We start from the raw sequence: 44,129 nt of genomic DNA, 5'->3' as shown, positions 1-44,129 counted from the left end.
CCCGCGGGTCGAACACGTTCCACGACGAGCTCGGCAGCACGCGGACGCCCACACGCTTGCGCGCCTCGACCAGGCCCATCGAGTCGAGCACCCGGATCGCCTCGCGCACCACCGACCGGGAGACGCCGTAGCGCTCGTCGAGCTGGTCGGTGCGCAGCACCGTGCCGGGCGCCAGGTCACCCGAGACGACCTGACGCCCCAGGGTGTCGAGGACGCGGGCGTGCAGGGCCGTGGACGGTGGTGCGGGCGCTGTGGCTGTCGTGCTCACGGGTCTCCTCGGTCACGGAGGGCGGACATGGCAGGGCCGGTGCCGCGCGGTTGCGCGACACCGGCCCGGTCGATCTCAGTCGACGACGGTGCCGTCGGACTGGACGAGGTGACCCTGCTTCGCCTTGCGCAGCTCCGTCTCGTTGCGGATCTCGCGGAAGCGCTGGTCGGTGAGCGGGTACTTCCAGAAGATGACCATCGCGATCGCGGCGGCGATCGCCGGCAGCAGCCCGATCGTGAAGCGGATGGCGTCGATGGCCGATGACGGCTGGACCGGGTTGGGGTTCGCGGCGCTCGCCGAGAGGTAGCCACCCCAGGCCAGGGCCGCGGCGCCGAGCGCGCCACCGATCGACTGGGTGATCTTGCGAGTGAAGGAGAACACGGCGTAGGTCGCACCCTCGGAGCGGGCGCCCGACTTCCACTCGCCGTACTCGACGGTGTCGGCCTCGAGGCCGAACATCAGCGTGTTGATGAGGGCGGCGCCGATTCCCTTGATGCCGAGGAAGATCAGGGCGGGGGCGATGGCACCGGTCGGCGTGAAGAAGAGCGCCAGGCCGCCGACGACCGTGAACAGCCCACACCACTGGAAGAGCGACTTCTTGCCGAACGTGTCCACGGCCTTGGGGATGAAGGGCGCCGCGACGATGGAGATGCCACTGTTGACCAGGGTGATCGGGCCGAGCCACTTGATGTCACCCATGACGTACTGCGCGTAGAAGGCTGCTGCGCCGCCGACCGCGAAGAGGCCGATGAGGTAGAAGAAGCTCGAGGCGCAGAGGATGCCGAGCGGGCCGTTGTGCCGCAACGCGTCCCAGGTCTCACGGAGGGAGACACGCGGCGTGGTGCGCACGACCTTCTCGCGACAGAGGAAGAAGGTGATGGCGTATGCCAGGGACCCGACCGCGATGAAGAGCAGGGTCGTGTTCGTGAAGATCGCCTGCGCCTGCTCGCGGTAGGCCTCGGGCGAGAGGGTCTTCTTCGCGGCCTTCAGGTCGGAGATCTGCGGGGCGATGATGTAGGTCAGGACCACACCGCCGACGGCGCCTCCGAAGAAGCGGGACGACACGAGCTTCGCGCGCTCCTTGACCGACTGCGTCATGGCCGAGGCCAGCGAGCCGTAGGGGATGTTGACGAGCGAGTACACCAGTCCGAGCACGGCGTACGTCACGTACGCGTAGAGCAGCTTGGCGCCGTCGTCGATCGACGCGGGGATGTGGAAGGTGAGGAAGGAGAGGAAGAGCAGCGGAACCGCGCCGAAGAGGATGAACGGGCGGAACTTGCCCATGCGGGTCATCGTGCGGTCCACGAGCCGGCCGGCCAGCATGTCGGCGAACGCGTCCCAGAGGCGCACGACGAAGAACATCGTCGCGACGGCAGCTGCGGAGAGTCCGGCGACGTCGGTGTAGTAGTAGAGCAGGAACGCCGTGCTCAGGGTGAAGGCCAGGTTGTTGGCGAAGTCGCCGAAACCGTAGCCGACGATCGAGCGCTTGGGCAGCCGCTCGTCGATGAACTTCTGAGCGATCTGCTCTGTGGTGATGGTGGCCATCAGCCGAACTCCTTTGTGGGCCATGGCATTGCTGCCGGATGATGTTTCAAGTACACGGCCGCCGGGCCCGCACCAGCAATCAGTTGCCGCTTGTTGCCGGGGTTGTCGTCGGGGTTGTCGTCGGGGGCGCCTGAGCAGCCTCCGGTGCGCCGGTTCCGGGTGTCGGGAGGGCGAGCAGGTCGGCTGCGGCTGCGAGCTCGCGCAGCCGTCTGGCAGCCGACTCGCGGGCGGCGCGGTAGGCGGCCACGTCAGACGCGTCGGGAACGATCGCGTCGGGACCGGACGGGTCCGCGTCGACGAGCCCCGGTGACAGCGCCTCGAGCGCAGCCTCGAGCGAAGGAGCCTGTCCGAGCGCGTAGAGCCCCAGCGCGGCCGCACCGAGGGCCGAGCCCTCCGCGCCTGCGGTCACGAGCAGGGGACGTCCGAGGACGCCGCCCAGCACCTCGCGCCACAGCGGCGCCCGGAAGACCCCACCGGTGGCGCGGATCGACGTCACGGGACCGACCGCGTCGAGGCCGTCGAGCACGGTCGCCAGCTGGAAGGCGACGCCTTCGACCGCCGCTCGCACGAAGTGGCCGCGCGTGTGGTGCTGGCGCAGGCCGAGGAAGGCGCCGCGCACGTCGGCATCCCAGAGGGGCCCGCGCTCGGCGAGCAGGAAGGGCAGCATGACGAGGCCCTCGCTGCCCGGTGGCACGCCATCGGCGAGCGCGAGCACGTCGGCGTCACGGTCGGGACCTTCGGGCAGGTCCGCAGCCAGGACCGAACCCGCCCAGCGCACGACGGCTCCCCCGTTGCTGATCGGGGTGCCGACGACCCACCGGTCGTCGGTCAGCGCGTAGCAGAAGAGCCGGCCCGTGGGGTCGGCGAAGGGCTCGTCGACGACAAGTCGGAGGGCACCGCTCGTGCCCAGCGACAGACCGGCGACACCGGGTCTCATGGCGCCCGTGCCGAGGTTGCCGAGCGGGCCGTCGCCGGCGCCGAGCACGACGGGTGTGCCGGCCGTGAGCCCGGTGCGACCGGCCGCTTCAGCGGAGAGCGGGAAGGACGCGGTCGTCGGAAGCACGTCGGGCAGCTGGTCACGTCGCACGCCGGCCAGCCCCAAGGCGCGTGGGTCCCACGTGCGGTCGGCGATCGACAGCAGACCCGTCCCGCTCGCCGACGACAGCTCGGTGACGACGCGTCCCGTCAGGGCGAGGACGACGATGTCCTTGAGGCCGGCCCAGGTCGTCGCGCGAGTCGTGAGCTCCGGTTCGCTCCGGGAGAACCAGCGCAGCTTCGTCAGTGGCGACATCGAGTGCACGGGTGTGCCCGAGGAGCGCTGCAGCTCGGCCGCGACCGGGGTGGCACGCAGCTCACGGGCCACGTCGCGCGCCCGCGCGTCGGCCCACGTGACGATCGGGGTGAGGGGGCGATGGTCACCGTCGAGGGCGATGACTCCGTGCATGGCCGTGCTGATCGACACGGCCTCGACCACGGTGGCCCTGTCCAGCTGGGCGACGACATCCGAGAGCGCGCGGTCGACGGCAGTCAGGACCGCTTCGGGCTCCTGGACCCGCCACCCGGAGCGCGGGCGGATGAGCGGGTACTCGTGGGTGGCCGAGACGTTCTGCGCGGTCCCGGCGGGCGGCGTCCGGCCCACCGCGAACGCGACCGCCTTGGCGGCGGTCGTGCCGACGTCGAGGCCGATGACCACCCGGGGTGCGCCGCTCATCGGGACCGGGCCGCCAGGTCGTGCACCTGCTGCGCGACGACGGAAGCCAGGCGCTCGTCGTCGAGGTCGAGCCAGGCGAGCGTGCGCTGCACGGCCTCCTCGACCGAGCCGGCTGCGAGGGCGGTCACCTCGTCGGCCCGAGCGTCGGTGACCGGGGCACCGAGGCCACGCAGGTGGGCCACCCACGCGGCGACGAGCAGGGTGGCGCCGGGGGCGGCGACGCCGCGCTCGAGCTCGGCCCGGATGACGGGAACCGCGCGGATCGGCACCTTCTGCGAACCGTCGGCGGCGATCTGCGCGAGCAGGTGGCGGATACCCGGGTTGCGGTAGCGCTCGAGCAGCGCGGCACGGTAGCCGGTGACGTCGTCGGCCGGCAGGTCCAGGTGCCGTCCGGCCGCGTCCCACCAGGCGTCGACCCACGAGCGGACGACCGGGTCGGCGATGGCGTCGGCCACGGTCTCGTGCCCGAGGGCCGAGCCGGCATACGCCATGAGGGAGTGGGAGCCGTTGAGCAGCCAGAGCTTTCGGCGTTCGAAGGGGCGCACGTCATCGACCACTCGCGCCCCGGCGGCATCCCAGGCGGGTCGCCCGCCCGGGAAGTCACCGGCGAGCACCCACTCGGAGAAGGGCTCGGTCGGCACGACGGCGGCGTCATCGAACCCGGTCAGGTCGCGAACTGCGGCGCGGTCGTCGTCGGTCGTGCGCGGCGTGATGCGGTCGACCATCGTCGTCACGAACGAGACGTTCTCGGGGATCCACGCCGCGAGGTCGGAGTCGACCTGTGCGGCCAGGTCGCCGACGACCCGGGCGGCCATCTCTCCGTTGTCGGGCACGTTGTCGGTCGGCACGATCGCGATCCCGCCTGCTCCGGAGGCACGACGTGCCAGGAGACCCGCGACGAGGCGTCCGGGCGTCGTCACGACGACGCCAGTGACCGGATCCGCTTGCAGCGCAGCGATGTCCGCGGCGACGTCCTTGTCGGCCAGGTCGAGACTCCCGTTTGCCGCACGCTTGTAGCCGGCTTCCGTGACGGTCGACGTCACGACGGCCACCGCCGGGTCTGCTAGGTAGCCGCGGAGGGCCTTCAGGTCATCGCCCGGGTGCACGGCGCTGAGGCTCGAGACGACCTCCGGACGCGCTCCGTCCTCAGCACGGACGAGCAGCGTGTAGAGCCCGTCCTGCGCCGAGAGCGCGTCGGCGACTGCGGCGGACCGCCCGGTGAACGCGGCGATCCCCCACTCGTCCGCGTCAGGGGCGTGCTCGGTGTACCAGGCCGCGTGGGCCCGGAAGAAGTTCCCCACTCCGAGGTGGACGAGGCGTACGGGAGCCGCCGGCCGGCCGGCGTGCTGCCTGCTCAGCCGCGCTCCCGGGACGGCGCTCACGGCATACGGCGGCATCGAGGGGATGGACGGGCTGGGGCTGGTCTCGGTGCTCACAGCTTGAACGCCTTCCTGGGGATGGCGGTCACGAGGTCGACGGCGGTCTCGAGGGCCTCGTCCTCGTCGAGACGGTGCTCCGCGACGAGCTGCGCGAGGTAGGTGCTGTCGAGACGGCGCGACATGTCGTGGCGCGCAGGGATGGAGAGGAACGCCCGGGTGTCGTCGATGAAGCCCGACGTCCGGTAGAAGCCGGCGGTCTCGGTGACCGCCCCGCGGAACCGGCGGACGGCCTCGGGGGCGTCGAGGAACCACCACGGCGCACCCGCGAAGACGCTCGGGTAGAAGCCGGCCAGCGGTGCGATCTCGCGCGAGAAGACTGTCTCGTCGAGCGTGAAGAGGACGAGCTGGAAGCCATCCGCCGTGCCGAACCGGTCGAGCAGCGGCTGCAGGCCCTTCGTGAACTCGACCGTGGTCGGGATGTCGTGGCCCGTGTCGGCACCGAACGCCTCGAACGTCGGCGTGTGGTGGTTGCGGTGGACGCCCGGGTGAAGCGTCATGACGAGGCCGTCCTCGGTGGCCATCCGCGCCATCTCGACGAGCATGTGGCGACGGAACGCCGTCGCATCACCCGGGCTCGCGACCCCTCGGAGGGCGGCGTCGTAGATGCGTGCGGCGTCGACGCCCTCGAGCACGAGCGTCTCCACGTCGGCGTGCGAGTGGTCGGACGACACGGCGCCGTTGTCCTTGAAGAAGCGGCGCCGCTCCTCGAGGGCCGCGATGTAGCCGGCATACGTGCCGGTGTCGATGCCACTCGCCCGGGCCAGGTCTCCCATCAGGTCGGGGAAGCCCGCCCTGCCCGGCTCGAGGTAGCGGTCGGGACGGAACGTCGGCACGACGCGCGGCGCGAAGCTCGCGTCGTCGCGCAGCACGCGGTGGTGGTGCAGGTCGTCCGCGGGGTCGTCCGTCGTGGCGAGCACCTCGATGCCGAATCGGTCCATCAGCGCGCGCGGGCGGAAGTCGGGCCGGGCGATCGTGGCGGCGACGTGGTCGTAGATGCCGTCGGCCGTCTCGGGCGAGAGCCGCTCCGTCACCCCGAAGACGTCGGCGAGGACGCTGTCCATCCAGAAGCGGCTCGGCGTCCCGCGGAAGGCCTTCCAGTGCTCGGCGAGCAGCCCGAACGCCCGTCGCGAACCGGCGGCGTCGAGCGTCCGACCGGCGACGCCGAGGTCCTCCAGCGCGACGCCCTGGGCGTGCAGCAGCCGGAAGACGTAGTGGTCCGGCGAGATGAGCAGCGACGTCGGGTCCGTGAACGGCACGTCGTCGGCGAGCCACACCGGGGGCACGTGACCGTGGGGCGAGATGATCGGCAGGTGGGCGACCACTGAGTAGAGGCGCCGGGCGATCTCGCGGGTGCCGGGGTCGACGGGCAGGAGCCGGTCAGGGTCGAGAGCGAGCGGACGGGCCGCGGCGAGAGTCGTCATGTCGTCCATCGTCTGCCTCGGGTGCGCGCAGGGCTACGGGTTGCCACCTGTTGCCGAGGACGCTTGCCACACCCCGACGTCGGGGTGAGAGTGGGCCCCATGACGACGACCGCACCGAAGCCCTCCGCCGCGCCTGTGTCGAACGAGGCACCCGAGGTGGCGGCACGGCGGGCGGCCCGTCTCGGCGGAGCGGAGAGCCGGCTGACGACGGAGGAGGTGCGGCGGTTCATCCGTGAGCAGCTCGACGCCACCGACGTCGACGGAAAGAGCGTGTGCATCGTCGTGCCCGACGGCACGCGCACCTGCCCGCTCCCCCTGCTCGTCGGCGCGGTCCACGAGGCGCTGCACGGACGCGCCACCCGGATGACGACGCTCATCGCGCTCGGCACCCACCAGCCGATGTCCGAGGAGGCGCTCGGGGCGCACCTGGGCTACGAGCCGGGGCGCATCGAGGAGACCTATCCCGGCATGACGGTCGTCAACCACGAGTGGTGGGACGAGTCCACCTTCGCCGACCTCGGCACGATCCCCGCGGCGCGGCTGGCGGAGCTGTCCGAGGGGCGTTTGTCGATGGACGTGCCTGTGCTTCTCAACCGTGCCGTCGTCGAGCACGACATCGCGCTCGTCGTCGGGCCGGTCCTCCCCCACGAGGTCGTCGGCATCTCCGGTGGCAACAAGTACTTCTTCCCCGGCGTCGCAGGGCAGGACATCATCGACGTCTCCCACTGGATCGGCGCGCTCATCACGTCGGCCGAGATCATCGGGACCACCGCCGTGACCCCGGTGCGCGCCCTCATCAACGAGGGCGCCTCACTGGTCCCGGCAGAGAAGCTCGCCTTCTGCGTCGTCGGCGAGAAGGGGTCGCACGGCGGGGAGCAGTCGCTCCACTCGATCTCGTTCGGCGACACGATCTCCTCCTGGGCCAACGCCGCCGAGATCTGCGCGCAGACGCACGTCACCTACCTCGACGAGCCCGTCCGTCGGGTCATCTCGGTCATCCCGGAGATGTACGACGACATCTGGACCGGAGCCAAGGGGTTCTACAAGCTCGAGCCCGCGGTGGCCGACGGCGGCGAGGTCATCCTCTACGCGCCGCACATCACCGAGATCTCCACGAGCCATCCCGAGATCAACGAGATCGGCTACCACTGCCGCGACTACTTCGTGAAGCAGTGGGACCGGTTCAAGCACATCCACTGGGGCACGCTCGCGCACTCGACCCACCTGCGCGGCGCCGGCACCTACGACGCCGAGACGGGCGAGGAGCGGCTGCGCGTGAAGGTGACCCTGGCGACCCGCATCCCCGAGGACGTATGCCGTGCCGCCAACCTCGGCTACCTCGACCCGGCCTCCGTCGACGTCGCCGCCGAGGCGGAGGCCGGGGCGTTCGTCGTGCCCAACGCAGGAGAGGTCCTCTTCCGGCTGCGCTGACCGGTCGACCGGCGCGCGACGAGCCGCATCGGCATGACGATCGGCTCGCGGCTCGGCACGGCGCCGCCGACCATGGCGACGAGGTTGCGCACGCCCGTGGCGCCCATCGCGTGCAGCGGTGCCGCGACCGTCGTCAGCTCGGGCTCGGTGATCTCGGCGAGCAGGGTGTTGTCGAAACCGACGACGCTGACGTCGTCCGGAACGCCGAGCCCAAGCCGCAGCAGGCCCTTGAGCACACCGATCGCGACGACGTCGTTGTAGGCGATGACGGCTGTGGCGCGCTGCGTCGCGATCTCCCGTGCTCGGGCGAACCCGGCCTGGACGGTGGGGGTGTTGGAGGGGCCGACCCGCTTGACCTTGAGGTCGAGCTCGTAGGCCGCCTCGCGCAGCGCCTGCCACCGCACCCCGTCGGTCCAGCTCGACTCGGGACCGGCGACGTAGGTGAGGCTCTCGTGCCCGAGCTCGGCCAGGTGCTCCACGGCACGGCGCATCCCGCGCGCGTTGTCGACGAGGATGCTCGGCACCTCGGGCAGGCGCCGGTTGAGCACGATGACCGGCTTCTGCTTCGCCATCATCCGGATCGCCTGGTCCGACATGCGCGAGCTCGTGAGCAGCACGCCCTCGACGGCTCGCAGCTCACGCTCGGTCCACTCCCGCTCGAGCTGGGCGTCCTCCTGCGTGTGCGAGAGCAGCACGGTGTAGCCGAGCTCGCCCGCAGCCTCATGAGCGCCACGGATGATGTCGGCGTAGAACGGATTCGTGATGTCGGTGACGACGAGCGCGATCGAGCGGGTGCGGGTCGGCACGAGGCCGGCGAGCGACCCCGACCGGTAGCCGAGCTTCTGCGCGGCCTCGAAGATGCGCGCCGCCGTCTCGGCGTTGACCCTGCCGGGCCGGGCGAAGGCCCGCGACACTGTCGAAGCAGCCACACCAGCGGCCTCGGCGACGTCGTAGATCGTCGGGCGACGGTCCATGCCGCCCACCCTAGTGACCCCCGATCGAGAGACCACTCCGTCCCGCTCCTCCCCAATCGAAAGAACACTCCGTCCCGCTCCGACGGCGTATGCCGCCCCCACCCCCAATCGAGAGAACGCTCCGTCACGTTCCCTCGCGATCGAGAGAACGCTCCGTCCCGCTCCGACGGCGTATGCCGCCCCCACCCCCAATCGAGAGAACGCTCCGTCACGTTCCCTCGCGATCGAGAGAACGCTCCGTCACGAGCTGCGACGCCCCTGTGGATGACGCGCTCTCGCCGTCGGGCCGGGCGGCCACCATCGGCACCATGCCTGTGACGCTGCCCGAGCCCCTCAGAAACCGGCCCTTCACCCCGGCGATGGCCACGGCCTGGGGACTCACGAAGGCGCAGATGTACGCGCTCAACCTCAACACGCCGGCCCGAGGCGTGTGGTCTGCGGCCGCATGCGACTCCCTCCTCGAGACCTGCTCCGCCTTGGGTCTCGTGGTCAACCGCTACGCGTTCTCGCACCTCACTGCCGCACGGATCCACGAGCTTCCCCTGCCGATGTTGCTTGACGACGACCTCGCCATGCATGTGATGCGCGATGCAGAGGACGGACCAGTGCGGCGCCCCGGTTTCGTCGGCCATCGTGGCCTCCGCACCCGTGCGGTCACGAGCGTGGCGGGCCTTCCCGTGACGAGCGCGGCCGACACGTGGGTCGACATGGGTGAGCTGATCCGGCCGGGCTTTCCGCTGGGGCTCGATGACCTGGTCGTGATGGGTGACGCCGTCGCGAACAGGCTGGAGTCGGTCGAGCCCTTGCGGCAGGCGCTGGACGCCCGTGTCGCTCCACGCGGGAAGCTCACTCTGCTCGAACGCTGGACTGGATCCGAGTCGGCTCTGAGTCACCGGGCGAGACACGCACCCGGCTCGTCCTGGTTCGTGCGCACCTGCCCGCACCCGAGCTCAACCAGCCGGTGTACGCGTCGGGCCGGCGATGGCTCGGCCGCCCCGACATGAGGTGGGTTGAGCAGCGGGTGCTGCTCGAGTACCAAGGACGCGAGTTCCACGACAGTCCGGAGCAGCGAGAGCACGACGCGGCGCGGTTCAAGCGGTTCACCGACGACGACTGGTCAGTCGTCGAAGTCTGGGACGAACACGTCAACAGCGACGCGGCCCGGCACGCTCTGGTGGTGCAGGTCGCCGGCGAGCTTGGTCATTCGCTGACGGGACTGGACCTCTCCGACATCCATCCGAGGTTCTTCAGCACACGCATGCTCGAGCTCGCGGAGATCCGGGCCCGCCGGCTGCGCGCTCGCTCCTACGCAGCGTGACCGGGCGCTCGCGCGAGCCGGCAGCGGCATGACGGAGTGTTCTCTCGATTGAAGGGAGCGTGTCGGAGCGTTCTCTCGATGGGGCGGCAGGGCGGCATACGGGCTGGGCAGCGCGACGGAGTGTTCTCTCGATGGGGCGGCAGGGCGGCATACGGGCTGGGCAAGGGGACGGAGTGTTCTTTCGATTGGGGTGATGCGTGACGGAGTGTTCTTTCGGTTGACAGGTGGCGTGGCAACTCGTGGCAATCGCTCGCTTGGTTGCCGCGGCCGGTGACTAAATGGAACGAGCCCCCGCACCACCCACTGAAAGGCCAGCCCATGCTCCGCCCCCAGGACACGACCACCCGCGAGACGAAACGACTCGACGGCATCTGGTCCTTCCAGCTCGACGGCGACTCCGAGGGGCGTGACGCCCGCTGGTTCGGCGCGAACCTCCCGGCGCCACGCGACATGGCCGTGCCGGCCAGCTTCAACGACCTGACGGCCGACGCCGCGGTCCGCGACTACTTCGGCGACATCTGGTACCAGCGCACCGTGCATGTGCCGCGCGGCTGGGCAGACCAGCGGATCGTGCTGCACTTCGAGTCCGCCACCCACCGTGCCACCGTGTGGGTGGGTGACCACGAGGTCGTGAGCCACGAGGGCGGCTACACCCCGTTCGAGGCCGACATCACGGAGTTCGTCACCCCCGGCGAGGCGGTGCGCGTCACGGCTCTCATCAACAACACGCTGAGCTTCCAGTCCATCCCGCCGGGTGTCATCGAGGAGGGCCCGGCCGGCCAGAAGCAGATCTACTGGCACGACTTCTTCAACTTCGCGGGCATCCAGCGTTCGGTGTGGCTGTCGGCGACGCCGCAGGCCCGCGTCGAGGACATCACGGTCGTCACCGGGTTCGAGGGCGACACGGGGTCGGTCGACTACACCGTCGAGGCCGCAGACGCGGACGGGCTCGATGTGCGGGTCGTGCTGCGCGACGCCGCCGGCCGCGAGGTCGCCACCGGCACGGGCCCGACGGGCACTCTCGAGGTGGCGGACGTCCACCTCTGGGCACCCGGCCACGGCTACCTCTACGACCTCGAGGTGCAGCTCGCCGACGACGCCGGCGCAGTGCTCGACAGCTACCACCAGACCGTCGGCATCCGCACCGTGGAGGTGCGCGGCACGCAGTTCCTCATCAACGGCGATCCCTTCTACTTCAAGGGTTTCGGCATGCACGAGGACCACTCGACGATCGGCAAGGCGCACAGCCCCGCGCACGTCGTCCAGGACTTCGAGCTGCTCGACTGGATCGGCGCCAACTCGTTCCGCACCTCGCACTACCCCTACTCCGAGGACGTCATCGACTACGCCGACCGGCACGGCATCGTCATCATCGACGAGACGGCTGCCGTCGGCCTGAACATGGGCCTCGGTGGAGGCATCTTCGGCGGCCAGGGCTACAAGACCTTCTCCCCCGAGACCATCAACGACTCAAGCCGTGAGGTGCACGCCCAGGCGATCCGCGAGCTGATCGCGCGTGACAAGAACCACCCGAGCGTCGTGCTCTGGTCGATCGCCAACGAGCCCGAGTCCGACACCGAGGGCGCCGAGGACTACTTCCGCCCGCTGTTCGACGTGGCGCGCGAGGCCGACCCGACGCGTCCCGTCGGCTTCGTGAACGTCATGCTGGCGCCCCACGGCAAGTGCCGCGTCTCGCAGTTCGCCGACGTGCTCATGCTGAACCGCTACTACGGGTGGTACGTCAACACCGGTGACCTCCCCGGCGCCGAGATCGCCTGGACCAACGAGCTGAACGGCTGGGCGTCCGAGGGCAAGCCGATCGTCATCACCGAGTACGGCGCCGACACGCTTGCCGGCAACCACTCCCTCACGCCGCAGCCGTGGAGCGAGGAGTACCAGGTGGACTACCTCGACATGAACCACCGCGTGTTCGACGCGTGCGAAGCCGTCGTCGGCGAGCACGTCTGGAACTTCGCCGACTTCGCCACGACCTCCGGGATCATGCGTGTCGACGGCAACAAGAAGGGTGCCTTCACCCGCGACCGCAAGCCGAAGGCAGCTGCCTTCGCCCTGCGCCGTCGCTGGCGCAAGGACGCCTGAGCGACTCGGGTGCCGCCGCCAACTCGCGTACCGTCGGCGTCCGGGACCTCAACCGAGCGCGGTCACGTCACCGTCGACGTGACCGCGCTCGGCCCCTCCTCCCCCAGCCCGGCGGCGCACCTTCAGGCCGCCTGTCCCAGAAAGAAACTCGCATGGCAACTCTGGCCAACATCGGTGTCATCGGTCTCGCGGTCATGGGCAGCAACCTGGCCCGCAACCTGGCCCGGCACGACCACCGGGTCGCGCTCTACAACCGCAGCCCCGAGCGCACCCGGACGCTCGTCTCCGACCACGGCTCGGAAGGTGACTTCGTCGCCTCGGAGTCGCTCGAGGACTTCGTCGCCTCGCTCGAGCAGCCGCGACGCATCGTGATCATGGTCAAGGCGGGCGCCGGCACCGATGCGGTCATCGACCAGCTCGTGCCGCTCCTCGACGAGGGCGACATCGTCGTCGACGGCGGCAACGCCCACTTCGAGGACACCCGCCGCCGCGAGGCGGCCCTGCGTGAGAAGGGGCTGCACTTCGTCGGCACCGGCATCTCGGGCGGTGAGGTCGGCGCGCTGGAGGGCCCGTCAATCATGCCCGGCGGGTCCAAGGCGTCGTATGCCGCCCTGGGTCCGATCCTCGAGTCGATCGCCGCCCAGGTCGACGGTGAGGCCTGTTGCGCCTGGATGGGTCCCGACGGCGCCGGCCACTTCGTGAAGATGGTCCACAACGGCATCGAGTACGCCGACATGCAGTTCATCGCCGAGGCCTACGACGTGCTGTCGGCTGCCGGCCTCACGGCGAGCGAGATCGCCGACGTCTTCCGCGAGTGGAACACCGGTGAGCTCGACTCCTTCCTCATCGAGATCACGGCCGAGGTGCTGTCGCGGGTCGACGGCTCGACCGGCCGCCCGCTCGTCGAGCTCATCACCGACGCCGCGGAGCAGAAGGGCACCGGTCGCTGGACGGTGCAGACGGCCCTCGAGCTGGGTGTTCCGGTCTCGACCATCGCCGAGTCGGTCTTCGCTCGCTCTGCCTCCGGAGACACCGCCGTGCGCGAGGCGGCCCGCGGCACTCTCACCGGCCCCGATCGGGCTGTCTCCGTTGAGGATCGCCGTCAGCTCATCGACGACGTGCGTGACGCGCTCTGGTCGTCGAAGGTCGTCGCGTACGCGCAGGGCCTCGACCAGATCCGTAAGGCCAGCGAGGAGTACGGCTGGGACGTCGACATCGCGACCGTCGCCCGCATCTGGCGTGGCGGCTGCATCATCCGCGCCCGCCTGCTCGCCCAGATCAGCGACGAGTACGCCGCCGGCGGGCTGCGCACGCTCCTCGTCGCCCCGAGCATCGCCAAAGGTCTGGCCGGTCGGCAGGACCCGTGGCGGCGCGTCGTGGGCCTGGCCACCACGGCGGGAGTGCCCGTGCCCGGCTTCTCGAGCGCGCTCGCCTACTACGACACCGTGCGCGCCGACCGGCTCCCGGCGGCCCTCGTGCAGGGGCTGCGCGACAACTTCGGCGCCCACACCTACGGTCGCATCGACCGCGCCGGCGCATTCCACACCCTGTGGTCGGGTGACCGGAGCGAGGTCGAGGCGTGAGGATGGGGTCATGACGACCCCTTCGACCGCGACCCACACTGACGAGGCCGACCTGCCCGACCTGCCTGACCACCTTGCCCCGTTGGCTGCTCGGGTGACCGATGCCCTCAGAACCGGTATGCCGTCCGGCTCGGACGGGCGCGTCGGCGTCGCCTTCTCGGGTGGCGTCGACTCGAGCCTCCTGCTCGCTCTCGCGGTGCGGGCGCTCGGGCCGGAGCGGGTCGTCGCGGTGCTCGGTGTCTCGCCGAGCCTGGCAGCCGACGAGCGGCGGGGCGCCCACGACGTCGCCGCGCACATCGAGGTCCCGATCGTGGAGGTGAGCACGCACGAGGGTGACAACCCGGCCTACCGCCGCAACGGCCCCGACCGCTGCTTCCACTGCAAGGACGAGCTCTTCACGCGCATCTCCGACGAGATCGTGGAGCGGCACGACCTAGCGGCGGTGGCCTACGGCGAGAACGCCGACGACGCCGGCAGGCCGGACCGACCCGGCGCTCGCGCCGCGACGAACCATCGGGTTCTGCGCCCTCTCGCCGACGCCGGGCTGACCAAGGACGACGTGCGGTCGCTCGCCCGGGCGCTCGGTCTGCCCAATGCTGACAAGCCCGCGGCACCGTGCCTGGCGTCGCGCATCCCGCACTTCACCGAGGTCGACCCGACGCGTCTGGCCCAGGTCGAGGCCGCCGAACACGCCCTGCGTGCAATGGGATTCCCCGACAGCCGAGTCCGGCACCACGGCGAGGTGGCGCGCATCGAGCTCGTTGCCGACGACCTGGTTCGAGCCGTGTCACCTGATGTACGCGAGCGCCTCGTTGCCGAGGTCACTGCGGCCGGCTTCCGGTTCGTCGCGCTCGACCTCGCCGGAATCCAGTCGGGTGCCTTCACCCTGCCGCTCGTCGAGGTGAACCGTGGCTGACTCGCCGCTCGACGGGGTCGCGGAGCTCGACCTGGACCGCGGCTCCCGGCGTGGCTACCCCGAGGCGGTCTACTGCGAGGGCAAGACCCAAGAGCAGGTGCGGGCCATCGCCCGCAGGCTCGCCGAGGCGTACGCGTCCGGCGAGACCAGCGGCACGGCCCTGTTCACGCGCGCCTCCCAGGAGCATGCGGCGGCCGTCGTGGCCGAGCTGCCGGACGCGCACCACGACGAAGTGGCACGTCTGGTCGTCTGGCCGCCCGACCCCCCCACTCCCACAGGGGAGCTCGTCGTCATCCTCTGCGCGGGCACGTCTGACCTTCCGGTCGCGCAGGAGGCTGCGCTGACCGCCCGCCACCTCGGCCGACCCGTCGAGCTCGTCGTCGACGTCGGTGTGGCCGGCATCCACCGGGTGCTCGCCAGACGCGAGCTCATCGACCGCGCCGGCGCTCTGGTCGTCGTCGCGGGCATGGACGGTGCGCTCGCCAGCGTCGTCGCGGGGCTGGCGCGGGCACCCGTCGTCGCCGTGCCGACGTCGGTGGGCTACGGCGCCGCGTTCGGTGGCATCGCCCCCCTGCTGACGATGCTGAACGCCTGCGCTCCCGGGGTCGGGGTCGTCAACATCGACAACGGCTACGGCGGCGGGCACCTCGCAGCCCAGATCGCTGCGCGCTGACCCGTCGGCCGCGACGCCCGCCTACCGAGACCGGCTAGCCGTCACGCCTGCAGCCGCAGGCCCTCCGGCACGGCCGCGCCGGCAACCAGGCCAGCGGCCACGGCAGCCGCCACCGACCGGTCCAGCACGTGGCGCACGGAAACCCCCGATGACGATGCGGCCGCCTCGACGTCACGGAACTCCGGCGTCGCGGTGACGACCCGGCCGCCACGGTGGGCGACCTTGACGCCGATGCGGTGCCCGTCGACCTCGACGTCGCGCCACCCCCGCGCCAGCGCGAACCGCCGCACCGCCGTCTCGCGAACTCCGATGGTGCTCGTCGCGGTCAGGACCAGCTCGCAGAGGGCTGGTCGGTGTCGTGCGTCAGTGAGGACCGACAGCTGCTGGGCCGGGCGTCCCCGCTTCATCACGATGGGCGTCAGCCAGGCGTCGGCGGCGCCGGCGTCCATGAGCGCGTCGATGACCGTGGGCCACACCCGCGGGTCGAGGTCGTCGACATTGGCCTCGAGCACGAGCATCTCGGCGCTCTCGAGGTCGGTGAGCTCGGGGCCTCCCGCCTCGGGATCCTCAGCGTGTGGAGCGCCGTCGACCGTCACCGCTGCGCCGACCGGCTGACCGACGACGACCCGGACGACGTTGGGGCGTCCGGCCACGTCCTTGGTGCCCGCGCCCACACCACGCGCAGTGACCTGCAGGCGCGGTAGGTCGCCCTGCCCGGTCGCGAGCGCCGTCGCGAGGGCCACGCCCGTCGGCGTGGCGAGCTCGCCGTCCCCGCCCGAGAACACCTCCCAGCCGTGGACCAGCTCCAGCACGGCTGGCACCGGCACGGGGATCCGCCCGTGCGCAGCCCTCACCGTGCCGGAGCCGAGGGCGATCCTCGACGCGCTCACCTGCGAGATCTGCAGCGATGCGAGCGCAGCGCAGACCCCGACGACGTCGGCGATCGAGTCCCACGCACCCACCTCGTGGAAGTGGACCTCGTCGGCGCCGACGCCGTGCACGCGCGCCTCGGCCGCCGCGAGGGCGCCGAAGACGGTGAGAGCACGATGCCGTGTCGAGTCGTCCAGTGCGGCGGAGGTCAGGTGAGAGCGAATCACCGACCACGACCGGTGGTGCTGGTCAGGAGCCAGCAGCTCGACATCCACCTTCAGCGCACGCATACCAGCGCGTTGCACCTCGGAAACCAGGAGCCGCACGGTGTCGGGGATGACGGCGTCGACGGCCGACTGCACGTGCTCCAGCGATGCGCCGGCATCGACCAGCGCGGCCAGCAGCATGTCTCCCGCGACACCGGCCGACAGATCGAGCCAGGCGGCGAGCTGAGGTTCGGCGTGACGGTCCATGCCCGACACCGTATGCCGCAGCGCCGCCCCCATCCGGGCTGGGCGCGAGGAAGAGGCGGACCGATGCTCGGCCCGCCCCTTCCAGCATCTTCAGTTGTCACTCAGCCACTCGGTAGTGGGTGGCGACCGGTTGGGTTCCCGCTGCCGCTACTGGGGCACCACCGTCCCCGAACGCACAGCTGGACCGCTGCCGACGGCGTTGGTGGCGACCACCTCGAACAGGTAGCTCGTCCCTGCCGGACTCGTGAACGTGAAGTTCCGAGTCCGCGCACCCGCACCGAGAACGACGGACTGCTCGGACGTCGCGGCCGGTGTGCCCGCAGTGACGCGGTAGGCACTGACGGTGTAGGCCGTGATGTTCGAACCTCCGGTGTCGGCGGGCGGCGTCCAGGTGACCGTCGCGGTGCGCGCCCCACCGGCTGCACCGGCGTTGGCGGCGATGGTCGCGGGGGCACCCGGCGTCGTCGCCGGAGTGACCGCGGCCGACTGGGCCGAGAAGGCCCCGGCGCCGATCGCGTTGAGGGCCTGGACCTGGAACCGGTAGGCCGTGCCGTTGGTCAGCCCGGTGACGAGCAGGCTGGTTGCGCCGGCCGCAGCGGGCCGGAGGGCACCCTGCTGGACGCCTCCCGCGAGCACACGGACCTGGTAGCCCGTGATCGGCGAGCCACCGTCACTGGTGGGCGGCGTCCAGTTGACGGTCACCGAGGCGTTGCCGCGGACGGAGGCGCCGATCGTCGGCGCAGCCGGCGCGACGGCGATACCCGTTCCGGACACGGCCACGGTGGGCGAGGCACCCGGCGCGTTGGTGACGATCGTCACCGTCGCGGACTTGAGCCCGGCGCCCTGCGGCGCGAACCTCACTGCGACGACGCACGATCCAGCCGAGGGGATGGAAGCGCAGCCCGCCGCCGGGGTGGCGGTGAACGAGGTGGCGTCGGTGCCCGTCACCGTCGCTGCGGTCACCCGCAGGGCGGCGACACCCGTGTTCGAGACCGTGATGTTCCGCGCGGCCGAGGTCGCACGCACGTTCGTGTTCGGGAACGCCAGTGTCGTCGGCGTGACCACCGCGCGGGGGGTCACACTGAGGGTGGTGTCGGAGAACCGCACCTGCTCGATGTTCCACAGCGTGTCGATGCCGTCAGCCCCACCATTGCTGTCGACGGTGATGCTGCCGTTGGCGTTCGCCGTGACCGTGTAGGTGGCCCGAGCGGCCGAGAACACGGCGGTGTCCACGGCGGTCGGGTCGGGCGCTGCGGTCTTGAGCTCCCGCACAGCGACGAGGTTGCCCGGGTGGGCGATTCCGGCGAACACGGCCTGCTGGAGGGTCATGCCGGTGGTCCCTGGACCCCACGGGTTCGTGGCGGTGGCGGGGATCGCCTTGTTCTCCATCAGGTCGGTCGTGCCCGTCTCGGTGGACGCGTCGGCCGGGTTGGTGCGGTAGCTGATCCGGACGGAGAGGTAACGGTCTCCGTCGATGATCTCGTTGCCGGCACGACCTTCGATCGTGTCGCTGCCACCGCCACCGAGGAGGATGTCGCCCTCGCCCCAGACCGGGCCGGTGAGCGGGCAGACCCCAGAGGCCGACAGGGCGGCGACATCAGCCGCGGTGCCCTGCCACTGTGCGACGGGGGGCAGGATGTCGGACAGTCCGCTGATGCGGGCCATGCCTGCCTGGTCGATGGCGTCGCAGCCGGAGAAGCCGCCGGTGCGGGCATCGATCAGCCTCGGAGTGGCCAGGACACCGTCCGTGCCCTTGATGCTGTCGCCGAACGACGTGCCCGAGTCGGCCTCGGTCTCCTGCCAGCGGTCACGGTTGACCACGAGCTGGATCGGCAGGCCGCCGAGGTTGTTGTTGATCATCATGTCGTCCGTCTGGGCCACGGTGTTGTACTGCCCGATCGCCCAGTCGAACCCACCGGCGCCGGCGTTGCGGTCGACGGCAGCGTTCTGGGCCATGACGTCGTCGCCACCCTCGGCGTCGTAGTCGTTCTCACCGACTTGGCCGACGAAGATGTCGTTGCCGGGAGCCGACTCTGCCGGGTCGTCGAAGAACGGTGCGCCGTGGTCGCCCTGGAGCAGGTCCTGCCCCGAGCCGCCCTCGATCCAGTCGTCGCCACCGTCGCCGAAGACCGCATCCGCGCCCTGTCCGGCGATGACGAAGTCGTTGCCGGGACCGGCGAAGGTCTCGTTGTCGTTGGCACCGGCGTTGATGAAGTCCTGGCCGGCGTTGCCCATCGGGATGTCGTCCCCCGGGCCAGCGTCGATGGCGTCGTTGCCAGGTCCTCCCTTGGGCACGTCGGCGCCGTCGAGGTCGGTGATGATGTCGTCCCCGTTGCCGCCGAGCACGACGTCGTCGCCGCCCTGCCCGTCGATGACGTCGTTGCCGTCGCCACCCCAGAAGGTGTCGTTGTCGTTGCCGCCCTTGATGCGGTCGACACCCGCAGTGCCGTTGTAGACCGACTGGCCGTTGATGCCGGCCGGGTCGACGGTGTTGCGCTGCCGGTACGCGATGGTGCCGTCCGGGGAGCGCACGAGCAGCAGGTTCTCGTCACAGTCAGGCGTGTTCGGGTCGTCCTTGAGCGATCCCTGGCCGGTGATGCTGGCAGGAACGGTGGGAGTCGCCGCACGCACGAGCGTGTTCGGAGTGTTCGCCGGGTCGTTGAGGAACGACAGCTGGAACTTGCAGTCGGCGGTCGCGAACGCGTCGGCCTTCAATGTGTTCGTGCCGTCCGTGTTGCGCTGGATCATCTCGGAGAAGCTGTTGCCCTCGAGCTGGGTGCGCAGGTTCATGCCCGGCGTGCGGGCCAGGTAGTAGAGCCGGTCGCCGTCCTGCAGCTTCTCGAGCTGCGTCTGGAAGACGTAGTTGAAGGTGGTGCCCAGCAGGCCACCGAAGAGGTTCGTCACCTCGGCGAGGCCGCCCACCCACAGGTCGACGTCGTCGAGACCCGTGGTCGTCCGGCCGGTGGCGTCATTGGCCCAGGTGCCGTTGCCGAACATGAAGTCGGCGGCGTCGCCCGGCTGGACATCACCGGGGATGTCGTCGGCGGTGCCCAGGATGCCATCGGGCCCGGCCTGGGTCGGGCGCGGGTCGACGATCGCGCGGGCGGCATTGCGCTTGCCCACGAGCGTCGTCTGGCTCGTGATGGTCGGGTGCAGACCGTAGGCAGCCACGTAGTTGATCAGCGACTCCGGGTGCTTGAGGTGCTGTCCGTAGTCCTGCCAGCTGGTGTAGGGCGCGAGCTGTCCGTCGTTGGTCTGCGCGAACACGTCACGACGGAACTCGTTCAGCCGGGGGACGCCGGCGTCGCGGGCACGCGTCATGTTGAGGGTCGGCAGGTCGAGCGGCAGACCCAGCAGGTTGTTGCGCAGGGTCTCGGTCACGAACTCGTCGATCTCGTTGCCCGTCTGGTCCGAGGAGCCCATCACGATGGCGCCGGCTGCCTGCTGTGGCGTGTACACCGGATGTGCCGGGTCGACCCTGTTGTTGAAGTACTCCGGCGGGTTGAGGAACGCCGTCAGCAGCGGCACGCTGTTGTCCAGCGTGGAACCGTCGGCGCGTGTGTCGCTGCGGGCGACAAGGTCGTCGAGCATGGAGTGCCCGAACCGGTAGACCGCGTGGGCGAACTCGGCCTCGATGGCCGGGTTGATGTCGGTGGAGTAGACGTGGAAGGGCCGGATCGCCGGCACCATCTTGCGCGCGAACTCCTCGAAGACGAGGTGCTGGTACTCCATCTCCGTAACGAACCGGGCGGCCTGGAAGAGCCTGCCTCCGAAGCCGTAGCTGATGTCGGCGCCGTTGAACTGGTGTGCCGCCTGGAAGTCGGCAAGCAGTGCGGCGTTCGCCGGGTCGTTGAGGGTGGCGGTGATGTCGTCCACCAGGCGGTTGTGCTCGGAGTGGAAGATCTGGTGGATCGTGGACAGCGCGATGTTCTCGTTGCAGCGACCGTCACCACAGGCGAAGTGCGCGTTGAGCATCTCGTCGTCGTACGTGCCGGCCGGCTGGTTGGCGAAGTCGGCGGACGGGGTGTTGTCCGCATCCGGCGTCGGCGCCACCGGCGCGGTGGCCGGGTTGTGGTCGGTGTCCTGCGGCGACGGGTCGGCGTTGTGCGCAATGTCCGTCAGGAAGGGCGTGTTGAAGTGCAGGACGTTGGTAGGCACGGCAACGGGGCTGGCCAGGTCGCCCTCGACCAGACCGCTTGACGTCACGTACTGCGGCAGACCGCGCGCCGGGCCCGGGGTGAAGTTGCCGTACGGGTCGGTGGCGAGCATCGGGATGTTCGTCACGTCTCGGTCGACGAGCAGCAGGCCGAGCTTCTCGGCTGCCTGCTTCTTGACCGATGCCCACGTGGAGATGCCGTCCTGGCCGTCCGGGGAACCGGCGTACGTCTGGCCGGCTGGCAGCCCACCGAGGAACTTCCCGGTCGACACGGGCCTGCCCGTCTTTGCCACGACGTCCACTCCGGCGTACTCGCGCAGGAAGACCTGGTGGGACGAGTGCGACGTGTACGTCTGGCTCTGGTCGACCCACGGGGAGTCCGTGTTGTCGGCGGGGATGTTGTCGGCGCTCTCGTCGACGGATGTGGCCGGGTTGTCGTCGAGGATCCCGTCGGGCCCGGGGCGCACCTGTGCCCGCGAGAGCACCATGAACGCCTGGGATGCGGGCACCTCGTCGCCGGTGTTGGCCTTGCCGTCGGGCCCGAGGGTCCGGAGCGGGTCGTCGGCCTTGAGCGGCACGAACACGGTGCCCTGGTCCTTGACCGTCTGGTCCACACCGTGGTCGAAGAACTGGCCGAAGAAGGTGAACATGGAGTTGAACGGCGGAGAGAGTCCGACGTCAGTGGTCACATTCGGGATGAACAACGTCTGGTGTGAAGGCACGCAACCCGTCGGGGCGCCGTCGACGGGCGGAACGGCCGTCGGGTCGGGGTCCGTGGTGCACGGGAAGACGCCGGGGTTGCCCTGGCTGCGCACGGGGAACCCCGCGGCGGCGATGGCAGCGGGGTTCGTGGACGTCTGGTCGACGACCAGGTTGCTGACGGTCCTCGGCTGCGAGTCGACGACGACGTTGCCGGGCGAGAACTGCTTGTAGCTCGTTGGTCCGACCGGTCCGACCGGGAAGGCCGGCGTGATCGGCTCGGCGCCACGGAAGATCGGCTCAGCGAGGTGCGGGAACGGCTGGTCAGCAGCGGCGAGCGTGTAGCTCGCAGGGTTCTTCAGGTTGTTGCACGACCCGTCGGTGGTGCGCAGACCGTAGGAGGTCAGGTAGTCCGGGATCTGGTCGGCGGCGGGGCCGACCAGCGTGCCGCAGGGGTTCGAGGCAGTCCACGTCGCCGAGTGGCGCTCGGCGATCTTGATCTGCTTGAGGATGAACGACAGGTCACCTGCGGTTACGACGAACCCGTTGCCGACAGGAGCCACCGCGGCTTGCGCGACGGCCGACGGCACCACCATCGCCACCGGGATGACGAACGCGATGCCGGCCGCCACCCGGCGGAACCGACCGGCCACGGACGGACGCCATGAGCGCGACGTCGTGCCCCGCGCAGCGGGGATCACTCGGGCGGAGGGGCGCCCGGTGGACTTCCAGAGGAAGCGATTCATGCCACACCTGCCTATTTCGTTGCCTGGGTCCGCCACATGGTTTGAACGGACCTACTGAGGACCTGGGTGGGGTCGCGAGCTCAGGCGCACGGTCGGGTCGGCGGCCCTGCCGCCGACCCAACCGCTCGCCGTGAGGCTCCCGCCCGGGGGCCGCATGCCGGGATCGTGTGACGTGACTTGAAGGTCCCCGACGGGGAGCACAGCTCTCTCCGCCGTCTGTCATCACAACGCCGTATGCCGCGGGAGTCACGACCGTCCGACGACCCGCACGACGTCGCGTCAGAGCCGTCGCCGGCCCAATGCGCGTCCGCAGGCTGTCCCCGTTGCCCATGGATCGAGCCTGACGAATGTCTTTGTGGCACAACAGTGCCCAGCGGGGGCCTCCCCCACCCCCTCACGCGGGAGTAGGCGAACCCCTCAGATGGGGGTGTTCAACCGACGCCGTCCACCACGGGACCCGGAAAGGTGGCTCAGCGCGCCCAGGACCACACGGACATCTTGGGGAAGCGAGCGACGAGTCGCGTCCCTCCCAACCCTGAGGGCCCGATGCCGAAGGAGCCGCCCATCTCTACGACGCTGTCCTCGATCAACAGCAGGCCGAGGTGCCCGTCACCGGCCGGCAGGACGGGCGCTCCGGCTCCGTCGTCCTCCACCTCCACGACGACGTCATCGCCGTCCAGGTGCGCCGCGATCCGGGCCGAGGAGGCGCCCGCGTGCTTGACGACGTTGCGCAGCCCCTCCCGGATCACCTGGTAGGCGAGCTGGACGGCCTCGCTGGAGACGGCTTGGAGATCAGCATGCACCTCGACCACGACCTGGATCCCCTGGGCGCGCACCGGTTCGACGAGCTGCTCGACCGCGGCGGCGAGGCCCTCGCGGGCCAGGCTGACCGGGTAGAGCTCGGTGAGGATCCCTCGCAGTGATGCGATGTCGGTCTTGAGGCGTTCGCTCAGGAAGGCCAGCACCTCCCTCTCCGCGCCGGCCTCGTCGGGCAGCTGCTTCTGCACGGCGGGAAGCACGTAGCCGAGACTGGTGAGGTCCTGGATCACCCCGTCGTGCAGCTCGCGCGAGATCTTGCGTCGTTCGGTGTCCGAGGCGACGAGCGCGTGCCTCAGCAGGGCAACCCGGTCTGACTGCGCGCGATCGACGCGACGTGCCAGCGACAGCGCGAGCGGCACCAGCACCAGCATGAACAGAGCCACGGCGCCCAGGGCCAGGGGCAGGGTCCGGATGGAGATGACGACCTCGTCACGCAGGATGCGGTCGGTGCTCCAGTACGACTCCACGAGGATCGGGAGGCTGTCGGCGTCCCGCACCGCGGCATACACCTCGAGCAGCTCGCCGAACTCCTGCTCCTGCGCGTTCTCGGCCTTGGTGAGGTCGGAGACGCTCGCCCGCACGGCGTCGGTCCCGAAGAGCGCGGCCTCCTCGGGTTCGAGCTCGAAGCTCTCGCCGTGCAGGGCGGCGGCGTCCGACCAGATGACGTGGCCGTCCGGAGCCCACACCTTGACCCTCACCAGCGCGCCGTCCCTGAGCGGACTCCGGATGGCCGCGTTCAGGGAGGCCGTCGCTGCGGGCTCCCCGCGTCGGACCGCGGCGTTGACGAGGGGCGCCACCACGTTCCGCGCGAAGGAGACGCCACGGGCACTGTCCTCCCGCACAGCGATGTCGCTCGCGGCGGCGTTGACCGCCAGGCTGACTCCCACGCTGCAGAGGGCCAGGGTCAGCAGGCTCCACCACACGAACCGGCGCACGGTGCGACTGCGGACGGTCCGTTCGGCGGGGCCCGGGGCGGAGGGAGCCGGTGCAGGCAGGGCCGGTGAGGGCACGGTCAGGCGCCGATCAGCCCGTGCTTCCGCGCGCTCACCACGGCTTCGAGCTGCGAGTGCGCGTGCAGCTTCACCAGCAGGTTCTTGACGTACCCGCGACAGGTCAGACGGGTGATCCCCATCTTTCCGGCGATGGACGCGGTGTTGTGCCCCTCGGACAGCAGCATGAGCACCTCGGTCTCCCTGGCCGTCAGCGGAGTCGAGGCCGGAACCGCGGGCGGGGCCTCCCGGAAGAGGTCACGGATGACTCGCGGGTGGACGACCAGGCCGTCGCCTCCGGAAGCGCGGATGGCATCGAGGAGGTCCACCAGGGCGCCCTCCTTGAGCAGGAATGCTCCCGCGCCCGCCTCGGCAGCGCGCCGCAGCAGTGCTTCGTCCACGTGCGCCGTGAGCACCACGACGCGCAGCAACGGGTTCGCGCGGATCATCTCGGCGGCGACCTCGATGCCGTCGCCGTCACCCAGCAGGACGTCCATCACCACGACGTCGGGTGCGAGCTCGGCGACACGCTGTCGTGCCTCGGCGGCGCTGTGTGCGGCGCCCACGGAGGCCAACCCCGGTTCCATGCCGATCGCCAGCGCCATCGCCGCGGCGACCGCCTGGTGGTCGTCGACCACCAGGACCTTCATGCACGCCTGCAGCGTCTCTCGTCCCGGGTCCAGCCCGACAGTCAAGCTCATGATCGTCCCCGTTTTCCCCCTGAGCACCTCGGTCACGCCCCGCCGGCTTGATGCGGCTCCCCGACCCAGTATGGATAGCCCCACCGGTGCCGTCTCGAGATTGCGGAGGTCACGCCCCTCGAAACGCGAATTCGTCTGGCACAAGGGACGACACAACCGTCGAGAAGGTGCATTCGGGTCACCCGATCTGGCACGGGTGGCCGCTCGGCCGCCGCGCATCAATGGGGTGGGGCGAGCCGTGCTGCTTGCGCCAGACTGGCCGGCGTGGACGAGATCGAGATCGTGGTGGCCCATCAGGAGCGCACCACCCTCCGCGTCGGCGACGTGTTCCTGAAGGTCGACACCGACCAGGCGCGCACCGACCTCGAGGTCCAGTCCATGGCATGGGCGCCGGTGGCCACGCCTGAGATCCTGTGGCGCAAGCCGCCGGTGCTCGCGCTCGCGACCCTCCCGGGACGACCGATCGGCCGCCTCGGTGAGCCCTCGACCGCGTCCACGGCCGCCTGGGTTGCCGCCGGAGCAGCCGTACGCGTGGTCCACGATGCGCCGCTGCCACCCTGGTCAGGGGCGGGCCTTGCCGACAAGACAGCGACCCTCGACAGCGAGTGCGACTGGCTCGTGGCGAACGATGTCCTCCCAGCCGAGCTGGTCGGACGAAACCGCACCATCGCCGAAGCCGCGCTGCGGCCCTGGACCCCGGTGTTCATGCACGGAGACCTCCAGGTCGCCCACGTGTTCGTCGACGGCGACGCGGTCACCGGCATCCTCGACTGGTCCGAGGGCGGCCGGGGTGACGCCATGTACGACCTCGCGATCCTCACGCTCGGCCACCCGGAACACCTCGACGACGTGCTCCATGGCTACGGCGGTGCCGTCGACCGCGACGTGATCAGCGGGTGGTGGTCGCTGCGAAGCCTGACGGCGATCCGCTGGCTCGTCGAGCACGGCTTCGACCCGTCGGCACCGGGATGCGAGATCGACGTGCTGAAGGCACAGCACTGATCCGTTCGGCCGGGCGACCACGGGCTGCCGGGGCCGTCGGCTTGCCCCGGCACACCGCCGCCTGGCCGGCCCGACAGACCTGCAGTGACGGAGTTCGAGGACTTACCAGCCGTTGGTCTTCTGCTGACCGAGTCCGGGGCTGATTCACAGGTGCGGGCCATTGGGCGGGTCGAGAACCCCCCCATAGTGTGACAAGCGGGACAGAACGACAGTTCTGATGCGAAGGAGTCCCGAATGCGTCCACACACCGTCCTCGCCCGCGCCGCAGCGACCACCACCCTGGCCGTGGTCGCACCGGTCGTGCTCGCCGCCTCCGGCCCACTGACGGCGGCGGCGGCCGCCGCGCCGGCATCGAGGCCTGGCGCCGTCTCGGGGGCGGTGCCAGGCCTCACCCGGGCGGCCACCACCACCCGGCCGACGCTCGCCGCCACGTCGCCGCCCATCACTCCGACGGTGACCCGGGTGCCGATCCCCGCTGTCGCCTCACCCCCGGCGTCCCCAGCGTCCCCCGCGTCCCCTGCACCGTCGGCTCGTGCCGCGACGGGGTCGAGCACGGCGACGTCCGGCACGCGCAAGGTCGTCGCCGCAGTGAGCCGCTCCGGCACGAAGTTCGACGTCATGGGCGTCACCTACCAAGGTGCGGCGCCCGCCGGGCTCACGGTCGAGGCGCGCACCCACACCAAGACCGGGTGGAGCGCCTGGATCGGCCTCGACGTCGACGAGGACCACGGTCCGGATGCCGGCACGGCGGAGAGCCGGCGAGCCCGGGTGGGCACCGACCCGCTCACAGCAGCCGGTTCCGACGGAGCCGAGGTGCGGGTGCTCTCGAACGGCGGCGCCGCGCCCCACGACCTCGCGCTGAGCCTCGTCGACGCGAAGAGCGCCGCCTCGGACGCTGCCGTCGCGGCCTCGCCCGTCGGCACGACGAGCAGCGAGGACGGCACGCCGAGCGCCTCCGACGGCACGGCCCCGGCAGCAGGGGCCCGGACCGCCGGGCTCTCCGCGGCCGCCGTGTCGACCGCGTCCACCACGTCGACGGCGTCGGTCGCGTCCGTTCCGCAACCCACCATCGTGACCCGCGCCCAGTGGGGCGCCAACGAGAGCATGATGCCGTGCCAGCCCGATCCGCTGGGCGGGTTCAAGGCGGCCGTGGTCCACCACACTGTCAACGCGAACAACTACACGGCGGCCCAGGCGCCCGGCCTCGTGCGCGGCATCTTCGCGTACCACACGCAGAGCCACGGCTGGTGCGACATCGGCTACAACTTCCTCGTCGACCGCTTCGGTCGCATCTACGAGGGGCGCAAGGGCGGCCTGAACGGCTTCACGCAAGGCGCCCAGGCCGGCGGCTTCAACTCGGACACGTTCGGCGTCTCGGTGATCGGGGACTTCACCAGCGTGAAGTTCCCGAGCGCGGTGACGAGCGCGGTGAGCCGCACCATCGCGTGGCAGGCCGACCGCTCGGGGTTCAACCCGGCTTCGTCGGTCGTGCTCATGTCGGGCGGCAGCACGCGCTACGACGCTGGCGTGCGCGTGACGAAGCCTCGCGTCATGGGCCACCGTGACCTCAGCCTGACGAGCTGCCCGGGCGATGCCGCATACCCCCAGGTGGCCTCCATCAGGTCGTCCGCCTCGTCGACGTGGCGCGCCTACCAGTTCGTCGCAGGGCGATCCGTCTACGTCCCGGTGACTGCGCGACGCCTCCTCGACACGCGGACGGGTCTCGGGACGACCAAGCGCCCGCTCCCTGCGAACACCTCGCTGGTGCTCACGGTGCCGGGGCTCCCCTCGACGGCGACGGCCGTCACGCTCAACGTCACGGCGGTGGGCGCGACGACCCCGACGACGCTGACGGCCTACCCGGCCAACATGTCACGGCGCCTCACGGCGAACCTCGACGTCGTGCCCGGTCGCACGATCACGACCCAGGTGACGGTCGGCGTGGCGCCGGGCGGCACGGTGCGCCTCTTCAACGCCAGGGGTTCGGTCAACCTGATGGCTGACCTCGAGGGCTACTTCCGCACGGGCACCGGGGCAGGCTACGCGGCATACACCCGACCGTCGCGCCTCGTCGACACGCGTAGCGGCGTGGGTGCCCCGCGGCAGCAGGTGTCACCGGCCCGGCCGGTCACCTTCACCGTGCCGGGGCTGCTCAGCGGCACGCGTGCCGTCAGCTTCAACGTCACGGTGCTGAACGCATCCGGCCCGACCACCCTGACCGCCTATCGTGCCGGCAGCGCGCGCCCTGCTGTCCCGAGCGTCAGCGTCACCGACCGCACACCGGTGGCGAACCTCGTCACCATTCCGGCGGACCAGTCGGGCCGGGTCACCATCTCGGTGGCGCAGGGGCAGGCCGACGTCGTCATCGACGCCCTGGGCTTCTATGTCGACGGTCGCGGGCTTAAGTTCGTCCCCGTCGCGCCTCGGCGGCTCGTCGACACCCGGGTCGGGTGGGGCGTGCCCGCGGGGGCGCTGGCGCCGGGGCGGGCCACCACCTTCGGCATCCCGAACACCACGTATGCCGTTCACGGCGCCGTTCTCGCGGTGGGCGGCATCTCGACGGCCAACGGGTGGGTGTCGTTCTACCGGTCCGGCCAGAGCCCGCCGGCGATCTCGACGCTCTCCACCGTGCCCGGTCGCACGGTCACGAACCTGACGTCCACCGCCACGACGACGGGCAGCCTCGTCAACGTCTACAACGGCGCAGGTTCGACCCACGTCGTCGCCGACCTGATGGGCTACTACACGAGCTGAGATCGGGCGGAGGCCGCCACGTCGCGCGTTCACTGCAGGTCGCGTCGTGGCGGCCGCTCCCCGCCGTATGCCGTCACGTGCCCACGCGACCGCGTGCCCGACGCCTCTTCCGCTCGTGCCAGACTCGCGGTCGTGACCGGCAGCGAAGCGTGGCCCTCCAAGGCCTTCCTGCGTTTCTGGCGGGCGAGTGCGGTCTCCGGACTCGGCACGTACGTCACGCTCTTCGCGCTGCAGGCCCTCGTCATCCTCGACCTGCACGGCACGGCGTCGGAGGTCGGATGGCTCAACGCGGCACGGTGGCTCCCGTACCTCGTGTTCGGGCTGCTCGTCGGCGCGCTCGTCGACGGCCGGCGACGGTTGCCGCTGATGGTGGTCACGGACCTCGCGCAGGCGGTGCTGCTCCTGACGATCCCCGTGCTCTGGTGGCTCGACCTTCTCTCCCTACCGGCACTCCTGGTCATCGTCATGCTGACCGGCTCCGCCGCCGTCATCAACGGCGCCGCCGAGATGTCGTTCCTGCCGCGGCTGATCGAGCCCCGTCACCTGCAGCCGGCGCATGCCCGCATCGACGGGGCAGACGCGGCGGCCTCGACCGCGGGTCCGGCGCTCGGGGGACTGCTGGTCAATGCACTGGGCGCACCGCTCGCTGTCCTGCTCGACTCGCTGACCTACCTCTACTCCGCCCTGACGTTGCGCCGGATCACGGTGGAGGAGCCGCCCCAGCGCACCGGGGTCACTGTCCGCGGGCTCGTCCGCGAGATCGCAGAGGGCATCCGCTGGGTCTACCGGACCTCCGGCCTGACCACCATCGCGGTCGCGACCCACGTGTGGTTCGTCGGGAACGCGATCGTCGGGGTCGTGCTGGCCCCCTACGTCCTGCTCACCCTCGGCCTGACGGCCTTCGAGTTCGGCATCGTGGGTGCGGCGGGTGGCATCGGCGCTGTCATCGGCGCCCTGATCACGACCCGGGTCGGCCGACGCCTCGGCACCGGCCCAACGATCATCACCTGCCACGTCCTCACGACCGCCGGGGTGGTGGTCATGGCGCTTGCCGGGCAGGCCGGCGGCGGCGCGCTGGTCGCGGTGCTGGTGGGCCAGTTCCTCTACGGCTTGGCAATGGGCATGAGCAACTCCCACGAGATGAGCTATCGCCAGCTCAAGACTCCCGATCCGCTGCAGGCCCGCACCAACACGACGCTCCGGTCGTTCAACCGCGCGGTCGCGATGGTGATGGCGCCCATCGCCGGCGTGCTCGCCGACGGCTGGGGCGTCCGACCCACCCTGCTCCTGGCGGCGGCCGTCTTCGCACTCGTGGCGATCGGGCTGGCTGCCACGCCGTTCCGGCACGTGAGGGCGGCCGCGTAGTCGCGTTCAGCCGCCCGGGGTGGCGGCGCACCTCGCGCGCCGAGCTGGCGGGATCACCCGACCGGAAGGCCGCGTGAGGGTTCGCCCTCGCGCGATGGCACGATGGCGGCCGTGCCCATGGACATCCGCGAACTTGCCGCCGTCATCGACTCGACCTGTCGACTTCGAGGGGAGTTCATCCTCCGCAGTGGGACCACCACCGGCGAGTACTTCGACAAGTACCGCTTCGAGGGCGACCCCCGGCTGCTGCGGACGGTCGCCGAGCACATGGTGCCGCTGCTGCCGTCGGACACACAGGTCCTGGGCGGACTCGAGCTCGGCGGCGTGCCCATCGCGACGATGGTCAGCGCCCTGACCGGCCTGCCGGCAATCTTCGTGCGCAAGGAGGCCAAGACGTACGGCACCTGCCGGCTGGCCGAGGGCGGCGACGTCACCGGCCGCACGGTCACGCTCGTCGAGGACATCATCACCACGGGCGGCGCTGCGCGGAACGCCGCGGTTGGGTTGCGCCGGCTGGACGCGAGCGTGCACACCGTGGTCTGCGCCATCGACCGTTCCGAGCCGGGCGCCAACTCGCTCCTCGAGATCGGCCTCGAGACCGTGGCCGTCATGACGAAGGCAGACCTGGACGCAGCCCGACCCTGAGCGCGCCCTCGCCGCGCGCGGAGGGCAGACGTCAACCCCTCAGGACACCCGCGGAGGCCAGCGACGGGTGCGCCACTCGTCCCAGGTCGCGAAGCCGGCGGGCGGGCCGTCGACGGGTTCGCTGCCGTCGAGCTCGCCGGGAGTCGGGACATCGAACGCAGCGGCCCACGCGGCGAGCTCGTCGTCGGACATCGGCCACGTCGTGTGCGGGGCCTCGGCCTGGCGCTGGTCGGCCCGTCGGCGCTGCTCCGCCGCCGTGACCTCGAAGTAGTGCACCGCCACCGCCGCCCCGCGGTCGGCTGCTGCCTGCCTCAGCGCGGATCGCTCATCGCGGCTCCAGAGGCCGAAGTCGATGACGACGTCGTTGCCGAGCTCGAGGACCCGGAGGCCGACCTCGACGAGCCGGCCCTCGATGACGTCCTGAGCCGATGGCGGGTTCTCCTGCCCGTAGAGGGCTTTCACCCATTCGTCCTTCGTCAGTCGTAGGGCTCCCCGGTCGACCTCGATACGCCGCGCAGCCGTCGTCTTGCCGGTGCTCGGGAGCCCGACGGTGAGATGGAGAGTCGCCTGCAGCCTGCTCATCGAGTGAAGGTGAGGTGGGTGACGCCGCTCGGCGTCGACACCGCCTCGACGGCATACCCCTGCTCCAGTGCCTCGAGGCCGTCCCACAACCGCACACCGCGCCCGAGCAGCATCGGCACCTGGACGACGTGCAGGTGGTCGACGAGCCCGGCGGCGAGGAAGTCGCGCACCACGGTCGGCCCGCCGCCGATGCGGACGTCCAGCCCCTTGGCAGCCTCCCGGGCCGCGTCGAGCGCGTCGACCGGCGGCGCGTCGAGGAAGTGGAACGTCGTGCCGCCGTCCATCTCCAGCGGCCGGCGCGGGCGGTGGGTCAGGACGAACGTCGGCGTGTGGAACGGCGGGTTCTCGCCCCACCATCCACGCCACTCGGGGTCGTCCTGCCAACCGGGCGGCCCGAACTTGCCTGCGCCCATGATCTCCGCGCCGAAGCCGTGCTCGTGTCGCTCGGCGAACGCGTTGTCGGCGCCGGTGCTGCCCGCAGCGCCCTCACCCTGCTCGACGACGCCGAGGCCGTGCCAGAACCGGGTGGCGGTCATCCACTCGTGCAGCCGGTGGCCGGCATGGCCGAACGGGGCCTCGGCCGACAGCGCCTCGCCGGTGCCGAAGCCGTCGAGCGAGATCGAGAAGTTGTGGACTCTGGTGCGCGACACGGTGGCTCCTGCGGTTGTCGGAGGGTCAGTCGGGCGGATCTTCGCCGCATTTCGAGCATCGGGTGACGCGGCTCGCCCACCGCGATCCTGCACGGCGGCTCGCCCTGCGGTCCACCTCTTTGGCCACGCCACGAGCGGCCTAGCCTTGGGGCATGGATCTCGGCCTGGACTTCGGCACCACCCACACGGTCGTCGCCCACGGCGATCGCGGCAACTACCCGGTGGTCACCTTCCTCGACGAGGAGGGCGACGCCCGTGACCACTTTCCCTCCGTCGTCGCCGACGACGACGGGACCTTGGTCTACGGCTTCGCGGCGCTCGAAGCGGCCAGACGAGGTATGCCGTCCGCCCGGTCGTTCAAGCGCCTGCTCGCCGAGCCACGGGTCACGCCGGACACCCTGATGCGCCTGGGCGACCGTGACGTCCCCCTCTTCGACGTGCTCACCGGGCTCTTCGCGGCCGTCCTGGACGCGCTCCGCACTGCGTCGAGCATCGATGAGCGGCTGGGTGACACCGAGCCGCCACGCACCATGCTGGGCGTTCCGGCCCAGGCGAACAGCGCGCAGCGCTTCCTGACGCTGGAGGCGTGCCGACGCGCCGGGTTCGAGGTCGCCGGCCTCGTCAACGAGCCGTCAGCGGCCAGCTTCGAGTTCGCGCACCGGCAGGCCCGCTCGATCACGTCGCGGCGCGACCTGGTCATCGTCTACGACCTCGGCGGTGGCACCTTCGACGCCTCGCTCCTGCGGCTGTCGGGCACCCACCACGAGGTGCTCGACTCCTTCGGCGTCAACCGGCTCGGTGGCGACGACTTCGACGAGGTCCTCGCGACGACCGCCCTGCGCGCCTCCGGCCGCTCACGGTCCGAGCTGTCCGACCCGACGTGGGCGGCCCTCGTCGAGGAGTGCCGCGAGGCCAAGGAACGAGTTGGTCCGCAGTCCCGCCGCATCGCCGTCGAGGTGCCCGAACCCGATGGCGGGGACACCACGACCGTCACGGTTCCCGTCGACGACTTCTACGCCGACGTGACTCCCCTGGTCGCCGCGACGACCGAGGCGATGGAGCCCCTCGTGCAGTCGCTGCAGTCGACCGACGTGCACGGCGACGAGCTCCAGGGGGTGGCCGGCATCTACATCGTCGGCGGCGCGAGTGGTCTCCCGCTCGTGCCGCGCCTGCTGCGGTCACGGTTCGGTCGTCGGGTGCACCGCTCCCCCATCCCCAGCGCCTCCACGGCCGTGGGCCTCGCCATCGCCGCCGACCCCGACGCCGGGTTCTCGCTGCGCGACCGGCTCTCGCGTGGGTTCGGGGTCTTCCGCGAGCGCGAGGGCGGGGCGGCCGTCTCCTTCGACCCCGTGCTCGACCGGTCGCTGCGCACTGCTGACGCGCTGGACGACTCCGCGGCCGCCGAGCCGGTCGTGGTGACCCGCCGCTACCAGGCGGCCCACAACATCGGCTGGTTCCGCTTCGTGGAGTACTCCTCGGTCGACGACCAGGGCGAGCCTCGCGGGGACCTCACGCCGGTGGCGCAGATCGTCTTCCCGTTCGACCCCGAGCTCCAGCGCACCGTGGGCCAGGGCCAGGGTCAAGGCCGCGGCGCCGACGACGCCTCGCCCCTGCACGCGCTGCCCATCGTGCGGCTCGAGTCCGGCCCGCTGCTCGAGGAGCGCTACAGCGTCGATCCGGCCGGGATCATCGAACTGTCCCTCACCGACCTCACGACTGGCTATCGTCAGGAGCACGTGCTCCACGCCTGAGCCGGTCGAACGGCAGCCAGGTTCGAGCACGAGTCCGGGGCCAAGAGTGTGCCGAGCGCCTCCTCGAAGGCGTCGGCCGCGTCGTTGCTGGGGGTGAGGTCATGCAGCCTCGAGGTCGTGCCACGCATCGTTCGGCCCTGTTCGCGACCGGCGTGGCAGTCCTGCTGTGCTTGGCCGCCGCCTTCGGCGTGTGGGCCTTCGCCACGGCCCCGGCCACGACGCAGGCAGGTCTGCCGGCGTCCCCCACCGGCGCCGCCGGGGCGGGCAGGGGCTCTGCCGTTGCACCCCAACCGGGCGCAGCGCCGCGTTCGGTCCGGCCGAGCACCACCGATCCGAAGGATCTCGACGCCATCGCGGCGAGTGAGGATGCCGCCGCCCGACAGACCCCAGGGCAGCAACCGTCCACGAAGTCGGCGTCGTTCGTCGGCGAGGTGGGCACCTACCTCGTGGGGCGCGGCATACCGCCGGGGACGTACGAGTCGGCAGGGGGTCACGACGGCAGGACCTGCCACTGGTCGCGCCTGAAGGGCCTGGCCCGCGTCCCGGCCGACGTGGTGGCCTCGGGTTCCGCCACGGGCCCCACCCGGGTCACCATCGTGGCGTCCGACGCCTTCTTCGAGACCAAGGACTGCGCGACCTGGCACAAGACCGCCGGGTGACCGATGGCCTCGTCAGCCGCTGGAGCCCGGTGCGTATGCCGTCATACGCCGAGGAGTCAGCCCTGCCGCACTGCCGCGCGACGGGACGGGTCGAGCAGCTGGGCGAGGTGCAGGCTGTCGCGACCGCGGAGGTCAGAGACCTGGGTGCGGCACGAGAACCCGTCGGCGAGCACGACGGCGTCAGGGTCGGCGTCGATCGCGGGGAGCAGGTTCTGGCCCGCCACCGCCAGGGACACGTCGTAGTGGCCGATCTCGACCCCGAAGTTGCCGGCCAGCCCGCAGCACCCGGCAACGGTCTCGACCGTCGCGCCCGTGGCCGCGAGCAGGTCGGCGTCGGCCTTCCAGCCGAGCACGGCGTGGTGGTGGCAGTGCGGCTGGGCGACCACCGTCGTGCCGGACAGGTCGGGGCCGGTCCAGCCCGGCGTCTCGGCCAGGAGCTCTGCGAGCGTGCGCACCCGTGACGAGACCAGCGCGGCGTCCTCGTCTCCGGGGAGCAGCTCGTGGACGTCCGACCGCAGCACCGCGGTGCAGGACGGCTCGATGCCCACGATGGGCACTCCGTCGCGCGCGTCCTCTGCGAGGGTCGCCACGGTGCGGCCCAGGATGTCCTTGGCCGAGTCGAGCTGCCCGGTCGTGATCCAGGTCAGCCCGCAGCACACCGAGCCGCTCGGGAGACGGGGCTCGTAGCCCGCGTCACGCAGGACGCGAACCGTCGACTCGGCGACCTCCGGGGAGAACGCGTCGGTGAACGAGTCTGCAAACAGCACAACGGGTTTCAGATCCGAGGCGGCCGGCCGGAAGGTGCGTCGGAACGGCCGTCGAGCGAAAGCCGGGATCGAACGCCGCCCGTCGACGCCGGCGAGCCACATCGAGAGCGAGCCGAGGCCGGGGAGCGTCAGCGCTCGGTTGGCCAGCCACGGCACGCGGCCGCCCAGGCGCGCCCACATCGGCAGCCGGCCGAGTGTGTAGTGGGATCGCGGACGCAGCCGGCGGCGGTAGGTCTGGTGGAGCACCTCGGACTTGTAGGTCGCCATGTCGATGCCGGTCGGGCAGTCCGACGCGCAGCCCTTGCACGACAGGCAGAGGTCCATCGCATCGTGCACCGCAGGGTCGGACCACGGCAGCTCGCCCCGGACGACGTCTTGCAGCACGCGGGCTCGCCCGCGGGTGGAGTCCTTCTCCTCGCGCGTCGCGAGGTAGGAGGGGCACATGACGCCGCCGGCCGCGGAGTTGTCGGCGCGACACTTGCCCACGCCGGTGCATCGGTGCACAGCCTGGGCGAGGTCCCCGCCGTCGTGCGGGTAGGCCATCGCGAGGTTGCGCACCGGGAAGTGCCCGACGGGGCGCACGTCGGCGTCCAGCGGGTCGGGGTCGACGAGAACCCCCGGGTTGAGCAGGTTGTCGGGGTCGAAGGCGTGCTTGATGCCACCGAAGAGGGCGAGCGCGTCGGCGGAGTACATGTGCGGCAGCAGCTCGGACCGCGCGCGACCGTCGCCATGCTCTCCCGACAGAGAACCACCGAATCCGCCTACCAGCCTTGCCGATTCGGTGAGGAACTCGCGCATGACCTTCGTGCCGTCGGGCTGGTCGAGCGGCAGGTCGAGCCGCACGTGCATGCAGCCGTCGCCGAAGTGTCCGAACGGCGCGGAGGTCATGCCGTGGGCGCTGACGAGCTCGTCGAAGGCCGCGAGGTACTCCCCCAGACGCGCCGGCGGCACGGCCGCGTCCTCCCAGCCGGGCCACGCCGGCTTTCCGGAGGGCGCCCGACCGGCGAGGCCGGCGCCGTCCTCACGGATCCGCCACAGCCGCGCCTGGACGGCGGGGTCGTCGACGACGACGGCGTCCTCGGCGAGCCCTGCCCCCGCCAGTCGTCGGGCCCGGCCAGTGACCTCCTCGAGGTCCTCTCCGGCGAACTCGACGAACAGCCAGGCCCGCCCGCTCGGCAGGGGCGGGATGGCGTCGGGTCCTCGTCGGGTTCGCAGCACGTCGATGAGGCGGGAGTCCAGGCCCTCGCAGGAGGTCGGGCCGTGGGCCACAACGGCAGGCGCGGCCTGACCGGCGGCGACGATGTCGCGGAAGCCGAGCACGACGACAACCCGCACGGAGGCGTCGACGACGAGCTTGACGGTGGCGCCGGTGATGACGCCGAGGGTGCCTTCAGACCCGACGAGCGCCTGGGTGAGGTCGAACCGCTCGGGCAGCAGATGGTGGGCCGCATAGCCCGACACCTGTCGGCCGAACCGGTCGAACTCGGTCCGGGCCGTCGAGAGGTGACGCGCCATGACCGTGCGGACGCCCGCGACCACGTCGTCGGCTCCGCGGGTGAACGGCACACCGCTCGGGTCGTAGCCCGTGGTGAGATGCTCGCCGGCTGCGGTCAGCAGCTCGAGCCCTGCCACGTTGTCGGAGGTCCGCCCGTACGCCAGGGACCGCGAGCCGCACGCGTTGTTGCCGATCATCCCGCCGATGGTGCACCGCGGGTGGGTCGAGGGATCGGGGCCGAAGCGTATGCCGTGTGGCGCAGCCGCCTTCTGCAGCACGGCGTGGACGGTGCCCGGCTCCACGACGGCAGTGCGGGACTCGGGGTCGACCGACAGGACGCGGTTCATGTGCCGGGAGAAGTCGAGGACGACTCCGCGCCCGACCGCGTTGCCCGCGACCGACGTGCCTGCACCACGCGCGGTGATCGGGACCCCGGTCGCGCGCGCGACCGCGAGGGCGGCGGCGACGTCGTCGACACCGCGCGGGCGGACGACCGCGAGCGGGAGGATGCGGTAGAGGGAGGCGTCGGACGCGTACATGCTTCGCGTGCCCGCGTCGGCCCGCACCTCGAGGCCGGCGCCGACCAGGGCGCGGGTCACATCCGTCGAGAGCTCAGGCATGGGTAACATGTTACTCATGGTCCAGCTCGCGCTCCCCCACGGCGCTCCCTCGCTCGCCGACGCCGTGGTCGACGCGGTGCGCGCGGGCATGGCCGCCGGAGAGCTCGTCCCTGAGGACACCTACTCCGTCTACCAGCTGGCCGACCTGCTCGGCGTCTCACGCAGCCCGGTGCGCGAGGCGTTGCTGCGACTGGCGGAGGCGGGACTCGTGCGGATCGACCGCAACCGCGGCTTCCGGGTGCTGACGCCGCGCGCCCACGACATCGAGGAGATCATCGAGATCCGCCTCGCCCTCGAGCCGGGCGCAGCCCGACGCGCGGCCGAGGAGGCCACCGAAGAGGAGCACACGGCCATCGGCGACACGTTCGCAGCCATGGACGCGGCCCTCGAGGACGAGGACAGCTTCTGGGTCGCCGACCACGCCCTCCACGACCGGCTGATGCGCGCCGGCGGCAACCAGCGTGCTGCCTCGATCATCGACCGGCTCCGGGCGACGACGGCCCTGCTCGGGCCGCCCACCACGACCGCCGGTCGCACGCTGCGCGAGATCCGCGACGAGCACGAACCGATCGTGACGGCGATCCTGCGCCGCGACGGAGACGCTGCCGAACGGGCGATGCGCGACCACCTCGAGCACACCGGCCGGCTGCTGGCCCGCAGCCTCGCTCGCACGACGTCGTCCCGGGCACCCTGATGTCCCCGGCCGCCGCAGCCGTCTCAACCCGCGCACCGCTCAGCGCCCACGCCGCCGCTCGGGGCACCCTTGAGGCCCCACGGCACCACGAGTCGCAGCACCACGACCGACAACAACCACGAGACCGGGACTCCGGCACCGACCGGAAGCCCCAAGGGAGAAGATCGTGAAGGTACTCCTTCTGGAGAACGTCCACCCCGTCGCTGCGGAGACGTTCCGCCGCAACGGATTCGAGGTCGAGGTCCAGCCCGGGTCCCTGGGCGAGGAGGAGCTCGTCGAGGCCTTGGCCGGCGTGTCGGTCCTCGGGATCCGGTCCAACACGAAGGTGACCGCGGCCGTCCTCGACGCGGCACCTGACCTGCGCGCGATCGGGTGCTTCTGCATCGGCACCAACCAGGTCGACCTCACCCACGCGACCAAGCGCGGCCTCGGCGTCTTCAACGCCCCGTTCTCCAACACGCGCAGCGTCGTCGAACTCGTCATCGGCGAGATCCTCGCCCTGGCACGGCGCCTCCCCGAGAAGACGCAGCGGATGCACGACGGCGTCTGGGACAAGTCGGCCAAGGGCGCCTACGAGACACGCGGCCGCACGCTCGGCATCGTCGGCTACGGCAACATCGGCACCCAGCTGTCCAACATGGCCGAGGCCATCGGGCTGCGCGTCGCGTTCTACGACACCGCCGACCGCCTCGCGCACGGCAACGCCCAGCGCATGGGATCGCTCGACGAGCTGCTCGAGGAGTCGGACTTCGTCAGCATCCACGTCGACGGGCGGCCCGGCAACGCGGGCCTCTTCGGTCCCGAGCAGTTCGCCAGGATGCGGCCCGGCTCGGTCTTCATCAACGCCTCGCGCGGCATGGTGGTCGACGACGTCGCCCTGCGCGAGCACATTCTCAGCGGTCACCTCTCCGGAGCCGCCATCGACGTCTTCCCCATCGAGCCCAAGGCCCAGGGCGACCTCTTCGAGTCACCGCTGCGCGGCCTCGACAACGTCATCCTCACGCCCCACGTGGGCGGCTCGACCGGGGAGGCGCAGGAGGAGATCGGCACGTTCGTGTCGGGCAAGCTCTCGGCGTACCTCGCCTCGGGCGCGACCGCGCTCTCGGTCAACCTTCCGACCGTGGCCCCGGCACCCCGCGAGGGCTCGTACCGGATGGCTCTGCTGCACCGCAACGTCCCGGGTGTCCTGGCCTCGATCAACCGCACGCTGGCGGAGGCCGGGGCGAACGTCGTCGGCCAGTCCCTGGCCACCCGCGGAGAGCTCGGCTACGTCGTGACCGACACCGATGTGCCGATGTCGGCCGAGACCCTCGCGTCGCTGCGCCACGTCGCCGAGGCCGTGCACCTCGAGACGTGGTCCGAGGAGGCCGCCGAGTGAACGGGTAGGTCGATCGTGCTGAACCGGGCAGTCGCACTTCAGGAGGAGCCGGACGAAGGCCTCGGCCGTCTGGCGCAGGAGGTCGGAGACGCCAAGGACCCGGTCGGGGCGATCGCCCTCGTCGACCGACACCCGCACGCGTTCCCGCTCCCGGGCCGCGGCCGCACGCTCTCGCTCTGGGAGTCGCTGGCGACGATCGCTGCGACGAGCCTCACGGCTGCCCGCTCGATCGAGCCCCACCTCGACGCGCTCGCCATCCTCGACGAGGCGAGCCGCGCGGGGCACGACGTTCCGGCCCATCCCCACGGTTCCACCTGGGGGGTCTTCGCCGCCGAAGGGCCCGGGACGCGCCTGACCGCCGAGGGTCCGGACTCGGACACGCGGCTCACGGGCGACAAGCCCTGGTGCTCACTCGCCGACCGCCTCAGCCATGCCCTCGTCACGGCGTGGGACACCGACACGACGCGGCGGCTGTATGCCGTCGAGCTGGGTCCGACGAACCGCGTGACGGTGCTGCCGACGACGTGGGCTGCGCGCGGGCTGACGGACGTGCCCAGCGGTCCCGTCGGCTTCGCGGGGTCCGCCTGCAGCCCCGTCGGGCCCACCAACTGGTACCTCGAGAGGTCCGGATTCGCTTGGGGTGGAATGGGCGTCGCCGCCATCTGGTACGGCGGAGCTGTCGGTGTCGCAAGGCGCCTCGTCGGAGGCGGACGCGAGCCCGACCAGGTCGCGTCGATGCAGCTCGGCGCCGTCGACGCGACCCTCTGGGCGGCTCGCGCCGTCCTCGCCGACGCCGCCGCACGCATCGACGGCGGTCGCGCCGACGGGACCGAAGGCGCGGTCCTCGCCCTGCGCGTACGCCGGGTCGTTGCCTCGGCTGCGGAAGAGGTGCTCGAGCGTGTGGCCCACGCGATCGGGCCGGCTCCGCTGGCCCTGGAGGAGGACCACGCGCAGCGGGTGGCCGACCTGCAGCTCTACGTGCGGCAGGAGCATGCCGAGCGCGACGCTGCGACCCTGGGCCGCAGCCTGCGACGACACGACGACGTGACGACGCCACCGTGGTGACCGTCGCGCGGCAGTGAGCGAGAACGGCTGGCACGGCAGCGGGCGGCATACCTAGGTTCGCGAGGGTGGAGACCGTCGCGAACCGGCCTTTGCCATCGGACACGTACGCGCGGGCATCGTCCTCGACAACCTCGTCGCGTCGGGCGCCCTCGACGCCACCATCGGCGTGTTCGACGACCCCGGGGTGTTCGACGACGTCGACGACCATGACGAGCGGAGGAATCGCAACGCCGAGTACGACGCGTTCGACGACCGGTATGCCGGCTTCCTCCTCGTTGAGGTGCTGCCCTCGTGCAGGACCGCAGCGCTCCCGGCGATCGGCCAACACCGCCCACCACCGAGCGGGATGATGGTTCCAGCCCCTCCCGTGCGTGGGTCGGACCGGAGGGCACGGTCAGGTCCCTCGGTGACGCCGCTCAGCGTCCTTTCAGCGAGAGCGCCACATGATGTCCCTCGACCGTTGTGAAGAACCCCCGTGAAGGGGACCGGAGGGAACGCATGTGTGGGATTGCTGGCTACTTCGGGCTCGACAGCGACCCGGTGCTCCTCGAGCGCATGGCGCTCGAGCAACGCCATCGTGGCCCTGACGACGCCCGCGTCCTCCTCGACGCACCCGTGGGCCTGGCCCACCAGCGCCTCGCGATCCTCGACCGGGAGGGCGGCGGGCAGCCGATGACCTCCACCGCGGGCCGATACGTGCTCGCGTACAACGGTGAGGTCTACAACTATCGCGAGCTGCGGACCGAGCTCGAGGCACTGTCGCGGACCTTCACCACCGAGAGCGACACCGAGGTCGTGCTCCAGGCCTTCGCGCAGTGGGGGCCGGCGGCGTTCGACCGGTTCAACGGGATGTTCGCACTGGCGATCTGGGACCGGCACACCAAGACGCTGACCCTCGCCCGCGACCACTTCGGCATCAAGCCCCTCCACCTCTGCCGCGTTCCGACGGATCCCGACGGCGGCGCTGACGCCGGCGAGGCCTGGCTGTTCTCCAGCGAGATCAAGCCGATCCTGGCCAGCGGCCGCTACCAGCCGAGGCCCAACGACCGCACCATCTACCGGTACCTGCGCTACCGGATCCACGACGACGGTGCCGAGACCTTCTTCGACGGCATCGAGCGAGTGCTCCCCGGAGAGATGGTCACCCTCTCGGCGGACGGCATACGACGGACGATGTTCAGCCAGCTGCGCAGCGACCTCCTGAACAGCACGGCGTCGGCAGACGGCTATGACGCGGCCGTGACCGAGGAGTTCCGGCAGCGGCTCACGAAGTCCATCGCCCTGCGGCTGCGGTCTGACGTGCCCGTGGGCACGTCGCTCTCGGGCGGGTTGGACAGCTCGGCCATCACCGTCGCGATCGACCGGCTGCTCGCTGACGACGTCGCCGCGACCAGCGCGGTCGGCACGCGCCAGCGCACGTTCTCGGCCGTCTTCCCCGGCTACCGCAACGACGAGGAACGCTACGTGGACGCAGCCGTCGGAGCCTGCTCGCACGGCGTCAGGTCGCACAAGACACGCCCCACCTCGGCCGAGTTCCTCGACGACGTCACCGACTTCGTGCGCGCCCAGGAGGAGCCGGTCATCTCGACGGGGCCGTACGCGCAGTACCGGGTCATGAAGGACGCCAGCGAGTACGTCACGGTGATGCTCGACGGTCAGGGTGCCGACGAGCTGCTTGCCGGCTACGTCCCTCAGCTCGTCGTCCACCTGCGCGCCCTGCTTTCCAGCGACCGCCGCTCGGCCCTCCGAGAGCTGATCGCCTCCCGGGACGTCCTCGCCCACCTCGCGGCGGCGAAGACGCGCACGCTGCTCCCCCGCCGCAACACGACGCCTGACCTGCTCCGACGCGAGTTCTGCGCCGCGCACGCGACGGAGTCGTATGCCGTCCCGACCGGGAACCTGCGTGCGCGCCTGGTGCACGACCTATTCGTCGGGTCTCTCCCCGCGTTGCTGCGCTACGAGGACCGCAACACGATGCGCTTCTCCGTCGAGGGGCGCGTGCCGTTCCTCGACCCCGATCTCGTCCGCACGATCTTCTCGCTCAGCGACGAGGCCATCATCAAGGGCGGGTGGAACAAGCGGGTTCTGCGCGACGCGACCGACGGTGTCCTCCCACCGTCGATCAGTCGGCGCCGCAACAAGATCGGGTTCACCACGCCCCAGAGCGAGTGGTTCCGCGAGCAGCGTGACTTCGCCCTGGACGTGTTCCGGTCGCCGTCGTTCAGCAAGCGGCCCTACTTCGACTCCGCCGCGGTGCTCACGGCGTTCGAGCGCTGGCTCGACGGCGTTGGCGACCTGGACTCCATGGCCTTCTGGCGCCTCATCAACGTCGAGCTCTGGCTGCGCGAGTTCATCGACGGCGTTGGCGTTCTGCCCGTCACCTCGTCAGCCCGGGCAGCGTGAGGCGAGCCACCAGCAGGTCGGGTCCGACCACGCCGACGTGACCCATCACACAGGCGGCGGTCGACGCGAACGCCGCGGCGGACGGTCGTCTCCTCACGCTGTTCACAGGCTCGTCGGCCAGACTGCTCCTTTTGCCACCCCTCCACCATCAAGGACGCCTGTGCACCGACGAGCTCACCGGCACCGCATGCCGCCTGGACGACGGGCTCGCGGGACGCTCCGCGAGCGACTCGCCCTCGCGGCTGTCGCGCTCCTCACCCTGGTCGTCGGGGCAGGGCCCGCCGTTGCCCAGTCGGTCAACGACGGGGCGCCCGTGGATGTCATGGGCCCTCCGGCGACGGTGCTGAGCGCCGACCCGCACGGGCAGGGGCGCCTCGTCGAGGCGTTCGGCGACATCCACCGGGCGCGCCGCATCGCCGTCATCGTTCCCGGCGTCGGCTGGACCGGCCCCCTCCTCCGCGACGAGCGAGGAGCAGGGCGGCGGCATCCTGCCGTGCAGGCCCGCAGCCTCCTCGCCGAGATGCAGCGGTCCGAGCCGCACACCCCGGTCGCGGTGGTCGTGTGGCTCGGCTACGACCCGCCGGCCGGCATCGACACCGACGCTGCACGCTCTGAACGTGCCACCGACGGTGCCCCTCGGCTGGCCTCCTTCGTCTCCCGACTGCCACGCTCGGCGACGGTGAGCGTCGTGTGCCACAGCTACGGTTCCGTGGTCTGTGCCCACGCGGCGCCCCACTTGCGCATCGCCGACCTCGTCGTCGTCGGCTCACCCGGCATGGACGTGTGGACCCGCTCGGCGCTGCGCACCAAGGCAGAGGTCTGGGCCGGCATCGCACCCGACGACCCCATCGGCATCGTTCCGCACACCCGAGTCGAGGGCTTCGGCCACGCCGCTGACCCGACCGCGCCTGACTTCGGTGCCCGGCCGTTACCGGTCAACGGTGCACACGGTCACAACGGCTACCTCGTCTGCGGGACGGCGTCGCTGCGCGCGATCGCGCAGATCGTGACCGGCCACGCGCAGGCCGTGCGCTGAGCCTGGTGCCCCGGCGTGGCGACACCGCCTACCCGGTCGGGTAGGCGGCGCGGCCACCGGGCCGGAGACGCCTACGCGATCTCCCACCCGAACATCATGGCGTGGTCCTCGTGCGACAGGTTGTGGCAGTGCGCGACGTACGGGCCGTGGAAGTCGCGGAACCCGCGGTAGACGATCACGGACTCGTCCGGGTCCAGCGCAACCAGGTCCTCTCGCGACACGTCGTCGGGATGCCCGGTGTCGGCGATCTGCGACACGTCCCTGCCGTTGCGGACCAGGGTTCGGTGCTCCTCCATGTGCAGGTGGAAGGGATGGACCCACCCACCTCCGCCGTTGCGGATCTCCCACAGGTTGAAGCTGTTCTTCGGCTGGGACGCCAGCGGCGTCTTGCCCGCCGGGTTCTTCAGGCTGGTGGACACCGTGGCCGGCTC

32 protein-coding genes are annotated in these 44,129 nt (G+C 71.0%); 18 read left to right on the top strand and 14 right to left on the bottom strand.

The annotated features are described in order from the left end of the window. The 5 genes from AC1DE0_RS22140 to uxaC form a co-directional block, all read right to left on the bottom strand. Positions 1-268 (bottom strand): FadR/GntR family transcriptional regulator (locus AC1DE0_RS22140; protein WP_478105743.1); only part of this gene is annotated, 268 nt, incomplete at its 3' end. 75 nt (positions 269-343) lie between these two features. After that, positions 344-1,813: a glycoside-pentoside-hexuronide (GPH):cation symporter gene (locus AC1DE0_RS22135; RefSeq protein ID WP_478105741.1), complete on the bottom strand. Its 1,470-nt coding sequence runs from the start codon at positions 1,811-1,813 to the stop codon at positions 344-346. 79 nt (positions 1,814-1,892) lie between these two features. Next, a complete protein-coding gene (locus AC1DE0_RS22130; protein ID WP_478105739.1) occupies positions 1,893-3,524 on the bottom strand; it encodes a gluconokinase in 1,632 nt (543 codons plus the stop codon). Further along, positions 3,521-4,960, bottom strand: a complete 1,440-nt coding sequence (locus tag AC1DE0_RS22125; protein WP_478105737.1) for a mannitol dehydrogenase family protein — start codon at positions 4,958-4,960, stop codon at positions 3,521-3,523. Before AC1DE0_RS22125 ends, AC1DE0_RS22130 begins: the two co-directional genes overlap by 4 nt. After that, a complete protein-coding gene (gene uxaC / locus AC1DE0_RS22120) occupies positions 4,957-6,384 on the bottom strand; it encodes a glucuronate isomerase (protein WP_478105735.1) in 1,428 nt (475 codons plus the stop codon). The genes AC1DE0_RS22125 and uxaC overlap by 4 nt, the downstream gene beginning before the upstream one ends. A 99-nt stretch (positions 6,385-6,483) precedes the next feature. On the opposite strand from uxaC, the gene AC1DE0_RS22115 reads away from it, so the two are divergent. Then, a complete protein-coding gene (locus AC1DE0_RS22115) occupies positions 6,484-7,815 on the top strand; it encodes a lactate racemase domain-containing protein (protein ID WP_478105733.1) in 1,332 nt (443 codons plus the stop codon). Here AC1DE0_RS22115 and AC1DE0_RS22110 read toward each other — a convergent pair. Beyond that, positions 7,719-8,789: a LacI family DNA-binding transcriptional regulator gene (locus AC1DE0_RS22110; RefSeq protein ID WP_478105731.1), complete on the bottom strand. Its 1,071-nt coding sequence runs from the start codon at positions 8,787-8,789 to the stop codon at positions 7,719-7,721. The two genes, AC1DE0_RS22115 and AC1DE0_RS22110, sit on opposite strands and share 97 nt — an antisense overlap. A 308-nt stretch (positions 8,790-9,097) precedes the next feature. On the opposite strand from AC1DE0_RS22110, the gene AC1DE0_RS22105 reads away from it, so the two are divergent. From AC1DE0_RS22105 to larB, 6 genes are all read left to right on the top strand, one after another. Then, a complete protein-coding gene (locus AC1DE0_RS22105) occupies positions 9,098-9,793 on the top strand; it encodes a hypothetical protein (protein WP_478105729.1) in 696 nt (231 codons plus the stop codon). Between the two features lie 17 nt (positions 9,794-9,810). Beyond that, a complete protein-coding gene (locus tag AC1DE0_RS22100) occupies positions 9,811-10,107 on the top strand; it encodes a hypothetical protein (protein WP_478105727.1) in 297 nt (98 codons plus the stop codon). Positions 10,108-10,425: 318 nt separating this feature from the next. Then, complete coding sequence (gene uidA, locus AC1DE0_RS22095; RefSeq protein WP_478105725.1) at positions 10,426-12,207, top strand: beta-glucuronidase; 1,782 nt, start codon at positions 10,426-10,428, stop codon at positions 12,205-12,207. 152 nt (positions 12,208-12,359) lie between these two features. Continuing rightward, a complete protein-coding gene (gene gndA / locus AC1DE0_RS22090) occupies positions 12,360-13,790 on the top strand; it encodes an NADP-dependent phosphogluconate dehydrogenase (protein ID WP_478105723.1) in 1,431 nt (476 codons plus the stop codon). Positions 13,791-13,800: 10 nt separating this feature from the next. Further along, positions 13,801-14,706 (top strand): ATP-dependent sacrificial sulfur transferase LarE, encoded by a 906-nt coding sequence (gene larE, locus AC1DE0_RS22085; RefSeq protein WP_478105721.1) that lies wholly within the window; start codon positions 13,801-13,803, stop codon positions 14,704-14,706. Beyond that, complete coding sequence (gene larB / locus AC1DE0_RS22080) at positions 14,699-15,379, top strand: nickel pincer cofactor biosynthesis protein LarB (protein WP_478105719.1); 681 nt, start codon at positions 14,699-14,701, stop codon at positions 15,377-15,379. Before larE ends, larB begins: the two co-directional genes overlap by 8 nt. Positions 15,380-15,420: 41 nt before the next feature. On the opposite strand, the gene larC is transcribed toward larB, so the two are convergent. The 4 genes from larC to AC1DE0_RS22060 all read right to left on the bottom strand — a co-directional run bounded on the left by larC (position 15,421) and on the right by AC1DE0_RS22060 (position 24,868). Next, on the bottom strand, positions 15,421-16,722 hold the full coding sequence (gene larC / locus AC1DE0_RS22075) for a nickel pincer cofactor biosynthesis protein LarC (RefSeq protein WP_478105717.1): 1,302 nt from the start codon (positions 16,720-16,722) through the stop codon (positions 15,421-15,423). A 147-nt stretch (positions 16,723-16,869) separates the two neighbouring features. Then, positions 16,870-22,230 carry a peroxidase family protein gene (locus tag AC1DE0_RS22070; protein WP_478105715.1) on the bottom strand — a complete coding sequence of 1,787 codons (5,361 nt, stop codon included), beginning with the start codon at positions 22,228-22,230 and terminating at the stop codon, positions 16,870-16,872. A gap of 563 nt (positions 22,231-22,793) precedes the next feature. Next, the gene (locus AC1DE0_RS22065) at positions 22,794-24,077 is read right to left on the bottom strand and encodes a sensor histidine kinase (RefSeq protein ID WP_478105713.1); all 1,284 of its coding nucleotides are present in this window, start codon (positions 24,075-24,077) and stop codon (positions 22,794-22,796) included. A gap of 77 nt (positions 24,078-24,154) precedes the next feature. Beyond that, on the bottom strand, positions 24,155-24,868 hold the full coding sequence (locus tag AC1DE0_RS22060) for a response regulator transcription factor (protein WP_478105711.1): 714 nt from the start codon (positions 24,866-24,868) through the stop codon (positions 24,155-24,157). 228 nt (positions 24,869-25,096) lie between these two features. Here AC1DE0_RS22060 and AC1DE0_RS22055 point away from each other — a divergent pair, with 228 nt between their 5' ends. The 4 genes from AC1DE0_RS22055 (at position 25,097) to AC1DE0_RS22040 (ending at position 30,598) form a co-directional block, all read left to right on the top strand. Beyond that, a complete protein-coding gene (locus AC1DE0_RS22055) occupies positions 25,097-25,834 on the top strand; it encodes a phosphotransferase (protein ID WP_478105709.1) in 738 nt (245 codons plus the stop codon). A 234-nt stretch (positions 25,835-26,068) separates the two neighbouring features. Further along, complete coding sequence (locus AC1DE0_RS22050) at positions 26,069-28,588, top strand: peptidoglycan recognition protein family protein (protein WP_478105707.1); 2,520 nt, start codon at positions 26,069-26,071, stop codon at positions 28,586-28,588. Between the two features lie 132 nt (positions 28,589-28,720). Beyond that, positions 28,721-29,953: an MFS transporter gene (locus tag AC1DE0_RS22045; protein ID WP_478105705.1), complete on the top strand. Its 1,233-nt coding sequence runs from the start codon at positions 28,721-28,723 to the stop codon at positions 29,951-29,953. A gap of 117 nt (positions 29,954-30,070) precedes the next feature. Beyond that, positions 30,071-30,598 carry an orotate phosphoribosyltransferase gene (locus AC1DE0_RS22040; protein WP_478105747.1) on the top strand — a complete coding sequence of 176 codons (528 nt, stop codon included), beginning with the start codon at positions 30,071-30,073 and terminating at the stop codon, positions 30,596-30,598. Positions 30,599-30,637: 39 nt separating this feature from the next. On the opposite strand, the gene AC1DE0_RS22035 is transcribed toward AC1DE0_RS22040, so the two are convergent. Together AC1DE0_RS22035 and AC1DE0_RS22030 are read right to left on the bottom strand one after the other, a co-directional pair. After that, positions 30,638-31,180 carry a P-loop nucleotide/nucleoside kinase family protein gene (locus AC1DE0_RS22035; RefSeq protein ID WP_478105703.1) on the bottom strand — a complete coding sequence of 181 codons (543 nt, stop codon included), beginning with the start codon at positions 31,178-31,180 and terminating at the stop codon, positions 30,638-30,640. Next, positions 31,177-31,830 (bottom strand): dihydrofolate reductase family protein, encoded by a 654-nt coding sequence (locus AC1DE0_RS22030; RefSeq protein ID WP_478105701.1) that lies wholly within the window; start codon positions 31,828-31,830, stop codon positions 31,177-31,179. The genes AC1DE0_RS22035 and AC1DE0_RS22030 overlap by 4 nt, the downstream gene beginning before the upstream one ends. A gap of 152 nt (positions 31,831-31,982) precedes the next feature. Between AC1DE0_RS22030 and AC1DE0_RS22025 the strand changes: the two genes are divergently transcribed. After that, the gene (locus AC1DE0_RS22025) at positions 31,983-33,581 is read left to right on the top strand and encodes an Hsp70 family protein (RefSeq protein ID WP_478105699.1); all 1,599 of its coding nucleotides are present in this window, start codon (positions 31,983-31,985) and stop codon (positions 33,579-33,581) included. Positions 33,582-33,682: 101 nt separating this feature from the next. Then, positions 33,683-34,240 carry a hypothetical protein gene (locus AC1DE0_RS22020; RefSeq protein ID WP_478105697.1) on the top strand — a complete coding sequence of 186 codons (558 nt, stop codon included), beginning with the start codon at positions 33,683-33,685 and terminating at the stop codon, positions 34,238-34,240. Positions 34,241-34,296: 56 nt separating this feature from the next. Here the strand turns inward: AC1DE0_RS22020 and AC1DE0_RS22015 are convergent, their stop codons facing one another. Next, positions 34,297-37,122 (bottom strand): FAD-binding and (Fe-S)-binding domain-containing protein, encoded by a 2,826-nt coding sequence (locus AC1DE0_RS22015; RefSeq protein WP_478105695.1) that lies wholly within the window; start codon positions 37,120-37,122, stop codon positions 34,297-34,299. 16 nt (positions 37,123-37,138) lie between these two features. Between AC1DE0_RS22015 and AC1DE0_RS22010 the strand changes: the two genes are divergently transcribed. The 5 genes from AC1DE0_RS22010 to AC1DE0_RS21990 all read left to right on the top strand — a co-directional run bounded on the left by AC1DE0_RS22010 (position 37,139) and on the right by AC1DE0_RS21990 (position 43,698). Then, positions 37,139-37,816, top strand: coding sequence for a GntR family transcriptional regulator (locus AC1DE0_RS22010; protein WP_478105693.1), 678 nt, complete (start codon positions 37,139-37,141; stop codon positions 37,814-37,816). 163 nt (positions 37,817-37,979) lie between these two features. Further along, complete coding sequence (gene serA, locus AC1DE0_RS22005) at positions 37,980-39,194, top strand: phosphoglycerate dehydrogenase (RefSeq protein ID WP_478105745.1); 1,215 nt, start codon at positions 37,980-37,982, stop codon at positions 39,192-39,194. A 15-nt stretch (positions 39,195-39,209) separates the two neighbouring features. Beyond that, positions 39,210-40,259 (top strand): acyl-CoA dehydrogenase, encoded by a 1,050-nt coding sequence (locus AC1DE0_RS22000; protein ID WP_478105692.1) that lies wholly within the window; start codon positions 39,210-39,212, stop codon positions 40,257-40,259. Positions 40,260-40,757: 498 nt separating this feature from the next. Then, on the top strand, positions 40,758-42,662 hold the full coding sequence (asnB, locus tag AC1DE0_RS21995; RefSeq protein WP_478105690.1) for an asparagine synthase (glutamine-hydrolyzing): 1,905 nt from the start codon (positions 40,758-40,760) through the stop codon (positions 42,660-42,662). A gap of 187 nt (positions 42,663-42,849) precedes the next feature. Then, positions 42,850-43,698 carry an alpha/beta hydrolase gene (locus AC1DE0_RS21990; protein ID WP_478105688.1) on the top strand — a complete coding sequence of 283 codons (849 nt, stop codon included), beginning with the start codon at positions 42,850-42,852 and terminating at the stop codon, positions 43,696-43,698. 71 nt (positions 43,699-43,769) lie between these two features. Here AC1DE0_RS21990 and AC1DE0_RS21985 read toward each other — a convergent pair. After that, the coding region (locus tag AC1DE0_RS21985) for a multicopper oxidase domain-containing protein (RefSeq protein WP_478105686.1) at positions 43,770-44,129 on the bottom strand (360 nt) is incomplete at its 5' end.

The organism is Terrabacter sp. 05T424 (assembly GCF_056396225.1).
This window is presented reverse-complemented; position numbering and strand designations above follow the sequence as displayed.

Bases quoted from the DNA above. Each gene is read 5' to 3' on its own strand.
- AC1DE0_RS22135 (WP_478105741.1), bottom strand. From the start codon at position 1,813: ATGGCCACCATCACCACAGAGCAGATCGCTCAGAAGTTCATCGACGAG.
- AC1DE0_RS22130 (WP_478105739.1), bottom strand. From the start codon at position 3,524: ATGAGCGGCGCACCCCGGGTGGTCATCGGCCTCGACGTCGGCACGACC.
- uxaC (WP_478105735.1), bottom strand. From the start codon at position 6,384: ATGACGACTCTCGCCGCGGCCCGTCCGCTCGCTCTCGACCCTGACCGG.
- AC1DE0_RS22115 (WP_478105733.1), top strand. From the start codon at position 6,484: ATGACGACGACCGCACCGAAGCCCTCCGCCGCGCCTGTGTCGAACGAG.
- AC1DE0_RS22110 (WP_478105731.1), bottom strand. From the start codon at position 8,789: ATGGACCGTCGCCCGACGATCTACGACGTCGCCGAGGCCGCTGGTGTG.
- AC1DE0_RS22105 (WP_478105729.1), top strand. From the start codon at position 9,098: ATGCCTGTGACGCTGCCCGAGCCCCTCAGAAACCGGCCCTTCACCCCG.
- uidA (WP_478105725.1), top strand. From the start codon at position 10,426: ATGCTCCGCCCCCAGGACACGACCACCCGCGAGACGAAACGACTCGAC.
- gndA (WP_478105723.1), top strand. From the start codon at position 12,360: ATGGCAACTCTGGCCAACATCGGTGTCATCGGTCTCGCGGTCATGGGC.
- larE (WP_478105721.1), top strand. From the start codon at position 13,801: ATGACGACCCCTTCGACCGCGACCCACACTGACGAGGCCGACCTGCCC.
- larC (WP_478105717.1), bottom strand. From the start codon at position 16,722: ATGGACCGTCACGCCGAACCTCAGCTCGCCGCCTGGCTCGATCTGTCG.
- AC1DE0_RS22050 (WP_478105707.1), top strand. From the start codon at position 26,069: ATGCGTCCACACACCGTCCTCGCCCGCGCCGCAGCGACCACCACCCTG.
- AC1DE0_RS22040 (WP_478105747.1), top strand. From the start codon at position 30,071: ATGGACATCCGCGAACTTGCCGCCGTCATCGACTCGACCTGTCGACTT.
- AC1DE0_RS22035 (WP_478105703.1), bottom strand. From the start codon at position 31,180: ATGAGCAGGCTGCAGGCGACTCTCCATCTCACCGTCGGGCTCCCGAGC.
- AC1DE0_RS22025 (WP_478105699.1), top strand. From the start codon at position 31,983: ATGGATCTCGGCCTGGACTTCGGCACCACCCACACGGTCGTCGCCCAC.
- AC1DE0_RS22020 (WP_478105697.1), top strand. From the start codon at position 33,683: ATGCAGCCTCGAGGTCGTGCCACGCATCGTTCGGCCCTGTTCGCGACC.
- AC1DE0_RS22015 (WP_478105695.1), bottom strand. From the start codon at position 37,122: ATGCCTGAGCTCTCGACGGATGTGACCCGCGCCCTGGTCGGCGCCGGC.
- AC1DE0_RS22010 (WP_478105693.1), top strand. From the start codon at position 37,139: ATGGTCCAGCTCGCGCTCCCCCACGGCGCTCCCTCGCTCGCCGACGCC.
- asnB (WP_478105690.1), top strand. From the start codon at position 40,758: ATGTGTGGGATTGCTGGCTACTTCGGGCTCGACAGCGACCCGGTGCTC.
- AC1DE0_RS21990 (WP_478105688.1), top strand. From the start codon at position 42,850: ATGCCGCCTGGACGACGGGCTCGCGGGACGCTCCGCGAGCGACTCGCC.